The 56,841-nt window shown below is 72.3% G+C and carries 50 protein-coding genes and 1 pseudogene (1 of these 51 only partly in view); 29 read left to right on the forward strand and 22 right to left on the reverse strand.

Going from position 1 to position 56,841, the window contains the following annotated elements; translation table 11 throughout:
• Together AB0B29_RS28740 and AB0B29_RS28745 are read left to right on the forward strand one after the other, a co-directional pair.
• Positions 1–731: cbb3-type cytochrome c oxidase subunit I (locus AB0B29_RS28740; RefSeq protein ID WP_362244366.1), on the forward strand; the 731-nt coding region annotated here is incomplete at its 5' end.
• Positions 728–1,078 (forward strand): hypothetical protein, encoded by a 351-nt coding sequence (locus tag AB0B29_RS28745; protein ID WP_362244367.1) that lies wholly within the window; start codon positions 728–730, stop codon positions 1,076–1,078. The genes AB0B29_RS28740 and AB0B29_RS28745, both read left to right, overlap by 4 nt.
• Positions 1,079–1,111: 33 nt before the next feature.
• On the opposite strand, the gene AB0B29_RS28750 is transcribed toward AB0B29_RS28745, so the two are convergent.
• Positions 1,112–1,786 (reverse strand): TetR/AcrR family transcriptional regulator, encoded by a 675-nt coding sequence (locus AB0B29_RS28750; protein ID WP_362244368.1) that lies wholly within the window; start codon positions 1,784–1,786, stop codon positions 1,112–1,114.
• A 195-nt stretch (positions 1,787–1,981) separates the two neighbouring features.
• Here AB0B29_RS28750 and AB0B29_RS28755 point away from each other — a divergent pair, with 195 nt between their 5' ends.
• Positions 1,982–3,286: a YncE family protein gene (locus AB0B29_RS28755; RefSeq protein WP_362244369.1), complete on the forward strand. Its 1,305-nt coding sequence runs from the start codon at positions 1,982–1,984 to the stop codon at positions 3,284–3,286.
• On the opposite strand, the gene AB0B29_RS28760 is transcribed toward AB0B29_RS28755, so the two are convergent.
• The 5 genes from AB0B29_RS28760 to AB0B29_RS28780 form a co-directional block, all read right to left on the reverse strand.
• Positions 3,250–3,501: a hypothetical protein gene (locus tag AB0B29_RS28760; RefSeq protein WP_362244370.1), complete on the reverse strand. Its 252-nt coding sequence runs from the start codon at positions 3,499–3,501 to the stop codon at positions 3,250–3,252. The genes AB0B29_RS28755 and AB0B29_RS28760 overlap by 37 nt on opposite strands.
• Positions 3,498–4,730 (reverse strand): RNA polymerase sigma factor, encoded by a 1,233-nt coding sequence (locus AB0B29_RS28765; RefSeq protein ID WP_362244371.1) that lies wholly within the window; start codon positions 4,728–4,730, stop codon positions 3,498–3,500. Before AB0B29_RS28765 ends, AB0B29_RS28760 begins: the two co-directional genes overlap by 4 nt.
• Positions 4,730–5,080, reverse strand: coding sequence for a YciI family protein (locus AB0B29_RS28770; protein ID WP_362244372.1), 351 nt, complete (start codon positions 5,078–5,080; stop codon positions 4,730–4,732). Before AB0B29_RS28770 ends, AB0B29_RS28765 begins: the two co-directional genes overlap by 1 nt.
• A 309-nt stretch (positions 5,081–5,389) precedes the next feature.
• Positions 5,390–7,249 carry an endoglycosylceramidase gene (locus AB0B29_RS28775; RefSeq protein WP_362244373.1) on the reverse strand — a complete coding sequence of 620 codons (1,860 nt, stop codon included), beginning with the start codon at positions 7,247–7,249 and terminating at the stop codon, positions 5,390–5,392.
• Positions 7,250–7,331: 82 nt separating this feature from the next.
• Entirely contained in the window at positions 7,332–9,308 is a 1,977-nt protein-coding gene (locus AB0B29_RS28780; protein ID WP_362244374.1) for a translation factor GTPase family protein, read from the reverse strand.
• Between the two features lie 188 nt (positions 9,309–9,496).
• Here AB0B29_RS28780 and AB0B29_RS28785 point away from each other — a divergent pair, with 188 nt between their 5' ends.
• From AB0B29_RS28785 to AB0B29_RS28805, 5 genes are all read left to right on the forward strand, one after another.
• The gene (locus AB0B29_RS28785; RefSeq protein WP_362244375.1) at positions 9,497–10,603 is read left to right on the forward strand and encodes an XdhC/CoxI family protein; all 1,107 of its coding nucleotides are present in this window, start codon (positions 9,497–9,499) and stop codon (positions 10,601–10,603) included.
• Between the two features lie 46 nt (positions 10,604–10,649).
• Positions 10,650–10,982, forward strand: a complete 333-nt coding sequence (locus AB0B29_RS28790) for a putative quinol monooxygenase (RefSeq protein ID WP_362244376.1) — start codon at positions 10,650–10,652, stop codon at positions 10,980–10,982.
• Between the two features lie 154 nt (positions 10,983–11,136).
• Entirely contained in the window at positions 11,137–12,144 is a 1,008-nt protein-coding gene (locus AB0B29_RS28795) for an NADP-dependent oxidoreductase (protein ID WP_362244377.1), read from the forward strand.
• 25 nt (positions 12,145–12,169) lie between these two features.
• On the forward strand, positions 12,170–13,222 hold the full coding sequence (locus AB0B29_RS28800; protein WP_362244378.1) for an alcohol dehydrogenase catalytic domain-containing protein: 1,053 nt from the start codon (positions 12,170–12,172) through the stop codon (positions 13,220–13,222).
• A gap of 73 nt (positions 13,223–13,295) precedes the next feature.
• Complete coding sequence (locus AB0B29_RS28805) at positions 13,296–13,898, forward strand: carboxymuconolactone decarboxylase family protein (protein ID WP_362244379.1); 603 nt, start codon at positions 13,296–13,298, stop codon at positions 13,896–13,898.
• Positions 13,899–13,902: 4 nt separating this feature from the next.
• Here the strand turns inward: AB0B29_RS28805 and AB0B29_RS28810 are convergent, their stop codons facing one another.
• The 3 genes from AB0B29_RS28810 to AB0B29_RS28820 form a co-directional block, all read right to left on the reverse strand.
• A complete protein-coding gene (locus tag AB0B29_RS28810; protein ID WP_362244380.1) occupies positions 13,903–14,712 on the reverse strand; it encodes a class I SAM-dependent methyltransferase in 810 nt (269 codons plus the stop codon).
• A 33-nt stretch (positions 14,713–14,745) separates the two neighbouring features.
• The gene (locus AB0B29_RS28815; RefSeq protein WP_362244381.1) at positions 14,746–15,255 is read right to left on the reverse strand and encodes a metallophosphoesterase family protein; all 510 of its coding nucleotides are present in this window, start codon (positions 15,253–15,255) and stop codon (positions 14,746–14,748) included.
• A gap of 478 nt (positions 15,256–15,733) precedes the next feature.
• A complete protein-coding gene (locus AB0B29_RS28820) occupies positions 15,734–16,723 on the reverse strand; it encodes an aldo/keto reductase (protein ID WP_362244382.1) in 990 nt (329 codons plus the stop codon).
• A gap of 434 nt (positions 16,724–17,157) precedes the next feature.
• On the opposite strand from AB0B29_RS28820, the gene AB0B29_RS28825 reads away from it, so the two are divergent.
• Complete coding sequence (locus AB0B29_RS28825; RefSeq protein WP_362244383.1) at positions 17,158–19,101, forward strand: glycosyltransferase family 2 protein; 1,944 nt, start codon at positions 17,158–17,160, stop codon at positions 19,099–19,101.
• 4 nt (positions 19,102–19,105) lie between these two features.
• Positions 19,106–19,711 (forward strand): dTDP-4-dehydrorhamnose 3,5-epimerase, encoded by a 606-nt coding sequence (gene rfbC / locus AB0B29_RS28830; RefSeq protein ID WP_362244384.1) that lies wholly within the window; start codon positions 19,106–19,108, stop codon positions 19,709–19,711.
• Positions 19,712–19,859: 148 nt separating this feature from the next.
• On the opposite strand, the gene AB0B29_RS28835 is transcribed toward rfbC, so the two are convergent.
• From AB0B29_RS28835 to AB0B29_RS28860, 6 genes are all read right to left on the reverse strand, one after another.
• Complete coding sequence (locus tag AB0B29_RS28835) at positions 19,860–20,663, reverse strand: class I SAM-dependent methyltransferase (protein ID WP_362244385.1); 804 nt, start codon at positions 20,661–20,663, stop codon at positions 19,860–19,862.
• A gap of 205 nt (positions 20,664–20,868) precedes the next feature.
• Positions 20,869–21,744 (reverse strand): dTDP-4-dehydrorhamnose reductase, encoded by an 876-nt coding sequence (rfbD, locus tag AB0B29_RS28840; RefSeq protein WP_362244386.1) that lies wholly within the window; start codon positions 21,742–21,744, stop codon positions 20,869–20,871.
• Complete coding sequence (rfbB, locus tag AB0B29_RS28845) at positions 21,741–22,721, reverse strand: dTDP-glucose 4,6-dehydratase (protein ID WP_362244387.1); 981 nt, start codon at positions 22,719–22,721, stop codon at positions 21,741–21,743. The genes rfbD and rfbB overlap by 4 nt, the downstream gene beginning before the upstream one ends.
• Positions 22,718–23,785: a glucose-1-phosphate thymidylyltransferase gene (locus AB0B29_RS28850; RefSeq protein ID WP_362244388.1), complete on the reverse strand. Its 1,068-nt coding sequence runs from the start codon at positions 23,783–23,785 to the stop codon at positions 22,718–22,720. Before AB0B29_RS28850 ends, rfbB begins: the two co-directional genes overlap by 4 nt.
• Before the next feature lie 114 nt (positions 23,786–23,899).
• Positions 23,900–24,082: a hypothetical protein gene (locus AB0B29_RS28855; RefSeq protein WP_362244617.1), complete on the reverse strand. Its 183-nt coding sequence runs from the start codon at positions 24,080–24,082 to the stop codon at positions 23,900–23,902.
• Positions 24,083–24,263: 181 nt separating this feature from the next.
• Entirely contained in the window at positions 24,264–24,683 is a 420-nt protein-coding gene (locus AB0B29_RS28860) for a CBS domain-containing protein (RefSeq protein WP_362244389.1), read from the reverse strand.
• Positions 24,684–25,061: 378 nt separating this feature from the next.
• Here AB0B29_RS28860 and AB0B29_RS28865 point away from each other — a divergent pair, with 378 nt between their 5' ends.
• The gene (locus tag AB0B29_RS28865) at positions 25,062–25,757 is read left to right on the forward strand and encodes a type 1 glutamine amidotransferase domain-containing protein (RefSeq protein WP_362244390.1); all 696 of its coding nucleotides are present in this window, start codon (positions 25,062–25,064) and stop codon (positions 25,755–25,757) included.
• Positions 25,758–25,839: 82 nt separating this feature from the next.
• On the opposite strand, the gene AB0B29_RS28870 is transcribed toward AB0B29_RS28865, so the two are convergent.
• Positions 25,840–28,287, reverse strand: coding sequence for a SpoIIE family protein phosphatase (locus AB0B29_RS28870; protein ID WP_362244391.1), 2,448 nt, complete (start codon positions 28,285–28,287; stop codon positions 25,840–25,842).
• Between the two features lie 185 nt (positions 28,288–28,472).
• Here AB0B29_RS28870 and lanKC point away from each other — a divergent pair, with 185 nt between their 5' ends.
• From lanKC to AB0B29_RS28890, 4 genes are all read left to right on the forward strand, one after another.
• On the forward strand, positions 28,473–31,067 hold the full coding sequence (gene lanKC / locus AB0B29_RS28875; RefSeq protein ID WP_362244392.1) for a class III lanthionine synthetase LanKC: 2,595 nt from the start codon (positions 28,473–28,475) through the stop codon (positions 31,065–31,067).
• Positions 31,068–31,152: 85 nt separating this feature from the next.
• A complete protein-coding gene (locus tag AB0B29_RS28880; protein ID WP_362244393.1) occupies positions 31,153–31,269 on the forward strand; it encodes a SapB/AmfS family lanthipeptide in 117 nt (38 codons plus the stop codon).
• 82 nt (positions 31,270–31,351) lie between these two features.
• Positions 31,352–33,205 (forward strand): ABC transporter ATP-binding protein, encoded by a 1,854-nt coding sequence (locus AB0B29_RS28885; RefSeq protein WP_362244394.1) that lies wholly within the window; start codon positions 31,352–31,354, stop codon positions 33,203–33,205.
• Complete coding sequence (locus tag AB0B29_RS28890) at positions 33,202–35,169, forward strand: ATP-binding cassette domain-containing protein (protein ID WP_362244395.1); 1,968 nt, start codon at positions 33,202–33,204, stop codon at positions 35,167–35,169. Before AB0B29_RS28885 ends, AB0B29_RS28890 begins: the two co-directional genes overlap by 4 nt.
• 106 nt (positions 35,170–35,275) lie before the next feature.
• Here AB0B29_RS28890 and AB0B29_RS28895 read toward each other — a convergent pair whose 3' ends face one another.
• Positions 35,276–35,884 (reverse strand): response regulator transcription factor, encoded by a 609-nt coding sequence (locus AB0B29_RS28895; protein ID WP_362244396.1) that lies wholly within the window; start codon positions 35,882–35,884, stop codon positions 35,276–35,278.
• Positions 35,885–36,200: 316 nt separating this feature from the next.
• Between AB0B29_RS28895 and AB0B29_RS28900 the strand changes: the two genes are divergently transcribed.
• Positions 36,201–38,363: a PP2C family protein-serine/threonine phosphatase gene (locus tag AB0B29_RS28900; protein WP_362244605.1), complete on the forward strand. Its 2,163-nt coding sequence runs from the start codon at positions 36,201–36,203 to the stop codon at positions 38,361–38,363.
• Between the two features lie 115 nt (positions 38,364–38,478).
• On the opposite strand, the gene AB0B29_RS28905 is transcribed toward AB0B29_RS28900, so the two are convergent.
• Positions 38,479–39,888 (reverse strand): S1 family peptidase, encoded by a 1,410-nt coding sequence (locus AB0B29_RS28905; protein ID WP_362244397.1) that lies wholly within the window; start codon positions 39,886–39,888, stop codon positions 38,479–38,481.
• 743 nt (positions 39,889–40,631) lie between these two features.
• On the opposite strand from AB0B29_RS28905, the gene AB0B29_RS28910 reads away from it, so the two are divergent.
• The 4 genes from AB0B29_RS28910 to AB0B29_RS28925 all read left to right on the forward strand — a co-directional run bounded on the left by AB0B29_RS28910 (position 40,632) and on the right by AB0B29_RS28925 (position 46,798).
• A complete protein-coding gene (locus AB0B29_RS28910) occupies positions 40,632–40,847 on the forward strand; it encodes a type A2 lantipeptide (protein ID WP_351641428.1) in 216 nt (71 codons plus the stop codon).
• A 95-nt stretch (positions 40,848–40,942) separates the two neighbouring features.
• A complete protein-coding gene (locus tag AB0B29_RS28915; protein WP_362244398.1) occupies positions 40,943–41,749 on the forward strand; it encodes an HlyD family efflux transporter periplasmic adaptor subunit in 807 nt (268 codons plus the stop codon).
• Complete coding sequence (locus AB0B29_RS28920; protein WP_362244399.1) at positions 41,746–43,971, forward strand: NHLP family bacteriocin export ABC transporter peptidase/permease/ATPase subunit; 2,226 nt, start codon at positions 41,746–41,748, stop codon at positions 43,969–43,971. The genes AB0B29_RS28915 and AB0B29_RS28920 overlap by 4 nt, the downstream gene beginning before the upstream one ends.
• A 1-nt stretch (position 43,972) precedes the next feature.
• A complete protein-coding gene (locus AB0B29_RS28925) occupies positions 43,973–46,798 on the forward strand; it encodes an NHLP bacteriocin export ABC transporter permease/ATPase subunit (RefSeq protein ID WP_362244400.1) in 2,826 nt (941 codons plus the stop codon).
• Positions 46,799–46,802: 4 nt separating this feature from the next.
• On the opposite strand, the gene AB0B29_RS28930 is transcribed toward AB0B29_RS28925, so the two are convergent.
• Both AB0B29_RS28930 and AB0B29_RS28935 read right to left on the reverse strand, forming a co-directional pair.
• Positions 46,803–47,330 carry an SRPBCC family protein gene (locus AB0B29_RS28930; RefSeq protein ID WP_362244401.1) on the reverse strand — a complete coding sequence of 176 codons (528 nt, stop codon included), beginning with the start codon at positions 47,328–47,330 and terminating at the stop codon, positions 46,803–46,805.
• 5 nt (positions 47,331–47,335) lie between these two features.
• Positions 47,336–47,677 (reverse strand): ArsR/SmtB family transcription factor, encoded by a 342-nt coding sequence (locus AB0B29_RS28935; RefSeq protein WP_362244402.1) that lies wholly within the window; start codon positions 47,675–47,677, stop codon positions 47,336–47,338.
• Between the two features lie 173 nt (positions 47,678–47,850).
• On the opposite strand from AB0B29_RS28935, the gene AB0B29_RS28940 reads away from it, so the two are divergent.
• The 6 genes from AB0B29_RS28940 (at position 47,851) to AB0B29_RS28965 (ending at position 52,780) form a co-directional block, all read left to right on the forward strand.
• Positions 47,851–49,359 carry an MFS transporter gene (locus tag AB0B29_RS28940; RefSeq protein WP_362244403.1) on the forward strand — a complete coding sequence of 503 codons (1,509 nt, stop codon included), beginning with the start codon at positions 47,851–47,853 and terminating at the stop codon, positions 49,357–49,359.
• A gap of 169 nt (positions 49,360–49,528) precedes the next feature.
• Complete coding sequence (locus AB0B29_RS28945; RefSeq protein WP_362244404.1) at positions 49,529–50,536, forward strand: Ppx/GppA phosphatase family protein; 1,008 nt, start codon at positions 49,529–49,531, stop codon at positions 50,534–50,536.
• A gap of 47 nt (positions 50,537–50,583) precedes the next feature.
• On the forward strand, positions 50,584–50,784 hold the full coding sequence (locus AB0B29_RS28950) for a hypothetical protein (RefSeq protein ID WP_362244405.1): 201 nt from the start codon (positions 50,584–50,586) through the stop codon (positions 50,782–50,784).
• A gap of 123 nt (positions 50,785–50,907) precedes the next feature.
• Complete coding sequence (locus AB0B29_RS28955) at positions 50,908–51,915, forward strand: iron-containing redox enzyme family protein (RefSeq protein ID WP_362244406.1); 1,008 nt, start codon at positions 50,908–50,910, stop codon at positions 51,913–51,915.
• Between the two features lie 21 nt (positions 51,916–51,936).
• Positions 51,937–52,593: a HemK2/MTQ2 family protein methyltransferase gene (locus tag AB0B29_RS28960; RefSeq protein ID WP_362244407.1), complete on the forward strand. Its 657-nt coding sequence runs from the start codon at positions 51,937–51,939 to the stop codon at positions 52,591–52,593.
• Positions 52,574–52,780: a CDGSH iron-sulfur domain-containing protein gene (locus tag AB0B29_RS28965; protein WP_362244408.1), complete on the forward strand. Its 207-nt coding sequence runs from the start codon at positions 52,574–52,576 to the stop codon at positions 52,778–52,780. The genes AB0B29_RS28960 and AB0B29_RS28965 overlap by 20 nt, the downstream gene beginning before the upstream one ends.
• Positions 52,781–52,949: 169 nt before the next feature.
• On the opposite strand, the gene AB0B29_RS28970 is transcribed toward AB0B29_RS28965, so the two are convergent.
• Entirely contained in the window at positions 52,950–53,384 is a 435-nt protein-coding gene (locus AB0B29_RS28970; RefSeq protein ID WP_362244409.1) for a protease inhibitor, read from the reverse strand.
• A gap of 326 nt (positions 53,385–53,710) precedes the next feature.
• On the opposite strand from AB0B29_RS28970, the gene AB0B29_RS28975 reads away from it, so the two are divergent.
• From AB0B29_RS28975 to AB0B29_RS28985, 3 genes and pseudogenes are all read left to right on the forward strand, one after another.
• Positions 53,711–54,268, forward strand: a complete 558-nt coding sequence (locus AB0B29_RS28975; RefSeq protein ID WP_362244410.1) for a hypothetical protein — start codon at positions 53,711–53,713, stop codon at positions 54,266–54,268.
• A 33-nt stretch (positions 54,269–54,301) separates the two neighbouring features.
• Positions 54,302–54,684 (forward strand): annotated as a pseudogene (locus tag AB0B29_RS28980) (hypothetical protein).
• A gap of 79 nt (positions 54,685–54,763) precedes the next feature.
• Complete coding sequence (locus AB0B29_RS28985; RefSeq protein ID WP_362244411.1) at positions 54,764–55,933, forward strand: lactate 2-monooxygenase; 1,170 nt, start codon at positions 54,764–54,766, stop codon at positions 55,931–55,933.
• Between the two features lie 58 nt (positions 55,934–55,991).
• Here AB0B29_RS28985 and AB0B29_RS28990 read toward each other — a convergent pair whose 3' ends face one another.
• Positions 55,992–56,841, reverse strand: partial view of an RICIN domain-containing protein gene (locus AB0B29_RS28990; RefSeq protein ID WP_362244412.1) — the 3' portion only. It continues 770 nt past the right edge of the window; the window shows 850 of its 1,620 coding nt (coding positions 771–1,620); its start codon lies off the right edge, out of view; its stop codon occupies positions 55,992–55,994.

Below are 56,841 nucleotides of genomic sequence, written 5' to 3' on the forward strand. Positions count from 1 at the left end.
CCGGCGGTGTGCTGCTGCCGTTCTTCTCCTTCATGACGTTCCTCATCGCCGTACCCACCGGCGTGAAGTTCTTCAACTGGATCGGCACGATGTGGCGCGGAAGCCTCTCGTTCGAGACGCCCATGCTCTGGGCGACGGGCTTCCTCGTCACGTTCGTCTTCGGCGGGCTCACGGGTGTGCTGCTGGCCTCGCCGCCCCTGGACTTCCATGTCTCCGACTCGTACTTCGTGGTCGCGCACTTCCACTACGTCATCTTCGGGACGGTCGTGTTCGCGATGTTCTCCGGCTTCCACTTCTGGTGGCCCAAGTTCACCGGCAGGATGCTGGACGAGCGTCTCGGCAAGATCACCTTCTGGACGCTGTTCATCGGCTTCCACGGCACGTTCCTGGTCCAGCACTGGCTGGGCGCCAACGGCATGCAGCGGCGGATCCCCGACTACCTGGCGGTGGAGGGCCTGACGACGCTCAACACGGTGTCGAGCGTCTTCTCGTTCCTGCTCGGCATGTCGATCCTGCCGTTCTTCTACAACGTGTGGACGACGGCGAAGTACGGCAAGCCGGTCGGCGTCGACGACCCGTGGGGCTACGGCCGCTCCCTGGAGTGGGCGACCTCCTGCCCGCCGCCGCGGCACAACTTCGTCGCCCTGCCGAAGATCCGCAGCGAGTCACCGGCGTTCGACCTGCACCACGACGCCGTCGCGGCGGCCGAGCGGGAGCTGACGCACCGATGACCGCCGGGGAGGGGCTTCCCTTGGACCTGCGGGCGTTCCACAACGAGGTCGAGGGCCACCTGCTGGCCGCCGCCGCACACGAGGAGTCCCGGACGGCCGCCGCCCGCTTCACCGCCGGCCTCGACTGGCTGTCGGAGGCGCAACGGGCGGAGGTCGAAGGGCGGTTCGCTGCGGAGCATCTCGCCCTCGCCCGGGCATCGTGGCAGCACACGGCCCGGCGCGGGGAGGAACTGCGGGGCGAGTACGAGGCCTTGTACCGAAGGCTCCGCGCCCGGCTGTTCGCCTTGGCGCTGCTGGGGGTCACGCTGGTGGTGGCGGCGGATCTGGCGGTGCTGGTGTCGGTCTAGTCGGCCCGACCCCGCCCCCGGGGTCCAAGCCCCCTACGCGGTCCCGCCGTCACGGTCCCGCTCCCAGCCCGGCGGCCACAGGATCCCCAGCAACTGCCGCACCAGTTCGTCGGCGACCTCGTCGAGGGTCGCGTCGACCCAGCCGGCGCTCCAGTCGTGCAGAAGGCCGTTGACACTGCCGATGAAGGCCGTCGCGGGGAGGCGGTAGTCGCGGGGGGCGGCCTCTCCCCGTGCGGCGGCCGCGTCGGCCTCGGCGCAGATGAGGTCCACCCAGCCGGCCCGGCGGGCGAGCCGCTGCTCCTCCAGGCGCGGGCTGACGCCGATGATCTCCACGAAGGTGATGCGGATCCGGCGCGGATCGGCGGTGACGTTCCCGGCGTAGGCGCGGAAGATGGCCGTGGCGCGCTCCACGAGCGGCAGGCCCGCCGCGCCCGCTGCCGCCTCCAGCACCGCGGCCTCGGCCCAGCCGTTGACCTGGAGGTGCAGTGCGGCGAGCACGTCCTCCAGGGTGCGGAACTCCTCATAGAACTGCCGAGTGGACAGCCCGGCCGTCTCGCTGAGGGCCGCGACCGTGGTGGAGCGGAAGCCCGGGGTGTCGCCGAACAGCTGGAGCGCGGCGTCGAGGAACCGCCGGCGGCGCTCGGCCTGCCGCTCCTCGGCTGTCTTGCCACCGTAGCGGCCGGTCGGCGCTCTGAGTCTGCCCGGCACCGGCTCTCCCTTCGTCGTTCGAACACTGATTTTGTCGTGCACGCGGTCTTGTGGAGAAGGCCGCCCCTTCCTTACTTTGCAGTAAGTTGACTCTGAAAGCACGTGTGTTCACTTTGCACACGCAGCCCGATTTGGCATGTCCCACTCATCGCTCGCCCCTGTAGCAGCGACCCCACAGCAGAGAGGGGAGCCGTCATGCCCGTCTTCCGACGCCGGCACCTGTGCTCCGTAGCCGCAGCCCTGGCCCTGACCGTCACCGCTCCCGCGACCGCCGCCACCGCGGCCGCTCCCGGCTCCTCCGCCGCGCTGCGCGAGGTGCTGTTCGTGGGCAACAACTGGGACGGCACCGCCGATGTCATCCGGTCCTCCGGTGACTTCGCGAAGATCGGGCGGATCAACGTCATCCCCGACAAGGACGAGCGAATGGCGGCGATCAACGCCGATCCGATCAAGTGGATCTACTTCATGGCGATCCGCAACAGCGTCGGCGAGGGCCACGACCAGTTCGTCGACGACATGTACTCCACGCCGGACGGGACGTCGGTGGTCGTCTCCCGGCCGAGCTTCGCCGACGTCGTCTCGATCGATCTCGCCTCCGGGAAGCTCAACTGGCGCTTTCCCGTGTCCGGTTACCGTTCCGACCACATGGCGGTCTCCCCCGACGGCACACGGGTCGCGGTGTCGGCGTCGACCTCCAACACCGTGCACGTGCTGGACATCGTCTCCGGCAAGGAACTGGGCACGTTCGGCACCGGCGACAAGCCGCACGAGAACATCTTCACCCAGGACGGCAAGTACATCTACAACATGGCGATCGGCGACGTGAACACGCAGACCGACGCCCCGTGGCTGGACTGGACGAAGGGCGACCGGCGCATCACGGTCGTCGACGCCACGACGTTCAAGCAGGTCAAGGTCATCGACATGCGCTCGCAGCTGGACGCGCTCGGCCTCAAGGACTACTCCGACGCCGTCCGCCCGGCCGTCTTCTCGCCGGACGAGTCGAAGCTGTACTTCCAGGTCTCCTTCTTCAACGGCTTCTTCGAGTACGACATCGCCACCGACAAGATCACCCGCACCAAGACGCTGCCGAAGAACCCGGCGACCAGCGACGACCGCACCACCTTCGTCAACGACTCGCGCCACCACGGCATCTCGATGAGCCCGGACGGGCGCAAGTTGTGCGTCGCGGGCACGATGGACGACTACGCCACCGTGGTCGACCGCGCCACCCTCCAGGAGGGCCCGCTCGTCACCGCCTCCAAGCCCTACTGGGCCACGGTCAGCGGTGACGGCAAGTCCTGCGTGGTGTCAGAGAGCGGCACCGACCAGGTCACGGCGATCGACTTCGCCTCCGGGAAGAAGGTCGTGTCCGTGCCGGTCGGCGACCACCCGCAGCGCGTCCGGCTGGGCCGTGTGGCGGCCGACTGGACGAGCCCGGCCGCTGCGGGCTCTGCGTCGGATCACCGCGCGGACCAGGGGAAGACACCCGCTATGTGAAGTCCGGCGAGGTGGACGGCGGCGGGCCGACCGGGCGGGAGCACCGCACGGATGGCGTGCTCGCGCACGTGGTCGCGGATCGCACCGGACGAGTACGTCTTGTCCGCGACCACGTCCGGTGCGTGGCCGGGCGCGGCGTCGGGGAACGCGCAGGCGTGCCGGGACACCGGCGGAGGCGGTGGCGGCCGTGCCGACCTCGACTTCGACGTGCTCACGGAGCAGGATCCGCGCCGCTGAACGGCTCGTCCGGTCCAGTTCGCCGGGTGAGCGCCCTGCGGCGGCTGTCGAGGAACGCGCGTTCCGCCGGATTCCCTGCGAGCACGGCAGCCTTCCCGTAGGCCTGGACGGCCTCGGCGTTCCGGCCCAGCCGGCGCAGCAGGTCGGCGCGGACGGCGTGGAAGACGTGGTAGCCGTCCAGGCCGAGGGCGTCCACCAGGGCGAGGGCCGGTCCCGGACCGTCTGTCTCGGCCACGGCGACAGCACGGTTCAACTCCACGACCGGGCTGGGGGCGATCGCCATGAGCTGGTCGTACAGATCCCGGATCTGGGCCCAGTCGGTCGCTTCCGCGCTGGGCGCGTCGCTGTGCACGGCCTGGATGGCGGCCTGGCACTGGTAGGGCCCTGGCCGGTTCCGGCGCAGGCAGCGGCGGACGAGCGACTGTCCCTCGGTGATCAGGTCCCGGTCCCAGCGGGTCCGGTCCTGCTCGGGCAGCGGCACCAGCTCGCCCCGGAGGCTCTCGCGGGCGTCGCGGCGTGACTCGACCAGGAGCATCAGCGCGAGCAGGCCGGTCACCTCGGGCTCGTCCGGCATGAGTTCGGCCAGCAGCCGGCCGAGCCGCAGGGCTTCCGCGCAGAACTCGGGCGAGCCCTCGTACCCCTGGTTGAAGATCAGGTAGACGACGGCCAGGACTCCGCCCAGCCGGTCGGGCAGGTCGGCGTCGCGGGGCACCCGGTACGGGATGCCGGCGTCGCGGATCTTCGCCTTCGCGCGGACCAGCCGCTGCGCCATCGTCGGTTCCGGCACCAGGAAGGCACGGGCGATCTGCTCCGTCGTGAGGCCGCCGAGAAGTCTCAGAGTCAGGGCGACCCGGGTCCGCAGGGCGAGCGCGGGGTGGCAGCAGGTGAAGATCAGGCGGAGCCGGTCGTCACGCACGGGACCCTCCTCGGACGGCGCGCCGGCGGCGTGCAGCAGGGCCGCCTCGGCGTGCCGGGCCGGCCGGGACGACTCGCGGCGCAGACGGTCGACGGCCCGGTTGCGGGCGGTGGTGATGATCCATCCGGCCGGGCTCGGCGGGACGCCGGTCTCCGGCCAGCGCCGGACCGCCGTGGTGAAGGCATCCTGGACCGCTTCCTCGGCGAGGTCGATGTCGCCGAGGAAGCGGACGAGGACGGCGACCGCGCGGCCGTACTCCGCGCGGAAAACCGCCTCGACATCCACATCCATCAGTCGGCGTCTCCCATGAAGGGGCGCACCTCGATCGGCAGGGTGGTGGCCAGGGCCGCCTTGCGCCCCCACTTCAGGGCGGCGTCCAGGTCGGGTGCCTTGACCAGACAGATGCCTCCCAGCATCTCCTTGCCCTCGGCGTACGGGCCGTCGGTGATCAGGACGTCGCCGTCGCCGGGCCGCAGCACGGTGGCGGACTCCGGACCGTGCAGCCCTCCGGCGAAGACCCACGCGCCCGCCTCCCTCAGTTCCCGGTGGAAGGCCTCGAGGTTGTCTCCGATCTCCTTGAGGGCCTCGGGGGCGGGCGGGTCGCCGACCGGCTGCATCACGCTGAGCAGGTAGTACTTCATGACAGGCCTCCTCGGCCTCTGGTCGTCCGGGTGTCCTTGCACCTCTTACACGAACGACACACCCCCGGATCGACAACCCGCGCCGAGCGACCGCGAGAAAGTCCGAGAAGGCCGCCACCCGCGCCGGCTTCCTGCGCCGGGCCACCGCCTGCTTCGCCGACCAGGGCGTCACTCGGAACGGCCAGTGCGTCACCGTCGCGCGCGTGCTGACCGGCAACCCCTGGGCCGGCACCACCACCGGCCCCACACCGGCATCGGCGGCCGACCGCGGGCCGGCCGCGTCACCCACCTCTCCGGACGGCGCACCTCCTAGGTGACCTCCCTCGCCGCCCACGCCGCCAGTTCGGAGCGGGCCGCGGCGAGCAGGTCCGCCGAGGGAGCCGTCGCCCCGTTGGTCACCAGCGCGTAGTGCAGGACGCCCGAGTCCGGCGCGGTGAGCAGCAGGCGGCGGCTTCCCGTGCCTCCGGGCTCCTGTGCCACGCCGACCGGGGTCGTCGAGGTGTAGGCCGGCGGGGCGTGGACCGCGTCCAGGTCGGAGACGACCGTGGTGGACGCGGTCGGGAAGCTCGCCGGCAGGTGCATCTCGGTGGGCGCCGGGCCGCCGTTCGAGCGCCACAGCAGCAGCCCGTACTGCCCGGACCCCACCAGCCGCTGCACGTTCGGCAGGGAGCCGGGCACCGGGTTCCAGGTCAGGGTCGTCGAGCCGTCCCGGGAGCGGTCCTCGTAGGTGAAGCCGACGGTCTCACCCGCCGTGGCGCTCGGGTAGAGACGGTCCAGGAGCCGGGCGTCCTGGCGCAGCACGGGCTTGTCCTCATCGTCCAGGCGTACGGCGGACAGGTCCTCGTCGTTCCAGGCGTCGCCGGCGGTGAGCACCTTGTCGGGGTTGTCGTTCATCTGCTCGCGATGGCGGCCGTTGTAGATGTCCCACTGCCACTGGGAACCGGAGAGCACGGGCCCCGAGGCCGCCGGGTCGGACCACCAGTCGGCCCCTTTGAGGCGGGAGTCGAGTGCCTGGTACATCGCTTTGAGGACGGTCGGTGCCTTGTCGGAGACGTTGCCCGCGAGCGGGTGCCCGAACTCGCTGACCACGGCGGCCGTCCGCGCGGCGGCGGCCCGGTCGCGGACGGTGCGGAAGTCGCCCGTGTACTGGCCGTCGGCCGCCTTGCCCCACATGAAGACGCCGGAGATGGCCTTCTGGTCGTAGAAGTGGGTGTTGAAGACGTAACGCGGTCCGAGAGCACCGGCGTCCAGCAGGCCGCCCTCCTGCTTCTGGAAGTCGAGGTTGGCGTTCCAGAAGAGGTTCGGCTCGACGAACGCGGGCTTGTCGCGCCACCCTGCCGTGTCCATGCGGGCCCGGAACCTCTCGTAGAAGGGCCAGAGCACGTCCTTCTCCCAGGCGCGGCTGGTCTGCCCGGAGTCGTACACACCCGCGTGCGGCTCGTTGTACGGGTCGAAGCCGACGACGCCCTTGAACTGATCCGCGCTCAGGTGCTGTTGGACGTACGCCATGGTCTTCTGAGCTGTGGCGAGGAAGGCGTCCTGCACGCCGTGCGCGTTGTGCCAGAAGTCGTACGTGGCACGTGTCACCGCTTGATTCTGGGTGATGTTCTGTCCCCAGAAGAGGCAGATCCCGCAGGATTCGTCCGGGTAGTTCCCGGCGTCCACCGCCCACTTGGGGGCCCCGTCGCCGGTGTACCAGCTGTCGGTGTCGAAGAGGTGCCGGGAGTAGAGGTCCTGGTGGAAGTCGGGGTAGACGCGGATGCCGGCGTCGAGGAAGGCCTTCATCTGGTCGGTCGCGGCGGCCAGGTAGGCCGTGTCCACCTGGCCGCGCTCGGGCTCGGCGTACGCCCAGGAGAGCAGGAAGCGGACGGTGTTGCCGCCGCCGAGGGCGCGCAGCGCGGTCGCCGACTTACGGGCGTCGGCGACCGAGGCGAAGGGCAGGCCCTTGTTCTCCGCGAGTTTGGTCTCGCCGGAGACGTTGTAGCCGCGCAGCACGATCTCCCGGCCGTGGGCGTCGGTGAAGCGGCCGTCCCGCACGGTGACCGTCGGATCGTCGAACCAGAGGGAACCGGGCGGGGGCGCGGCGGTGGCCGGTGGTACGCCCGCCACCGAGACGGAGCCGAAGAGGACGACCAGGACAACCAGCAGGCGCGCTCGGATAGTCGGCATGTCCACTACAGTCCGGCGATATCAGGACACCGTCAACACCTCTGACTCCAGAGTAAGTTCCCGTCCGGACAACCTGCACACGTCAACCACCTACCCTCCGTGTCACGTTCAACAAGTACTCCTTCCTGTTCAGCGGGTTGTGGTCGGTGCGCGGGCGCTCCGGGACGGTGCCGTGCACGACCGGTGCGTAGTGGGCGAACGAGCTCTCCAGCTCGCCCTCGCCCCGGGTGAGCCCGGGCAGCCGCTGCCCGAGGGCGTGCACCCGGGCGGCCGGCACGGTGCCTTCGAGGACGCAGAGGTCGTCCCGGTTCCGCGTCGTCTCGGGTACGGCCGCGAGCTGGGCGAGGGCCGGCAGCAGCGCGCCGAGGGTGTCGGCGGGCGCCTCGATGCGGAAGCGGTGCATCGGCTCGTGGACCCGTGTCCCGGCCCGCCGCATCGCCTCCATGAGCACCAGCGGGCTCACGCCGCGGAAGTCGGCGCCCGTGCTGGACATGCTCTTGTCGAAGCCCTGGTGGGCATGGCTCTGGCGGGGCGAGTAGCCGCTGTGGGTCATGGTGACCACGCAGTCGGTGACCCGCCAGCCGTGCAGGCCCTGCTCCAGGGTCTCGCGCACGGTGTCCTCGACGGCCTTGAAGAAGGCGTACGGCATGGACCCGAGCTCCACCTCCAGCCGGAAGCCGACGCCCGAGCCGACCGGTGCGGGCTCGACGCGCAGGCCGACCGTCGCCAGGAACGGGTTGGGGTGCTTCTTGTTGAACTCCACGGCCTGCCCGGTGCCGACGAGCCGTTCGACGCAGAGCGGGGTGGTTTCGCGGAAGGTGACCTCGAGGCCGTACTCCCCGGCGAGGGTGGCCTGGATGACCTCCTTCTGCACCTCGCCGTACAGGGAGACGGAGGTCTCCTGGCGGAGTTCGTCGCGGCGCAGTCCGATCAGCGGGTCCTGTTCGGCGAGCTGGGTGAGCGCCAGGTGGAGCGCTCCCCGGTCGGCGTGCGGGCCGGGGACGACGACCGTCTCCAGCGTCGGCGGAGCGAAGAAGTGCTGGGACGCCGTGCGCGGTTCGCCGATCGCGTCGCCGATGCGGATGTCGCCGAGCCCGGTGAGACGGGCGATCCGGCCGGCGGCGACGGAGTCCTCGCGCAGGTCCGTGCCGTCACCGAAGACGCTGATGCCGGTGATCCGGCCCTCGGCACCGTCCGTTCCGAAGGGGACCCGGTCGCGGGTGCGCAGGGTCCCGGAGAACATCCGGGCGTAGGCGACCTTCTCCCCCGCCGGGCCCCGGTCGACCTTGAACACGGTGGCGGAGACCGGCCCGTCCGCGTCCCCGTCGGCCACCGGCAGCAGGGTTTCGATGCCGGACAGCAGCGCCTCCACCCCGGCGCCGGTGGCGGCGGAGCCGAAGTAGACCGGGTGGACGAGCGCCTCCCGGGTCCGGGCGACGAGGGAGCCGTGCAACAGCTCGTCCGTGAGGGTGTTCTCGACGTACGCGGCCAGCAGCGCGTCGTCGTGCCCGCTCAGGACGTCCAGGGCGCCGGCGGGTGCGGGATGGCCGGGGGTGAAGCGGGCCGCGCGGGTGCCGAGGCCGGTGGCGGTCCCCATCGGCACGATCGAGGGCGTCAGCCGCGCCGAGATCTCCCGCAGCACCGCCTCGTGGCGCGCCCCGCTCCGGTCGATCTTGTTGACGAAGAGCAGCGTCGGGATGCGCAGCCGCTGGAGCGTCCGCATCAGCACCCGCGTCTGTGCCTGCACACCCTCCACGGCGGAGATCACCAGGAGGACGCCGTCCAGCACGCCGAGGACGCGCTCCACCTCGGCGATGAAGTCGGGGTGGCCAGGGGTGTCGATGAGGTTGACGGTCACGCCGTCGAGCGGGAACGAGACGACGGCGGACTTGATGGTGATGCCGCGCTGCCGTTCCAGGGCGAGGGTGTCGGTACGGGTGTTCCCGTCGTCGACGCGGCCGATCTCGTCGATCACCCCGGCCGAATGGAGCAGCCGCTCGGTCAGGCTGGTCTTACCGGCGTCGACATGGGCGAGAATTCCAAGGTTGAGCATGTGCACGAAGCGTCATGTCCTTCGGAGAGAGATCCGTTCCTGGCTGGGGGGACATGCACGCAGTGCGCATTCGGAACTCCTCGGGACTGCTCGACGTCGCTGTCCCGAGCAGTGCAGCAGACCGGCGGGGGGGCCACAACGGAATTAACCGCCGCGGGGGTACCCGGCGAGTGCCCGACGGACAGGAGTGGCTCGTGCGTGACGTTCTCCCGGTGCTCGGCCGCTGGTACGCGGCAGGGGTGCCGTTCGGCCTCGCAACGGTCGTCGAGGTCAGCGGCAGCGCGCCGCGCGACGCCGGCGCGGCGATGGCGGTGGGCCCGGACGAGGAGGTCGTGGGCAGCGTGTCCGGGGGCTGCGTCGAGGGAGCGGTGTTCGAGCTGGCCCAGGAGGTCGCCGCGGGCGGCGAGGCCCGGCTGGAGACCTTCGGCTACAGCGACGAGGACGCCTTCGCGGCCGGCCTGACCTGCGGCGGTGAGATCACGCTGCTCGTGCGCGCCGTCACGCCCGAGCGCGATCCCGGCTTCGGCTCGGTCGCGGACTCGGTCGCGGCGGGCGAGCCGGTCACGGCGGCGACCGTGGCCGACGGACCGGCGCCGCGCGGGGCCGCCCTCGCCGTGTGGCCGGACCGCACTCTCGGCACCCTCGGCACGAGCGGCCTGGACGCGGCCGTGACCGCCGACGCCCGCGGCGAACTCGCCCTCGGCGCCACCGGCATGCGGCACTACGGGTCCGAGGGGCAGCGCCGCGAGGACGCCGTCAGCGTGTTCCTGCAGTCCTTCGCGCCGCCGCCACGGATGCTGGTGTTCGGCGCGATCGACTACGCCGCGGCCGTGGCCCGCATCGGCGGCTTCCTCGGCTACCGGGTCACCGTCTGCGACGCCCGCCCCGTCTTCGCCACGCCCCGGCGCTTCCCCGAGGGCGTCGAGGTGGTCGCCGAGTGGCCGCACCGCTACCTGCGCGACACCGACACCGACGAGCGCACCGTGATCTGCGTTCTCACGCACGACCCGAAGTTCGACGTGCCGCTGCTGACGGAGGCCCTGCGCCGCCCGGCCGCCTACATCGGGGCGATGGGTAGCCGCCGCACCCACACCGACCGGGCCGCACGGCTGGCCGAGGCCGGACTCACGGAAGGCGAGCTGTCCCGGCTGCGCTCACCGGTCGGCCTCGACCTGGGGGCCCGTACACCCGAGGAGGTGGCGGTGTCCGTCGCCGCCGAGATCGTGGCCCTGCGCTGGGGTGGCACCGGAGCGCCGCTCACCACGACGGAGGGGGCGGTACATCCGCGCCGGTCCTCCTGAAACAGTGATCACGACAGCGCACCGACACACCACCGGAGGGAACCCCATGATCTTCATCACCGCCAAGTTCCGTGTCCGCCCCGAGCACGCCGACCGCTGGCCCGAGATCGCCGCCGATTTCACCCGGGCGACGCGCGCCGAGCCCGGCTGTCTGTGGTTCGACTGGTCGCGCAGCGTGGACGAGCCGTCGGAGTACGTCCTGGTCGAGGCCTTCCGCGACGACGAGGCCGGAGCCGCACACGTACAGTCCGCGCACTTCAAGGCCGCGCAGCAGACGCTGCCTCCGCACCTGGCCGAGACGCCGCGCATCGTGAACGCGAACGTCCCGCAGGACGACTGGTCGCTCCTCGGGGAGATGGCGGTGCCGGGCCACGATTAGGCCGAGCCGGAGCCCCGGCGCGTCGGCCACGACCGGGCCGGCCGCCCGCACGGGCCGTAAGTCGTAGCGGCCCGGCCCTTGCCCCGGCCGGCGGGCACCCGTACGCTCACGGCCGTACCGACTGGGCGGTATGCAGCCGAGGAGAGTCGCCAAGATGAGCACGATCAACCGCCAGATACGCCTGGCCGCACGTCCCGTGGGAGAGCCGCGCCCCACCGACTGGGAGCACGTCGAGGAGCCGGCGGGGCAGCCGGGCGAAGGGGAGTTCCTGGTGCAGGTGCTCTGTCTGTCGATCGACCCGGCGATGCGCGGCTGGATGAACGCGGGCAGGTCCTACATCCGGCCGGTGGAGATCGGCGAGGTGATGCGTGCCGGCGCGGTGGGCAGGGTGGTCGCCTCCCGGCACCCCGGGTTCGCGGTCGGGGACCATGTGTCGGGCACGTTCGGCGTGCAGGAGTACTGCGTGTCGGACGGACGCGGCGTGACCAAGGTCGACCCTGCGGCCGCTCCCCTGCCGACCTATCTCGGCACCCTTGGCATGTCGGGCCTGACGGCCTACTTCGGACTGATCGAGGTCGGGCGTCCCGAGCCGGGGCAGACCGTCGTGGTCTCCGGAGCGGCCGGGGCCGTCGGCAGCGTCGTCGGGCAGATCGCCAAGATCCTCGGATGCCGGGTCGTCGGCATCGCCGGCGGCGAGGCCAAGTGCCGGATGGTGGTGGACGAGTTCGGGTTCGACGCCGCGATCGACTACCAGAGCGAGGACGTCCGCAAGGCCCTGCGCGAGCACGCCCCCGACGGCGTCGACGTGTACTTCGACAACGTCGGCGGCGACGTTCTGGACGCCGTGCTGCTGCGGCTGGCGCGCGGTGCCCGCGTCGTGGTCTGCGGCGCGATCTCCCAGTACAACAGCACCAAGCCGCAAGGCCCCGCCAACTACCTGTCGCTGCTGGTGAACCGGGCCTCCATGACGGGCATCGTCGTGTTCGACTACGCCGAACGGTACGCGGAGGGCATCGCGCAGATGGCCGCGTGGCGGGCGGAGGGCCGGCTGAAGTCCCTGGAGGACGTGGTGTCCGGCTCGGTCAGGGAGTTCCCCGAGACCCTGATGCGCCTGTTCCGTGGTGACAACCGCGGCAAGCTGGTGCTGAAGATCGCGGACTGACCGGGCCGAGGGAGGGAGAGAGCCGATGAAGGCGCTGACTTACCACGGCCGTCACGACATCCGTTACGGGGACGTCCCCGGCCCGGCCGTCACCAGCCCCGCCGACGCGGTGGTGCGGGTGACCGCGGCCGGCATCTGCGGCAGCGACCTGCACATCTACGGCGGCAACGCGTTCAGCCCCGAACTGGGCTACACGCCGGGGCACGAGTGCGTCGGCGTGGTCGTCGACACCGGCAGCCAGGTCACCCGCTTCAAGCCCGGTGACCGGGTTCTGGTGCCCGCCTCCGTCGGCTGTGCTCAATGCGGACAGTGTGCGGCCGGGTTCACCGCCCGCTGCGAACGCGCCACGTCGAGCACGGAGCTCTGCTACGGAGTCGGTCCGAAGCTGCCGGGCAGTCAGGCGGAGGCCCTGGCCGTGCCCTGTGCCGACGTCAATCTGGTGCGTCTGCCGGAGGACATCTCCGACGAGGCGGCCGTCGTCCTGACGGACAACGCCCCCACTGCCTGGTACGGCTGCCGTCGTGCCCGCATCCAGCCCGGTGAGACCGTCCTGGTCGTCGGCCTCGGCCCGGTCGGTCTGATGGCCGCCCAGTCCGCCTTCGCGATGGGCGCGGCCCGGGTGCTGGGGGTGGACCTGGTCGCGGAGCGCCGCGCCTTCGCCGCGGGTCTGGGCGTCGAGCCGGTGGAGGGCGACGATGTGCGGTCGGCCGTCCGGGACATGACCGCCGGTCGCGGGCCGGACGCCGTGGTGGAGGCGGTGGGTTCCGACGCCACCATCCAGCTCGCCGTCAAGGCCGTCCGGCAGGCGGGCCGGGTCAGTGTGATCGGGGTCAGCCAGAACAAGGCGTTCCCGTTCCACATGTACCTGGCGCAGGTCAAGGAACTGGAGTTCGCCATCGGGCTGTGCTCGGTGCACTACGAACTCCCCGCCTTGATGGCCCTCACCCGTGCCGGACGGCTCAAGCCCGAGGTCGTGGTCTCGCACCGCTTCGCCCTTTCCGAAGGACCGGCGGCGTACGAACTGTTCGCAGGCCGCTCCGACGGCGTGCGCAAGATCGTTCTCGACCCGACGGGCTGACTGTTCACCGCTCTCCCCTGCCGGGCGTGCCTCCGGTCTCCTAGGGTGAGTCCCTCGGAGACTGGAGGCAGCCATGTCACAGCGCCACGAAGCCGCCCGACCGGCCCGTCCGCGGCTGAAGCCGCTCCCCGAAGAACAGTGGGATCCGCGGACCCGGGAACTGCTGGCCGCCGCTCCCCACGACCCCGGGGGCGGGATCCCGAACATCTTCACCACGCTCGTGCGCCACCCCGATCTCTACGAGCGGTTCCTGCCCTTCGGTGGGCTGTTGCTCGCCGGGGGCCGGCTGCCGGGGGAAGTGCGGGAGTTACTGATCCTGCGCACGGCATGGAACACGGGCGCGCGGTACGAGTGGGGGCGGCACCTCCCCCTGGCCAGGGCCGCGGGCGTCACGGACGCGGAGATCGACCGCATCGGCGAGGGGCCTGAGGCGCCCGGCTGGACGGACCTCCAGCGGCACCTGATCAGCGCGGCGGACGAGCTGCACGAGGATGCCACGATGTCCGACGCGACCTGGGAGGGTCTGGCCGGGCACTTCGGCGACGCCGAACTGATCGAGGTCGTCATGCTGGTGGGGCAGTACCAGATGGTGGCCTTCTTCCTGAATGCCACCGGTGTCGAACTGGAGCCCGGTTTCGACAGCACCGGCTTCCCGGAGGGGAACGGCTCCGGGTGAGTCGCTACGAGCCGTCGGCTGCCGGCCTGCGGCCCCACGCCGAGATCATCGGCGAGGTGGCGAGGTCCAGGCGTCCCGCCTCCACGGCGGCGAGATGCCCGTCGATCTCCTCGTCCGTGGCGAGACCCGCGGCGACGAGCCGCTCCCGGACCTGCCGGACGGTGGCCGCCTCCAGGACGTCGCAGGCGGGCGAGGTGAGGGGGAAGTAGGCGTCGGCCTCGACGTCCACGAGGCCCGCCTCGCGCAGCAGCCGGGGCAGTCTGCGCCCGTAGGAGAGGTCGGCACCGCGTTGCCGCAGCAGTTCCCGGAAGCCGGTGCGCAGCCGGTTGGCCCGCTGTTGCTCGGGGCCGTGCTCGTCGGGGCAGATCAGCGGCTGCAGCGCGGGGTCGGCGTCCTCGACCAGCAGTACTCCCCCGGGCCGCAGGGCCCGCACCATGGAGCGCAGCGCGGCCTCGCGCTCGGGGACGTGGACCAGGACGAGACGGGCGTGCACCAGGTCGAAGGGGCCCGGCGGAGGGGCGTCGCGGCCGACGTCGTGCCGGAGCACTTCGACTCCCGCGGTGGCGTCCGTCCCGGTCCAGGACACGTCGATGTCGGTGGCGAGCACCCGCCCGGAGGGCCCGACGCGCTCGCGCAGCCACGCGGCGACACTCGGCCCGCCGGCCCCGACCTCCCAGCACCGCCAGCCCTCGGCGATCCCGGCCGCCTCGAAGTGGCGGAACGTCGAGGCGTCGAAGAGGGCCGCCAGCGCGTCGAAGCGCGTGCCCGCCTCGGCCTGCCGGTTGTCCAGGAGGTACCCCTCGTCCTGACTCATGAGGCGATCATGCCACGGGCCCGGTGGGGCGGTTCAGCGCGGTGTGCGGGGCGGCAGCCGGTGCAGTTCCACGTCCGTGAGCCGCCCGTCGGTGACGGCGGCGGTCATGTACGTGCAGTGGGGCTGCCGGCGGCGGTCCGTCGGGGAGCCCGGGTTCAGCAGCCGCAGGCCGGTGGAGGCCGTGCTGTCCCAGGGGATGTGGCTGTGCCCGAAGACCAGCACGTCCAGATCGGGGAAGCGGGCGGCGCACCGCTGTTCCCGGCCCTGCTTGGCGCCCGTCTCGTGGATCACGCCGAAGCGCAGCCCGCCCAGCTCGGCGTACGCCACCTCGGGCAGCCGGGCGCGCAGATCCGGCCCATCGTTGTTGCCGTACACCCCGACGAGCCTGCGGCAGCGCGCCTCCAGCAGATCGAGGGTGCCGGTGTCGACCCAGTCCCCGGCGTGGAACACGACATCGGCGTGCGGGAGTGCGGCGAGCAGGGGGGCGGGCAGTTCCCTGGCCCGTCTGGGCAGGTGGGTGTCGGACATCAGCAGCAGTCGCACATCATCACCCTAGAGGGTCCCGTTCAGTATCCACTCGGACGTGGATGCGGGCCGCGCGGCCCTGGTACGGGACCGTCTCCAGGGCGGCGATGGCACCCCCGCAGACCGGAGCTGCCCGACGACGTTGCGTCCCGGGTCGAGGAGTGGAAGTACCTGCCCGTCTGGCAGGTGGAGAGCCGGCCGGACGAGCCGGCGGCCCCGACCGGTGGGCGCACCGCCGAGCAGGAACGGCACATCCGCCGGATCTTCGCGCACCGGCTCCCCCTGGCGGAGGTGGCCCGCACCCTCGGCCGCCGGCCCGTCCTCCCCGACTTCCTGCCCGACGGCTTCGCCTGCTCGGCGTCGGCACCGTGGCCCGCGACCAGGCTGCAGACGGACACCCCCGACGGCCCTCCGGCGCGGCCTCGCCGAAAGACCCCTACACCGGGCCCGGGGGATGCCTTCACCCCCCGCGCGCCGGTGGTGCGGGCCTCTCCGCCTACCGGTTGACGGACCGCATGCCTGCCTCGTCGTACCGCTCACCGGCCGCCTCGGGCAGCTCCGCCTCGATGCGCGCCAGGTCGTCCTTCGACAGGTCGATGTCGACGGCCGCGGCGTTCTGCTCCAGGTAGGTGCGGCGCTTGGTGCCCGGGATCGGCACCAGGTCCTCGCCCTGAGCCAGCACCCACGCGATGGCCAGCTGAGCCGGCGTCACGTCCTTCTCGGCGGCGATCTCCTTCACCTTCGCCGCCAGCCGCTGGTTCGCCTCCAGATTGTCGTCCTGGAAGCGCGGGTTCTGGCGGCGCCAGTCGTTGGCGTCCAGGTCGTCCGGCGAGGCGAACCGCCCGGCGAGGAAGCCGCGGCCGAGGGGCGAGTACGGTACGAAGCCGATGCCCAGCTCCCTGCAGGCCGGCAGCACCTCGGCCTCCACGTCCCGCGACCACAGCGAGTACTCGCTCTGCACGGCCGTGACCGGGTGCACGGCGTGCGCACGCCGGATGGTCCGGGCGCTCGCCTCGCTCAGCCCGATGTAGCGCACCTTGCCCTCGGCGACCAGTTCACCCAGTGCGCCGACCGTCTCCTCGATGGGCACGTTCGGGTCGACCCGGTGCTGGTAGTACAGATCGATGTGGTCGGTTCCCAGGCGTTTCAGGGAGCCGTGGACGGAGCTGCGGACGTGTTCGGCCGAGCCGTCCTGCGGGCCGACCGTGCTGATGTCGCCCGGTACGGCGTCGTCCATCCGGTAGTTGAACTTCGTCGCGATCACATACTCGTCGCGGCGCCCCCGGATCGCCTCGCCGACGAGTGACTCGTTGGTGAGCGGGCCGTACATCTGGGCGGTGTCGAGGAAGTTCACCCCGAGGTCGAGGGCGTGCCGGATCGTCGCGACGCCCTCCTCCTCGTCGGAGGTTCCGTAGAAGGCGGACATGCCCATGCACCCCAGGCCGATGGCCGATACCTGCAATTCCCGCAGACTACGCTTCTGCATGTCGTGTCCCAGCCTTCCCTGCACGCTTGATCGTCCTTCGGGCGGCACGAAGTCTCCCGTCCATACAGGCACAGATGCCACCGCCCGGCACCCCGGAAGGAGCGGGCGCCGAGACGGCCTCGTGCGCCGTTCGTCGTCGACGCTATGACTTCGAGCGCACTCCATGGCAAGTGAGAGGTGAGGAAGCCCCTGGCGGGGCAGGGGTACGGCCGAGGGCCGGTCGCTCCGGCCCCGGGCCACGGTGTGGACGTCTCCGGCCGACGACCGCTTTGACCGCGAACAGACAGAGGCAGCAGCTCAGTTGCCCCGTGGGCGGAGATGATCACGGCGAGGTCTCGGAAGGTGAGACGACTTCGCCGAGCGGGTTAGCATCGGGCAACACGCAGTACAACAGGACGTCTACGGCAAGCGACCCGAAGGGGCCCGGAAACCCGATGCCGGTCAAGGTCAGCGTCATCGTCCCCGTGTACAACCCGGGGATCTACATCGAGGACTGCATCTCCTCGCTGCAGCGGCAGTCGCTGCCTCCCGACGAGTTCGAGGTGATCTTCGTCGACGACGGCTCGACCGACGAGACCCCGGCCCGGCTCGACGCGCTCGCGGCGGAGGACCCCCGGATGAGGGTCATCCACCAGGAGAACTCCGGCTGGTCGGGCAAGCCCCGCAACGTCGGCATCGAGGCCTCCCGGGGCGAGTTCGTGATGTTCGTCGACAATGACGACTACCTCGGCGACGAGGCCCTGGAGCGGATGTACGACTACGGCGTGGCCAACGGCGCCGACGTCGTCGTGGGCAAGATGGCCGGCAGGAACCGCGGGGTGCCGGTGGAGCTGTTCCGCCGCAACCGTCCGCGGGCCACCGTCGAGAACGCCCCGCTCATCGACAGTCTCACCCCGCACAAGATGGTCCGCCGGGCCTTCCTGGACCGCATCGGCCTGCGCTTCCCCGAGGGCAGACGGCGTCTGGAGGACCACGTCTTCATCGCCGAGGCGTATCTGCGCGCGGAGAACGTCTCGGTGCTCAGCGACTACGTCTGCTACTACCACATCCGCCGGGACGACGGCTCCAACGCCGGCTTCGAACGCTTCGACCCCGTCGGCTACTTCAGGAACCTGCGCGAGGCCCTCGACGTCGTCGAGCGGTACACGGAGCCCGGTGCGGTGCGGGACCGGCTGTTCCGGCGGTGGTTGCGCGTGGAGATGGTGGAGCGGCTGCGGGCGCGGCGGCTGCTGAGCCTGCCGGACGACTATCGCCGCGAGCTGTTCGGGGAGATCCACCAGGTCGTCGTCGAGCGCTTCGGGCCGGGTGTCGCGGCCGGACTGCAGCCGACGCAGCAGGTCATCGCCGCGCTGACGGCGGCCGACCGCTACGACGACGTGGTGGCCTTCGCGGAGTGGGAGGCGGGCGTCGCCCCCGCGGCGACCCCCGGTGACATCGAGTGGCGCGACGGCTCGCTCCGTATCGGCTTCACGGCCGAGTACCTGTCCGGCGGCGAGCCGATGCTGTTCCCCGCCGGCGCCGGGGCCGCGCCGCTCAGCGACGTGCCCAAGGACGTCACCGAGGCGGTCCGCTGGGTGGCCTCGGAGACCGCCGCGCGGTTCGGGCAGGCCACGGCCGATCTGCTGCTGCGGGAGCGCTCCAGCGCCGCGCAGTACTTCCAGCCGGTGGAGTTCACGCGCGAGACCGTGCCGGTCGGGGACGGCGAGGAGGTCCGGCTCGTGCTGCGGGCGACGGCCACGGTCGACCCGGCCGACCTGCCCCGCGAGGGTGCCTGGGACGCGCTCGTCCGGGTGAAGTCGGGCGGCTGGACCAAGGAGTGCCGGCTCGGCCCGGCGCCGTGCGAGGACCGGCCCACGCCCCACGCGGGAGTCGTCGGCGACCTCCCGGTGCTGCCGTACTGGACCCAGCCGCACGGCAACCTCTCCCTGGAGCTCGGCGCGCGCGGCAAGCGGCTCGGGCTGGGCCGGGTGCAGCTGGGAGACGTCACCGTCTCCGACGGGCGGTTCCGTGTCGTGCTCCCGGTGTACGTCACGGGCGACAGGGATGTCCGGCTGAGGTTCGTCTCCTCCAGCCGGATCCTGGAGACGTCCGGCACTCTCTCCCCCGACGCGGACGGAAGGGGCTCGCTGCTGGTGGCCGACCTGCCCGCCGAGGAGACCTCGGGCGACGTCTGGCGGATGGCCGTGTGCCTGAACCCCGGCGCCGAGGGGGCTCGCTTCGCCGGCCTGCCGTTCGCGCTGCGGACCGGGGGCGGGAGCGTGCTGGTGACGCCGCCGCCGGGGCCCGGTGTCGCGCTGCGGCTGGCCCGGCGCGCGCGACGCGTGCTCGGCGCCGCGCGCCGGAAGGTGGACTCCCGTATCAGGACCCGAGGACGGTGACGGCATGCGACCCCTGGGGATAGAGGGCGCCTGGGTCCTGGAACCCAAGATCTTCCCGGACGACCGGGGCAGCTTCCACGAGTGGTACCGCGCTGCGGAGTTCCGCGAGGCGACGGGGTACGACCTGTCGCTGGCCCAGGCGAACTGCTCGGTCTCACGGCGCGGCGTGCTGCGGGGCGTGCACTTCGCCGACGTGCCGCCCGGCCAGGCCAAGTACATCACGTGTGTACGCGGTGCCGTCCTGGACGTGGTGACAGACATCCGCGTCGGCTCCCCCACCTACGGGAGGTGGGAGGCCGTACGGCTCGACGACGACACACGCCACGCGGTGTTCCTCGCCGAGGGCCTCGGGCACGCCTTCATGGCCCTCACGGACGACGCGACGGTGGTCTACGTCTGCTCGGAGGGCTACGCGCCGGGCCGCGAACACGGCATTTACCCGCTCGACCCGGCCCTGGGCATCGAGTGGCCCGAGGGCATCACGCCGGTGCTGTCCGACAAGGACGCCGCGGCGCCGTCCCTGGCCGAGGCGGAGCGGTCAGAACTGCTTCCCGCGTACGCGGACTGCGCCGCCCACTACGAGCGGTTGCGGGGGCGGCTCGACAGCTGAGCTGCTTGAGCGGGCGGAGCCCGGCGGTTGCCGGACTCCGCCCGCTGCCGGCCGGAGTGACGTCGCCGGCCCGGCCTCGCTTGGGAGATGCCGCCGGAACAGCCGGCGAGCAGACCCGGCGGGAGGGTGTCGTTCGCACTCGCCGGGGTCAGGACTTGGCGTAGCGCTGCTTCAGCGCACTCCGCTTGTTGCTGCCCTCGGCGTTCCTGCCTTTTTCGATGATCACCAGGTTGTGGTAAAAGTGCACGCCGACGACGTTGAGATCCGTGTAGGTCGGCTCATAGCTTTCATCCACGAATTCCTCGTAGTTCAGCCCGTCCGTCAACCGCTTCAGCATCGCCATGCTGGTGTGCCGGGCGTCGAGGTCCTCGCTGCCCATCCATTCGGGCCAGTAGGACGACTGCGTGTCCTCGACGACGTAGATGCCGCCGTCCTTGAGCCGGGGGAAGAGCGTCTCGAACGTCGTGATCACGTGCGGGCTGCGGTGACTGCCGTCATCGATGATGACGTCCAGTTCGCCGATCTTGTCGGCGACGGCGTTCAGGGACGCGGGGTCGGACTGGTCGCCGACGAACGTCGTGATGCGGTCCTCGTCGACAAAAGACTTGTCGTGAATGTCCATTCCGAAGATCTGCGCCTTCGGGAAGAAGTGCTTCCACATGCGCAGCGATGCCCCGCCCTGCCCGGCCCGGCTGTAACCGCCGATTCCGATTTCCAGGAGGTTGAACGACTCGTTCTTCAGGTGCTGGAGATGGCGCTGGTAGTGCTGGGTGTACCGGTGCGTTCCCCATTTGTCCGTCTTGAAGTGCACGGCCAGTTTGTTGAGATCGCCGGAGATCGCTGCGAGTCCGGTCGGCTTGGCCGGCTGGCCGGAGAGGCGCTTCTTCAGCCGGCGCAGAACCCTCAGGTTCTTCTCGCCCAAGGCAGACTTCACAATCGTACGCATCGACATCGCGGGGGCGCTTCCTTTCATGGGGGCCTAGCGGTCGGACACCGGACGGTGGAGCGACTCACTGTCGGCGGGCTGCGAGGTGGCGTGGCCGACGCCGGGCGGGCGGGTACGCCTCACGCGGGTCGACGCGTCGTACGCGCCGCCGCGGCCGACATTCGGCGTCGCTCGGCACGCCACGCCGCACGGGGCGGGAACCCGTGCCGTCTCACTGGGACATCTCCTTGCGGATGCGGGGCAGTGCTTCGTGCAGGGCGGAACGCCAGTCGCGCGGCGGCGGCAGGCCTATCTCCTGCCACCGTCCGTGAGCGAGGGCGCTGTACGCCGGTCGGGGCGCCGGCCGGGGGAAGGCCGCGCTGCTGGTGGGGCGCACCCGGTCCGGGTCGGCGCCGATGAGGGAGAACACCTCGCGGGCGAGGTCGTACCAGGTGGCCTCGCCGGTGCTGGTCGCGTGGAAGATCCCGTGCGCGTCGGGGCCGAGCCGGGGGCCGAGGCCGGCGATCCGAGCGGCGACGTCCGCGCTCCAGGTGGGCTGACCGCGCTGGTCGTCGACGACGTCGAGGGTGTCCCGGCGGGCCTCGAGTCCGATCATGGTCCGCACGAAACTGGCGCCGTGGACGCCGTACAGCCACGCCGTGCGCACGATCGCGCTCGCCCCGGGCAGTTCCTCCAGGACGGCCTCTTCCCCGGCCAGCTTGGTGCGGCCGTAGGCGGTCCGCGGGCCGGTCGGGTGGTCCTCCGGGTAGGGGGTGGTGCGGGCCTCGCCGGAGAAGACGTAGTCCGTGGAGACGTGGATCAGGCGCGCGGAGTGCGCGGCGCAGGAGCGGGCCAGCAGGCGCGGCCCGACGCCGTTGATCTCCAGGGCGCGGGCCTCGTCGGTCTCGGCGTCGTCGACGGCCGTGTAGGCGGCGCAGTTCACGACGAGGTCGGGGCGGTGCTGCCGTACGGCGGCGTCGACGGCCGCGGGGTCCGTGATGTCCAGGGCGGCGCGGTCGAGGCCGACGACGCTCTCGCCGCGGCTCGTCAGTTCCTCGACGACGTCACGGCCGAGCATCCCGCCCGCACCGGTGATCAGCCACCTCATGACCGCTCCTGGGCGACGCGCTGCTTCAGGGGCTCCCACCAGGCGCGGTTGTCGCGGTACCAGGCGACGGTCTCGGCGAGGCCGGTGGTGAAGTCGTGGCGGGGGCGGTAGCCGAGTTCGTCGCGGGCCTTGCTGCAGTCGACGGAGTAGCGCAGGTCGTGGCCCTTGCGGTCCTCGACGTACTCCACCCGGTCCCATCCCGCCCCACAGGCGTCCAGGAGCAGGCCGGTGAGCTCCTTGTTGGTGAGTTCGGTGCCGCCGCCGATGTTGTAGACCTCGCCGGGCCGGCCCTTCGTGCGGGCGAGGTCGACGCCCTGGCAGTGGTCGTCCACGTGCAGCCAGTCGCGGATGTTGCGGCCCTCGCCGTACAGCGGCACCGTGTGGCCGTCGAGGAGGTTGGTGACGAACAGCGGGATGACCTTCTCGGGGAACTGGTGCGGGCCGTAGTTGTTGGAGCAGCGCGTGACGCGCACGTCCAGGCCGTGGGTGCGGTGGTAGGCGAGCGCGAGCAGGTCCGAGGAGGCCTTGGAGGCCGAGTAGGGGGAGTTCGGCTGGAGCGGGTGGTCCTCCGGCCAGGAGCCGGACTCGATGGAGCCGTAGACCTCGTCGGTGGAGACGTGCACGAAGGGGCCCACGTCGTGGCGCAGGGCGGCGTCCAGCAGGGTCTGGGTGCCGAGGACGTTGGTGCGGACGAAGTCGGCGGCGCCGCTGATCGAGCGGTCCACATGGGACTCGGCGGCGAAGTGCACGACCTGGTCCGCAACGGCCATCAGCTTGTCGACCAGTTCGGCGTCGCAGATGTCGCCCTGCACGAACTCCAGCCGCGGGTGGGTCAGTTCGAGGTTGTCGAGGGTGCCGGCGTAGGTGAGCTTGTCCAGCACGGTGATGCGCGGCGCGTCGGGCGCGTCCGAGGCGAGCAGGGCGCGGACGTAGCGGGAGCCGATGAACCCGGCGGCGCCGGTGACGAGGAGGTTCATGAAGTGATCTGCACCTTGCTGTGGTCTCCGAGGACGAGGCGGTGGGCGCTGGGGACGCTGGGGGCGGGGGTCACCTCGACGTGCCTGCCGATGAGCGAGGACTCGATCCGGCCGACGCCCTGGATCGAGGAGTCCCGCAGCACGATCGAGAACTCCAGTTCACTGTCGGTGATCCGGCAGTTCTCGGCGAGGGAGGTGAAGGGACCGATGTAGGAGTTGCTGACGACGGTGCCCGAGCCGATGACGACCGGTCCGACGACGCGGGAGCCCACGATCCGCGCGCCTTCCTCCAGGACGACGCGCCCGATGGTCTCCGAGGCCTCGTCGACGTCGCCGTCGATGCGGCGCTCCATGCCTTCGAGGACCGTGCGGTTCACCTCGAGCATGTCGCCGACGTTGCCGGTGTCCTTCCAGTAGCCCTTGATGACGGTGGAGCGCACGTCGGCGCGGGTGTCGATCAGGTGCTGGATGGCGTGGGTGATCTCCAGTTCGCCGCGCCAGGAGGGTTCGATGGCGCGCACCGCCTCGTGGATGAGGGGCGTGAACATGTAGACGCCGACCAGCGCGAGATCGCTCTTGGGCTGGTCGGGTTTCTCCTCCAGGCCGATGACCTGGCCGGACGGGTCGAGTTCGGCGACTCCGAAGGATCGCGGGTCGGCGACGCGGGTGAGCAGGATCTGGGCGTCGGGCCGGTTGCCGCGGAACTCGTCGACGAGGCCCGTGATGCCGCCGACGATGAAGTTGTCGCCGAGGTACATCACGAAGTCGTCGTCGCCGAGGTAGTCCCGGGCGATCAGTACGGCGTGAGCAAGCCCGAGGGGCCGCTCCTGGGGGATGTAGGTGACGTCCAGGCCGAACTTCGAGCCGTCCCCGACCGCCTCCTGGATCTCCGCGGCCGTCTCCCCGACGATCATGCCCACATCGGTGATGCCGGCGTCCGCGAGCGACTCCAACCCGTAGAACAGCACGGGCTTGTTGGCCACGGGGACGAGTTGCTTGGCCGACGTGTGCGTGATCGGCCTCAGTCTTGTTCCTGCGCCGCCGGACAGCACGAGAGCCTTCATTCGGTTCACCTTAGTCGTGAACCGACGGATGTGAACATCACTTCTTTTGGTTGCCGAAGCGCGGAGTTACCGGGATCGTCACCGCGCCGTGCTGCGGAGGAGCGTCAGGGGGGATCAGTCCTCGCCCCGGACGATGTTCCACTCCGAGCCGGAGCGCATCGTGCCGGGGGTTCCCCGGTCTCCCACGGCGGGGAGGCAGGTCCGCAGCGCGGCCTTTCCGCGCAGACGGCGTGCCTTCGACCAGCCGGTCTCGTACTGGCGGACGACGGGCTTCTCACTGGTGTCCATGGACTCCACGACTCATCATCTTCCTTCTGGTTCCGCTGCTGTTCGAGTGCCCGGCGAAAAACCGAACAAACCCGGCGCGAAACACTCGCACGACCGCGATCGAACTTCTTTTCCCCGGCCTGGCGTTCGGACGCATGCAACGGTCCCGCGCCCCCAGCAGGGGCGCGGGACCGTCCGATGGGGTGCTCTGTCAAGCATTGGGGCGCGCGGCGCTGATGTCGCCGAGCGCCGACTCGGGGTCGCGTTCCATGGCCATGTCTCCCAGGGAGACGATGCCCACGGGGTGCCCGTGGTCGACGACCGGGATGCGGCGCACGGAGTGCTCGCGCATCAGCTCCACCGCCTGTGTCAGGTCCTCGTCGGGGCCGACGGTGACCAGCTCGTCGCTGCACGCGGCGGCCACGCTGATCCGCTCCGGGTCGCCGCCCTTGCTGACCGACCGCACCACGAGGTCACGGTCGGTGACCAGGCCCCGGAGGTGGTCGCCGTCCGTCACCAGGACGGCCCCGAGGTCCTCGTCGCGCATGATGCGAGCCACCTCGGCGACGGAGGTCTGCGGCTCGACGGTGACCGGGTCGACGGTCATGATGTCGCGGACATGCTGAGCCATGATGTGTCTCTACCTTTTCCTTCTTCGGCTCGTGGCGGTCTCTCCGTCCTGTGCCACGCCGGGTACCCGGCCGTCGCGCGGCATCACCACGTGTGGCCGGCCGTCGGCAGCCGGTCGCGGACGAGGGCTCGGCGGCACACCGAGCCCGGCGCCGGCGTGCGCAGCGGGGTGAGGTCGGGCGGGGCGGGTAGAGGTGGTGCCGAGGGGGACGATGGGCCCCACGGGGTCCGGCACCAGTGCGCCGCGCCATGGGGAGACCTATGGCTGCCACAGGGCAGACCAGGGGAAAACCTGCGGTCCGCGGCGCCTACGGTCGTCCTCGCCCGAGTCATCGCCGCACTGTTCGACCGCGGCCCGTCTCTTGGAGATGCACCCACCATGCCGAAGATCCTCTTCGTCGTCACCGGCGCCGACACCTGGACCCTGGCCGACGGCACCGGGCACCCCACCGGCTTCTGGGCCGAGGAGGCCGTCGCCCCGTACGAGGCGTTCCGGGCCGCCGGGCACGAGGTCGTCGTGGCCACGCCCGGCGGTGTCGAGCCCCCCGTCGACCGGGCGTCCCTGGCCCAGGAGGTGAACGGGGGGCAGGAGAACGCCGACCGGATCGCGAAGGCACTGGAGTCGTTCACCGAGCTGCGGCATCCCCTGCGGCTCGAGGACGTCCGGCTGGAGGACTACGCGGCTGTCTTCTACCCCGGTGGCCACGGCCCGATGGAGGACCTCGCCGTGAACTCCGACTCCGGCCGGCTGCTCGCCCGGGCCCTTGAGTCGGGCAGGCCGCTCGGTGTCGTGTGCCACGGCCCGGCCGCGCTGCTGGCCGCCGTCGGGGCCGACGGCCGCAATGTCTTCGCCGGCTACGAGGTCGCGGCGTTCACCAACGCCGAGGAGGTCCAGGGCGGCCTCGCCGACCGTGCCGCCTGGCTGCTGCAGGACCGTCTCACCGAGGCCGGCGTGACCGTGCGGGCCGGGGAGCCGTGGGCCCCGCACGTGGTCACCGACCGCAATCTGGTCACGGGCCAGAACCCCGCGTCGTCGGCGCCGCTGGCGGAGGAACTCCTGAAGCGGCTGGCCTGAGCAGTCGCCCGGACCGGAGGTGCTCAGCAGCCCGCCCGGCCGAAGGGCGCCCAGCCCAACGCCCGGCCCGGGCCGGAGGTGCTCAGCGGCCCAGCACCAGTTCCGCCCATACCTGCTTGCCGCCGCTGACCGGCAGGGTGCCCCAGGTCGCTGCGAGGGCCTCGACGAGGAGGATGCCCCGGCCGCCGGTGGCCTCCCAGCCGATGCTGGTCGGTCTGACCGGTGAGCGGGGGGAGGCGTCGGCGATGGCGATGCGCAGCCGGTTGTTGACGAGGGTGAGGTCCATGCGGACCTTGCCGTCGGTGTGCACGAGGGCGTTGGTGACGAGTTCGGAGACGACGAGGAGGGCGGCGTCGTACTCGGCGGTGACGCCCCAGGAGCGCAGGGTGCGCCGGGCGAAGCGGCGGGCGTGCCCGACGGCCTGCGGCACTCGCCAGACCGTCCAGCTCTCCCGCAGCGGGCGCAGGTCCATGCCGTCGTAGCGCAGCAGGAGCAGGGCGACGTCGTCGCTGCGCGGGGCGTCGCCCAGGAGGGCGTCGGCGACCAGCCCCAGGTCGGCGGGGGCTGCGTCCGCCAGCCGCCCGGCGAAGTGGTCCATGCCTTCGTCGATGTCGGTCTCGGGCGTCTCCACGAGCCCGTCCGTGGCCAGGGCGATCACGGTGCCGGGCGGGAGCCGCAGCGGGCTCATGGGGAAGTCGGCCCGGGTGACCACTCCGAGAGGCGGGCCGCCCTCGGACTCCGCGATCTCGGTCCGGCCGTCGGGGTAGCGGAGCACCGGCGGCAGATGCCCGGCCCGCACACACCAGGCCGCGCCCTCCTCCAGGTCCACGTCGACGTAGCAGCAGGTGGCGAAGAGGTCGCTCTCCATGTCCGTCAGCAGCCGGTTGGCGTGCGCGACCACCACGTCCGGCGGGTGCCCCTCGACGGCGTAGGCGCGCAGGGCCGTGCGCATCTGGCCCATGAGGGTGGCGGCGCCCGCGCTGTGGCCCTGGACGTCCCCGATGACGAGGGCGACGTGGTGGTCGGGCAGCGGGATGACGTCGTACCAGTCGCCGCCGAGTTCGAGCCCGGCCGTGCTGGGCAGGTAGCGGGCGACGGCCACCGCGCCCGGCAGCCGGGGCAGGCTGCGCGGCAGCAGCTGGCGCTGGAGCATGCCGACGAGTTCGTGCTCGGCGTCGAAGGCCCGGGCCCGCACCAGGGCCTGTCCGGCGAGGCCGGCGCAGGCGGTGAGCAGGGCGCGTTCGTCGGTGCCGAAGTCGTGCGGGGTGTCCCAGCCGATCAGGCAGGCGCCGGCCATGCGGTTCCCGGCGGGCAGCGGCAGGACGGCGAGGCCGCCGGGGCCCACCTCGGCCAGGGCGCGCTCCAGGGGGCTGCCCGCGGGCCAGATGCGGGCCCGGCCCTCGCGCAGTGCGGCGGCGAGGGTGGGCATCGCGCGCACGGGCGCGTCGGGCCACTCGGTACGCCACTCCGACCGCCACAGCTCGGGCCATGCCTCGGGTTCGGGCGGGTCGAGGACGGTGACGACGAGACGCTCGCTCTCCAGCTCGGCGAGGGCGATCCGGTCGGCCCGCAGCGGCCTGCGCAGCGCGGCGACCACGGCCTTGCCCACGTCGCGGACGGTGACGGCGGTGGCCAGCGCGGCGGCCAGGCGCTGGACCCGGGCCACGTCGGTGACGTCGGAGCGGAGCGTGGAGGCGTCGACGACCGTGCCCACGAGCCGTGCCGGACGGCCCTCGCCGCCGGGCAGCAGGCGCCCGCGCAGCCGGAGCCACTTCGGCGGACCGGCGGGCTGCAGCACCCGGAACTCCAGCTCGCGGTCGCCGATCGACATGTGGTCGGCCTCCACCACGGACATCAGCGACGGCAGGTCCTCGGGGACGGTGAGGCCGAGCAGTGTCTCGACCCGGCCGTCGAACTCCACCGGTTCCAGACCGAACAGGTCCAGCAGGTCGTCGCCGACCCGGACGCGGCCGGTGTCCATGGCGAGGGTGAAAGCGCTCGGTGGCAGGTCGCCGGCCTCCGCGGGTGCGGCCGGGGCGGTGAAGGCGACCGCGTCGGAGATGAGCTCCAGGCACCTGAGGTCGTCGGCGGCGAAGCCGTCGGGGCGTTCACTCACGGCCAGCAGGCAGCCGCCGTCCCCCTGTACCGGCAGGGCCGTCAGGAAGAAGTCCCGGGAGGGCACGCGCCGCGCGTGGGCGTGCTCGGCGAGTTCCGCCGGGCCCAGTGACACCGGCCGTCCACGGCGCAGGGCCTCGGCGACGGGGGACCGCCCGGCGCGCGGGTAGCTGTCGCGCAGTCCGTACAGGGTCCTCGGGACCCCGGCCGACTCCATCAGGCACAGCAGCTCGCCGTCCTCGCTGGGGGCGTAGACGGCGGCGAGCGCCGCACCGGCGAAGACGAGGGCCTGTTCGAGGACGCGGCGCAGCCGTTCGGGCGACGTCTGATCGATCGCGATCGCCTTGAGGGCACCTTCGGCACGCAGTGTCCGCGTTCCGCGCTCCTGGGCGCCCTGACTGACCACGTTGGCCATTACAGCGCTAATGAGACACCTGCGCAGCCCCTGGGGGCGTTCCGTGGACCGGCGCCGACGCGGTCGCTCGAATGAAACCGAACATGTCTTGACGCATGCGTTCCGCACGGTGTTCTCGTGACAGGCGTGACTGTGCGTGCACGGCGGGTGGCTGGAAAGCTCGGTGCTCGTCAGGAGGGGGACGCATGGACAAGCGGTACGAGGTGTACGCGCTCGCCGACCGGCATTTCTACGAGACGCCGGACCGGCTGGCGCGGGGCGCGCAAGGGACGGCCGCCCACCTCTACGAGACGGCCCGCCGGCCGCTGCCCGAGGGCTGGGAGTCGGCCCGGATCGGCGACTGGCAGACGATGACGCCGCTCGGCCCGGACGGGAAACCGCTGCAGGGCCCGGCCCAGGGGTGGAAGATCCACGCCTCGGCGACCCGGGCGAACGCGGAGGACATCGCCCGGATCGTGTGGGACTACTGCGTCGAGCGGCGCGTCCCCTTCAAGTTCGTGCCGGGACCGCACCTGCTCCACCTGCGCAACACCAAATACGCGCCGCGCGACGGCAGCGGCAAGTTCGTCACCGTCTACCCCGGCGACGAGGACCAGCTGCATCAGGTGCTGCGTGAGCTGGGCGCCCTCCTGGAGGGGTTCGAGGGGCCGTACATCCTCACCGATCTGCGCTGGGGCGAGGGGCCGCTGTACGTGCGCTACGGCGCCTTCGCCCGTGCGTTCGTCGTGGACGACCGGGGCTCGCTGGTGCCGGCGGTGCGCGACGGCGAGGGGCGGCTGGTGCCGGACCGGCGGTCGCCGTCCTTCCAGGTGCCCGAGTGGGTGACGCTGCCGGCGTTCCTCAAGCCGCACCTCGACGCGCGGAACAACACGACGACGGGTGAGCTGCCGTACCGCATCGAGAAGGCGCTGCACTTCTCCAACGGCGGTGGGGTGTACGCCGGCACCGACACCCGTGACGGGCGCAAGGTCGTCCTCAAGGAGGGCCGCCCGCACGCGGGTCTCGCCTCGGACGGCGCCGACGCGATCGCCCGGCTGGAGCGGGAGAAGCGGGCGCTGGAGCAGGTCGCGGGCACCGGCGTGGTGCCGGAGGTGCGCGACTGGTTCGAGCTCGGCGGCCACCGCTTCCTGGTGATGGACTTCCTGGAGGGCCGCCCGCTCAATTCCTTCTTCGCCGAGCGGCATCCCCTGCTCACCCAGGACCCCGACGCGGAGGCGGTCGCCTCCTACACGGCCTGGGCGCTGCGCATCCACCGCAAGGTGGAGGAGGCCGTGGCGGCGGTGCACGCCCGGGGCATCGTCTTCAACGACCTGCACGTCTTCAACATCATGGTCGCCCCGGACGAGGAGACGGTGTTCCTCCTCGACTTCGAGGCCGCGGCCCCGACCGAGGAGAACGGCCGTCAGGTCGTCGCCCACCCCGGGTTCTTCGCGCCGCCGGACCGCCGGGGAGCCGACATCGACCGCTATGCGCTGGCCTGTCTGCGGCTGGCCCTGTTCCTGCCGGTGACCACGTTGTTCGTGGTCGACCGCGGCAAGGCGGCGCATCTGGCCGACGTGATCTCGCAGCAGTTCCCGGACGTGCCGCGGGAGTTCCTCGACCAGGCGGTGTCCGAGATCACGCGGGAGGTGTCCGGCCGTACGGCGGCCCCTCCCTCCGCGCCGGTGGATCCGGGCGACTGGCCGTACAGCCGCGACTCGATGGTCAAGGCCATCCTCGCCTCGGCCACCCCGGAGCGGGACGACCGGCTGTTTCCGGGTGACGTCGCCCAGTTCTCCGACGGCGGCGGGCTCGGCCTCGCACACGGCGCCGCGGGGGTGCTGTTCGCACTGGACGCGGCCGGCGCCGAGCGGTACGAGGAGGGCGAGCGCTGGCTGCTGGATCACACGGCACCGGCCCCGGTCGGTACCCCGCTCGGCCTGTACGACGGGCTCGCCGGCGTCGCCCTGCTCCTCGACCGGCTCGGGCACCGGCAGCGGGCGCTGGACCTGGTCGAGGGCATCCTCGCCGAGCGGTGGCAGAACCTCTCCTCCGACCTGCACGGCGGACTGGCCGGGCTGGGCCTGGTCCTCGGGCACCTGGCCCGCACGACCGGCGAGACGGAACTGGGCTTGCGGGCCCACGAGGCCGCGCGGATCCTCGTCCAGCGCCTGACCGAGCCGGTCCCGGCCACGTCCCGGCCACGCGCCGGGCTGCTGCGCGGCGCGAGCGGTGCCGCCCTGCTGATGCTGCGGCAGTACGAGTGGACCGGCGAGGAGGCCTGGCTGGAGGCGGCGGCCGTGGCCCTGCGCCGGGACCTGGCGTCCTGCGTGACCCGCGAGAACGGGTCGCTGGAGGTCGACGAGGGCTGGCGGACCATGCCCTACCTCGGCGACGGCAGCGCGGGCCTCGGCATGGTCCTCGACGACCTCGTGTTCCACTCCCCCGGTCTCGCCGAGGAGTTCGACACCGCGCGCTCCGGGGTGCTGACCGCGGCCACCTCGCGCTTCTACGCGCAGCCCGGACTGTTCCAGGGCCGCGCCGGAATGATCCTGCATCTCAGCCGCACGACCACGCCGGGCGCGACCGGGGACCGGCTGGCCGCGCAGGTCGCCGGGCTCGGCTGGTTCGCGATGACCTACGAGGGCCAGCTGGCCTTCCCCGGCCACCAGATGATGCGGCTCTCCATGGACCTCGCCACCGGAACGGCAGGGTGCCTGCTGGCGCTCGGCGCGGCCCTCGACCCGACGACCGGCGCCCATCTGCCGTTCCTCCCGCCGCCGAACAGGCGGCCCCACTGACGCGGTTCCGCGATCCCGCGGAGTCGTGACACCACCCCGTCCCCACGGATGACCACGGACGGACACCCAACCGGAAGGAATCACCATGGCACTTCTCGACCTGCAGACCATCGAGACCGAAGAGCTCTCCACCGGCGGCGGCAACAGCACGGTGAGCCTGCTCTCCTGCATCAGCGCCGCGAGCGTTCTGCTCTGTCTCTGATCTACGGTCTGCTCGCTCCGGGCGGCTCTCTTCCTTCGGGGAGGGGCCGCCCGGGGTCCTTCCCGTTCCAGGAAAGGCCCGTATGACCTCGCGCGGCGACGACGACCCGGCGGCCGGACACGCGCGCACGCTGCTGCGCACGGCCACCCGGTACAGCGGGTCCCGCTGTGTGGCGCTGTGCCTGGTGAGCATCGCCGCGACGGGTGGCGGACTGCTGCTTCCGGTCGTGCTCGGCCGGGCCCTCGATCTTCTGCTGGCGCACGCCCCGGCGACCCGCTGGGTGCTCTGCTGCGCCGGCCTCGTCCTGCTGCTCGGTCTGCTCGACGCGGCCCAGACCGTCCTCACCGGCACCGTCGACGCCCGGACCACCGCATGGCTGCGCCGCCGGCTGACCGGGCACGTCCTCGGCGTCGGACCACGCGCCGCGGACCGCTTCGGCTCGGGTGACCTCGTCGCGCGCCTGGTCGGCAACGCCGCCGAGGCGGGCACCGGCCCGGCGGCCCGCGCGGCGCTGCCGGCCGCACTCGCCGGTCCCGTCGGCGGGCTGGTCGCACTGGCGCTGATCGACTGGTGGCTCGCGGCCGCGTTCCTCGCCGGGGCACCCGTGCTGGCCCTTCTCCTGCGCGCCGTCTCGCGGGACACCTCCGAGAGCGCGTCGCGCTATCAGCAGGCCCAGGGCCGGATCGCGGCCGCGCTGGCCGAGGCCGTCGAAGGGGTCCGCACCGTCCGGGCGGCCGGTACGGAGCGCCGCGAGGCGGCCCGTGTGCTGCGGCCGCTGCCCGATCTGTCCCGGGCCGGGCACCGCATGTGGCGGGTGCAGGGCCGGGCCGCGGCCCGGGCGGTCGCCGTGGCACCGCTGCTGCAGCTCGCGGTCGTCGCCGTGGCCGGGGTCCTGCTCGGCCGGGACCGGCTCTCGGTGGGCGAGGTGCTCGCCGCCTCGCGGTACGCGGTGCTCGCCACCGGCGTAGGGATGCTGGTCGGGCAGCTCGCGGGCCTGGCCCGGGCCCGGGCCGCGGCCCGGCGTCTGGGCGAGGTCGGGACCGAGCCCGCCACCGCGTACGGTGCCCGCCGGCTGCCCGACGGCCCCGGGCGGCTGGAGCTGCGCGGGGTGACGGCCCGGCGCGGCGGGCGCACCGTGCTCGACGGGGTGGACCTCGACGTGCCGGGCGGCACGACGCTGGCGGTGGTCGGCCGGTCCGGCTCCGGCAAGTCGCTGCTGGCCGCGCTCGCCGGACGGCTGGCCGACCCGGACGGCGGCCAGGTGCTCCTCGACGGAGTGCCGCTGCGCGAGCTGCCGCACGACGACCTGCGCGGCGCCGTCGGCTACGCCTTCGCCCGCCCCGCCCTCCTCGGCGGCACGGTCGGGCAGGCGATCGGCCTCGGCCTGCCGTCCCCCTCCCCCGGCCGGATCCGTGAGGCGGCCCGCACGGCCCTCGCCGACGACTTCGTACGCCGCCTCCCCGACGGATACGACACGGCCGTCGCCGACGCCCCCCGTTCCGGCGGCGAGTCCCAACGGCTGGGCCTCGCCCGGGCGTTCGCCCACGGGGGACGTCTGCTGATCCTCGACGACGCCCTCTCCAGCCTCGACACGGTGACCGAACGCCGCATCACCGACGCCCTCTTCGGCGACGGCCCCGGCAGCACCCGGCTCCTGGTCGCCCACCGCGGCGCGACGGCCGCGTGCGCCGACGCCGTGGCGTGGCTGGACGGCGGGCGGGTGCGGGCGGTGGGACGGCACGAGGAGCTGTGGCGGCTGGCGGAGTACCGGGCGGTGTTCGCGGACGGGGCGGGCCCCGCCGACTCCCCCGCGCAAGACGGCGGTTCACAACCGGTCCCCGGCCCCCGGGGCGGGACGAGCGGGGAGAAGGACGTGAACGGCGTGAGCGGCCGGACGTGTGCGGGGTGCGGCTGCCGGGGACGGGAGTGCTCATGACGTCCTCCACCGGTCTCCCCGCCCGGGGCCTGCGCTTCCTGCTGGCCCACCGGCGGGTCCTGGTGCGGCTCACCGTCTGGTCCGTGCTGGAGACGGGACAGACGTTCCTCATCGGGTACGGCCCCGCCCGGGCCCTGGACGAGGGGTTCCTGCGCGGCCGGGCGGACGTCGGACTGCTCTGGCTGGCGGTGACCGGTCTGGGGGTCCTGCTGGGCGCGTACGGCACCGCCCGGGTCTACGCCGCCGTCGCCGACCTGGTCGAGCCGCTCCGTGACCGGCTCGTGGAACGGGTGGTCGCGCGCGGGGTGCGCGGCGGTGACGCGGGATCGCTGTCCGGGCTCACCCAGCAGGTGGAGATCGCCCGGGACACCTTCGCGGGACTGGTCATGGTCTCCCGCTCCTTCGTGTTCACCGCCGTCGGCGCCCTGGCGGGCCTGTTCGCGCTGGCGCCGCCGCTTCTGCTGGTCGTGGGACCGCCCCTGGCCGCCGGTATGGCGCTGTTCGCCGCGACGCTGCGGCCCCTCGCCCGGCGGCAGGAGACCTTCCTCGTCGCCGACGAGGCGCTCGCCGGTGATCTCGGCACCGTCTGCCCGGGCCTGCGCGACATCACGGCGACCGGCGCGGAGGAGCAGGTCGCCGCCGGCACCGGGGAACGCGTCGAGGCTGAACTGCGGGCGGCGCGCGCGCTCGCCCGCTGGGGCGTGCTGCGGGTGGCGTCCCTGACGATCGGCGGGCAGCTGCCGATCGTGCTGCTGCTCGCCGCCGCCCCCTGGCTCCTGGCCCACGGCGTCACCACGGGCGCCCTGGTCGGTGCCCTCTCCTACGTCACCCAGTCCCTGCTCCCCGCCCTGCGCAACCTGATCCACGGTCTGGGCACGAGCGGCTCCCGCCTGACGGTGGTACTGCGCAGACTGACCAGGCCGGACACCGCCGACGACACCGCCCCGCTTGTCCCGGCGACGAACCCCCGCCCGGACGCCACCACGGCGGACAGGTCCCGGCCGACCGGCGAACCCCGTTCCGCCCACCGCCCGGGCGCGCCCCACCCGGACGGGAACACCCGCCCGGCGCACACCATGACCGCCGCCGACAGGCCCCGACCGGGAGGCGGTGCCGTCCTGGCCGGTCACAGCCTCCCCGGCGGCGGCGAGCCCCACCCCGCCGGGAGCCGCTCCCCCTCGAACGACGGCTGCGCCGTGCCGGCCCCCGACGCCCCTTCCCGGAACCAAGCCGCCGCGGAGCCGCCCCCGGCCGTCTCCCTCGCCTCCGTCACCTTCGCCTACGGCCCCGCCAGTGCGCCCGTCGTCCACGACCTCGACCTCGACCTTGCGCCCGGAGCGCACCTGGCCGTCGTCGGTCCCAGTGGCACCGGCAAGTCCACGCTCACCGCGCTCGTGGCAGGGCTGCTCACGCCCACGCGCGGCAGCGTCAGGGTGGGCGGGCACCCCGTGCCCGGCCCCGCGGCGGCCGCCGCGCGGGTGCTCATCCCGCAGGAGGCGTACGTCTTCAGCGGCACGCTGGCCGAGAACCTCGGCTACCTGCGTCCGGATGCGGTGCCCGAGGAGGAGCTGCTGGCCGCGGCCGAGGCGGTGGGTCTCGCCCCGCTGGCCGAGCGGCTCGGGGGGCTCGGCGCCCGGGTCGACCCCCCGGCGCTGTCGGCCGGCGAACGGCAGCTGGTCGCGCTGACCCGGGCCTATCTGTCGTACGCCCCGCTCGCCCTGCTGGACGAGGCGACCTGCCATCTGGACCCGGAGACGGAGGAACGCGCGGAGCGGGCGTTCGCCGCCCGGCCGGGCGGGACCCTGGTGGTGGTGGCCCACCGCATCAGCTCGGCCCGCCGCGCCGGTCACGTCCTGGTGATGGACGGCCGGAGCACGGCGTACGGCGGGCATGAGGAGCTGCTGCGGTCCTCGGCGCTGTACCGGGACCTCGTCGGGAGCTGGTCTCCCGCACTGGCCCGGTAGGTCCCGTCCTTCGGATCGGCTCGGCCATGAGGTGCGGTTCTTCTCAGCCGGCCCGAGCGAGCCCTGCCACGAGACGCCGAGGTGTCCGAACGACAGGGCCCAGCGGTCAGAGCCAGCCCTGGCCCTGCGAGATGCGTATCGCGTCGATGCGGTTGCGGGCCCCGGTCTTGCGGGTGATGGCGGCCATGTAGTTGCGCACCGTCCCGTGGGACAGGTGCAGGCTCCCGGCGATCTCCGCTATGGACGCTCCCTCGGCCGCGAGGGTCAGCACGCTCAGCTCTCTGCGGGTCAGCGGCATCTCGGCCGCCTTGAGGAACCCGAAGCCCAGCGAGTCGTTGACGAAACGTTCCCCCTCAGCAACACGACGGATCCCGCGCAGCAGATTCTGCGGGGATCCCTCCTTGTCGACGTACCCGAGCGCCCCCGCCTCGACCGCCCGCTTGAGCAGGCCCGGCCGGTTCGCGCTGGCGAGCACGAGTAATCGGGGGCGTGCACGGTCCGGCGCCGGCCGGCACAGTTCGCCCAGCGGGGGGATGCCGTAGGAGTCCGCGCACTCCAGGTCCGCCGCGCACACGTCCGGCCTGACCGACCGCACCGTGCCCGGCGCGCCGCGCCACGACGTGTCGTGCACCGCCAGGTCGGACTCCTGCCGCAGCCACTCCGCCAGCACCGACCGCACCAGACACTCGTCGTGGACCAGAAGCACCCGGATCACTGCCACCCCCTACGCTCGCCGTACGCCCCCTCGTCTGTTGAGCGCGTGCCCCATTGTTCGCGACGGTGACCCTGCGTGGACACGAGAAACCAGCCATCAGGAGGCGCGGGGGCGCACGCCCGGCGCCCGTACGCCTGCCCACGCTTCGACTACGGGGGCATGGGTCGGGTCGCTCGGGGTACGGAAGTGCCCCCCGTGAGGCCGGCGCAGGTGTGACCGACGGTAACCGGCACCGTTCGGGAACCGCTCGTCGTGCGGGACGGGCCGCCAGGGGGGAGATTTGTTCCTGAACCCGGTCGCGCGGCCGTGCGAGGAGGTGGTCGGCGTGTCCGACGGGCAGTCGTCCGCGCAGGCGCCGGCAGCCGCCCGGACGCCGGTCGGCCGTCCCCTGCTGTCGCTGGCACTCGCCTCGATGATGGACGAGGTGCACGCCCACTCCGGAGCGGTGTACCTGATGGCCCCGGATCAGCCGGTGCTGGAGATGGCGGTGATGGCCGGACTGCCCCGGGCGTTCGCGGCGCCCTGGGAGCGGGTGGGCCTGAGCGCGCCGATCCCGGTCGCCGACGCGGCTCGCGAGCGGCGGCTGGTGTGGGTCGGCGGCGAGGAGGAGATGGCCCGCCTCTATCCGCGGATCGCCGTGGTGCTGCCCTACTCGTTCGCGCTGGCCGCCGTGCCGGTCGCCACCGAGTCGACCGTCTACGGAGCGGTCTTCGTGACGTGGCCGGGCGCGCACGCGGCGGAGATGTCCGACCACGAGCGTGATCATCTGACCGCGGCCTGCGGCCGGCTGGCGGTCCGGCTGGAGCGGGCCGCCGAGCACAGCATCCCGCCGCACCCCGAGACCGATCTGCTCGCCTCGCCCCTGGTGGGCGGCATGGCCGGCACGCTCGGCACGGTCGAGGCGGCCCGGATGGTGAGCCGGCTCCCCTACGGGCTGGTCTCGCTCGACCTGCACGGACGGGTCGGCTTCGTGAACGCGGCGGCGGCCGAGTTGCTGAACGTCCCGGTCAGCCGGCTGCTCGGCACCCAGCTGTGGGCGTCGGTGCCCTGGCTCAACGACCCGGTCTACGAGGACCGCTACCGGGCGGCTCTGCTCAGCCAGCACGTCACCTCGTTCGTGGCGCTGCGCCCGCCCGGGGAATGGCTGTCGTTCCGGCTGTACCCGAGCACGACGGGCCTGAGCGTGCGCATCACCAGGTCCAGGGCCGTGTCCCGGATGAACCGGACCGCTCCGCCGCCCGACGGGGCACCGTCCCGGCTGGTCACCATCACGCAGGTGCTGGACCTGGCCGGGGCGCTCACCGAGGCGGTGGGCGTGCAGGACGTGGTGCAGCTGGTCGCGGACGAGATCGCCCCGGCGGTGGGCAGCCAGGCCCTGGTCGTGCTGGGCTCGCGGGCCAAGCGGCTGCGGGTGCTCGGGCACCGCGGGTACCGGGACCCGCACGTGGTGGAGCGGTTCGACGGGATGCCCCTGACCGAGTCGACACCCGGCACCCAGGTGCTGCGGACGGGCGTGCCCGCGTTCTTCGAGTCGCAGGAGCAGCTGGAGCGCCTGTACCCGGCGCGGCTCGCGACCCCCGACGGGTTCGCGGCCTGGGCCTTCCTGCCGCTGATCGCCCAGGGCCGTCCGGTGGGGACGTGCGTGCTCTCCTACAGCGAGCCGCACCCGTTCCCGACGGAGGAGCGGGCGGTGATGACGAGCATGGCGGGGCTGATCGCGCAGGCGCTGGAGCGTGCGCTGCTCTACGACGCCAAGCACCGGCTCGCGCACGGTCTGCAGGAGGCGCTGCTGCCGCACTCCCTGCCGTCGCTGCCCGGCATCGAGGCGGTCGGCCGTTATGTGCCGGCCACTCAGGGCATGGACATCGGCGGCGACTTCTACGACCTGGTGGGCGCCCAGGGGCGTGCCGCGGCGGTGATCGGGGACGTGCAGGGCCACAACGTGACGGCGGCCGGGCTGATGGGACAGGTCCGCACCGCGGTACGGGCGTACACGACCGTGGGGCAGGCGCCCGAGGAGGTCATGAGCAGCACCAACCGGCTGCTGCTCGACCTCGGGTCCGACCTGTTCGCCAGCTGCCTGTACCTGCGGCTCGACCCGGAGCACGGGCGGGCCGTGATGTCCCGGGCGGGGCACCCCCCGCCGCTGCTGAGACGGCCGGACGGGCGGGTGCGGGTCCTCGATCTGGCGGGCGGCCCGCTGCTGGGCATCGACGCCTCGGCGGTGTACCCGACGACGGTGGTCGCCCTGCCCCCCGGTTCGCTGCTCGTCCTCTACACCGACGGGCTGGTGGAGTCCCCCGGTACGGACTTCGAGGAGGCCCTCGCGGATCTGGGCCGGCGGCTGGCCGACGCCGGGGACCAGCCGCTGGACGAACTGGCCGACGGTCTCGTCCGGCATGAGCGGCACCGCGCGGACGGGGAGGAACGGCTCGACGACATCGCCCTGTTGCTGATCCGGGCCCTCGAGCAGGGGTAGGGCCGGTGGGCATCGGCAACCGGCCCGGAACGCAGGGGAGCCGGTCCGGTTCCGCCAGGAAGGGGGCGGAACCGGACCGGCTGCGTCGGACCGGCTGCCGACGGCTCTGCGGGGGTCAGCGGGACTCGGTCAGACCGGAGTGGTCCTCGACACCCTGACCCGCGTCCTGACCGGCACCCGCGTCCTGACCGGCTCCGGCGCCCGCTTCGTCGCCTCCGGCCTGCTCACCGGCACCGGCCTGCTCACCGGCACCCGCACCGGCACCGGCCTCGTCACCGGCGCCCGCTTCGTCGCCCGCACCGGCCTCCTGGCCCGCACCGGCTTCCTGGCCCGCACCGGCTTCCTCGCCCGCACCGGCTTCCTCGCCCGCACCAGCACCGGCCTCGTCACCGGCACCGGCGCCGCCGCCCGCGCCGAGGGTCGCGCCCACCGCCTCCAGGGCGGTGGTCACCGGCTGGAAGAACGTCTCGCCGCCGGCCGTGCAGTCACCGCTGCCGCCGGAGGTCAGGCCGATGGCGAGACCGTCCTGGGTGAACAGCGAGCCGCCGCTGTCGCCGGGCTCGGCGCAGACGTCGGTCTGGATGAGGCCCGTGACGGTGCCTTCGGGGTAGTTCACCGTGGCGTCGAGGCCGAGGACCTGGCCGTCGTTGAGCCCGGTGGTGCTGCCCATCCGGAAGACCTGCTGCCCGACGGTCGCCTCGGCCGCCTCGGTGATCGGGACGGTCTGGTCGCCGGTGTTGACCTCGCTGGGCGCCTCGGTCGCGGGGTCGTCGTACTTCACGAGTGCGAAGTCGCCGTTGCCGGGGAAGGTCGCCTGGTCCACCGTGGCGATCGGCTGACCGCCCTGGGTGTCGGACCACTCGTTGCCGCCGAGGGTGCAGTGACCGGCCGTCAGGAAGGCCGGGGAGCCGTCATCGGCGGTGACGTTGAAGCCGAGGGAGCAGCGCGAGCCGCCCGCGAAGATGGCGTCGCCTCCGGAGACGAACGGCTTGAAGGTGCCGGAGGACTTCTTGAGCGTGGCCATGCCGGAGCCGAGCTCCTGCACGGTGCTCTGCAGTCTGTCCCACTTGGCACCGGTCACGGTGCTGTCGGCGGTCACCAGGAGCTTGTTGGTGCGCGGGTCGATCGACCACGAGGTGCCCGCGATGGTCGCCTCGGACTTCAGCGTCGACGCGCCGTCCTGGAGCTCCGACCAGCTGTTGTCGACCTCGCGCACCTTCGCACCGGCCGCCTTCGCCTGCACGATCACGTTGTTGTCGTCGCCCGGTACGACGTTGACGACGAGCTGCTTGCTGTCGGCGTCGTAGTAGGAGCCGCCGAACGCCTCACCGAGGAGCCCGGAGAGCTGCGAGGCGAGATCCGAGGCGTCGCCCGCCTTCAGGGTCTTCGGCGCGGCAGCCGCGCCGGCGGACGAACCGTCCTGCGAGGCGTTGGCGTTGGGGAGCAGGATCGCGGCCGCGCCGAGCGCCACCACGCCGCCCGCCGCTATCGCGGCCTTGCGCTTCGGAATTCGCTTGTGACTCAAACTTCTCTCCTCCTGGGGAACGGAGTAGGTGCCGCCGTCCGGCAGCTTCTGGGGGGCGTCTGGATGGCTGTTGGTACGCACGTGCCGGACGGGGCGTTCAATTCCGATTGCAAGTGATCGCTTCGCATCGAGGAATCAGCCAACTCCCCCCGCACACCGACCGACCGCTCATCCCGCGACCGCCCTGTTCACAGGGGCCGGTCCGGCAGGGCGGACCCGGCCGGCCCGCGGTGAGCCATGACCGGATGACGGCCTTTCAGGACGGGCGTCGCCCCGGGACGGCGGAACGACACGCTCCGTGTTCGGCTGGAAACGATCTGTCGCAATCGCGGAGTCAAACCCCGGCTTCAGCGAATCTGCACATCGACTGCTCAACCCGGTCACCGAAAGGAGGGTTATCCACAGCCCGGCCGTGTGGGTCACGCCTTTGGGGCGGGAGTGCCGGATTCGCCGCCCGGCGACTCAAGGGCTGGGATGCGCCGATGCGGTGGCGCATGTGAAGAACTCGCCCCCAAGCCGTGCGCAGACCTCCACGGATCGGTGCCGCTGGGGCGCAAGTTGCCTGGTGAGAGGGGTGGTTGATTGGAAGCGCGGAGCAGCGGCGTGCTTTGATCCATCGCACCGCGGGGGCCGCTCAGGGCACTCGGAAACGAATGTCCGGCGCTCGTGGTCGCGGCCGTCATCTGTCCCCAGAGGGGGCCGCTCCCCCCTTGTGAGATATCCATATGAAGGGAAGTTCCATCATGAACTCCACCCCCCAGGTTGAGACCGCCGAGATCGCTGACGCCCAGCTCGACGCCATCTCCGGCGGCCTGTCCGTGAACGCCGTGAACACCGTCACCGACACCGTCGACGGCATTGCCCCGGTCTCCGGCCTGGTCGACACCGCCGTCGGCACCGTCGAGGGCGTCACCGGCCTGAACACGGCCCCGGTCACCGGCCTGGTCTCCGGCCTCTGATCGAGCCTTTGCGCCGATGATTCCCGGAACCGCAGCCGGCGGTTCCGGGTTCTTCGGGTTCCGTTACCACCTCTTCCACGGGTGAGGGAAGTTCCTTGCAGTTCCGCCAACAGGCCCTCGCCAAGCTCCAATCACCGGAGGAACTCGACCTTCCGGTGCGTTTCGCCCGTCCGCAGGGCTGGCTCGTGCTCTCGGTGACGGTCGTCGCCATGGCGGCCGCCTCGGTGTGGGCCGTGACCGGCTCGGTGACCTCCACGGTCAGCGCGCCCGCCATCATCACGCACGGGCAGGGCAGCTATGTCCTGCAGAGCCCCGTCGCGGGCCAGGTCACCGCGGTGCTCGCCAAGCAGGGCCAGCAGCTGCCCGCGGACTCCCCCGTGCTCAAGGTCCGCACGGCCAAGGGCGAAGCGGTCGTCCGTACGCTCGCCGCGGGCCGGGTCTCGGCGCTGGCCGCGACCGTCGGGCAGATCATCCGGACCGGCGCGAACGTCGCCGCCGTCGAGAAGGTCGCCCACCCCGGCGACCCGCTCTACGCCACCGTGTACGTCCCGGCGGAGAACGCCGCCTCGATCCCCGACGACGCCTCCGTCGACCTGACCGTGCAGTCGGTGCCGACGCAGGAGTACGGCGTGCTGCGCGGCCATGTGAAGTCGGTGGACCGCTCGGCCCAGTCCCCGCAGACGATCGCCGCGTTCCTCGGGGACAGCCAGTTGGGCGAGCAGTTCACCAAGAAGGGCAGGCCGGTGGCCGTGACGGTGCGGCTGGACAAGTCCTCCGCCACGAAGAGCGGCTACCGGTGGTCGTCGGCGGACGGCCCCCCGTTCAAGCTGACCTCCATGACGCTGGCCTCCGGTTCGATCCGGCTGGCCGACCAGCGACCCGTCGACTGGCTGCTGCCATGAGCGCGACCGCACAGGAGCCGCGGAGCAGGCGCCGCGCCGCGCCGCCCAAGCGCAAGGTGCCCAAGGCCCGGGCGAAGACCGTCCGCACCCCCACCGTGCTCCAGATGGAAGCCGTCGAGTGCGGCGCCGCCTCCCTGGCGATGGTGCTCGGCCACTACGGCAAGCACGTCCCGCTGGAAGAGCTGCGCATCGCCTGCGGCGTCTCCCGGGACGGCTCACGGGCCAGCAACCTCCTCAAGGCGGCCCGCTCCTACGGCCTGACGGCCAAGGGCATGCAGATGGACCTGGCCGCCCTCGCCGAGGTGAAGTCGCCGGCCATCCTGTTCTGGGAGTTCAACCACTACGTCGTCTACGACGGCATGGGCCGGCGATTCGGACGCCGCGGCGTCTACATCAACGACCCGGGCAAGGGCCGCCGCTTCGTCCCCATGGAGGACTTCGACGGCAGCTTCACCGGTGTCGTGCTGGTGATGGAGCCCGGCGAGGAGTTCACCCGGGGCGGCCGCAAGCCGGGCGTACTGGGCGCGATGCCGGCACGGCTGCGCGGCACGGCGGGCACCATGCCCGCGGCGGTCCTGGCGAGCCTGCTGCTGGTGGCGGTCGGCGCGGCGGTTCCCGCGCTCAGCCGCACCTACATCGACGAGTTCCTGATCGGCAACCAGACCTCGCTGCTCGGCGTGCTGTTCACGTCGATGGCGGCCTGCGTGCTGCTCACGGTCGTACTGACCTGGCTCCAGCAGGCCAACCTGCTGCGCGGCCGCATCATCTCCTCCACTCTCTCCAGCGCCCGCTTCCTGCGGCACCTGCTGCGGCTGCCGGTGACGTTCTTCTCCCAGCGCAGCCCGGCCGACCTGGTGCAGCGCCTGCAGTCCAACGACGCGGTGTCCGAGACCCTGTCCCGCGACCTCGCCGCGGCGGGCGTCGACGCGATCGTGGTCGTGCTGTACGCGGTGCTGCTGTACACCTACGACCCGCAGCTGACGTTCGTCGGCATCGGCGTGGCCCTGCTGAACGTCGTGGCCATGCGGGTCGTCATCAGGCTGCGGGCGACCCGCACCGCGAAACTGCGCGCGGACACGGCACGCCTCACCAACACCGCCTATACGGGCCTTCAGCTCATCGAGACGATGAAGGCGACCGGCGGCGAGGACGGCTACTTCCGCAAGTGGGCCGGGCAGCACGCCACCACCCTGGAGGAGCAGCAGCGGCTCGGCGTGCCGAGTGCCTGGCTGGGCGTGGTCGCGCCGACGCTGGCCACCCTCAACAGCGCGCTGATCCTGTGGATCGGCGGCATGCGGGCGGTGGAGGGGCACATCTCGGTCGGTCTGCTGGTCGCCTTCCAGGCCCTGGTCACCCGCTTCACGGCCCCGCTGACCCGGCTGAACGGCGTCGCGGGCCGCATCCAGGACTTCGCCGCCGACGTGGCCCGGCTGAAGGACGTGGAGAACTTCCAGGCCGACCCGCTGTACGGCCGCCCCGGCTCCGGCGAGTCGACGCGCCGGCTGCAAGGTCATGTCGAGCTGGAGAACATCACGTTCGGCTACAGCCCCCTCGACAAGCCCCTGCTCTCCGGCTTCGACCTGACGGTCGGCCCCGGGCAGCAGGTGGCTCTGGTGGGCGGCTCGGGCAGCGGCAAGTCCACGGTGTCCCGGATGATCTCCGGGCTGTACGCGCCGTGGGAGGGCGTGATCCGTATCGACGGGCAGCGCATCGAGGACATCCCGCGCGGTGCGCTGGCCGCCTCTGTCTCCTTCGTCGATCAGGACGTGTTCCTCTTCGAGGGTACGGTCCGGGACAACGTGGCCCTGTGGGACCCGTCGATCCCGGACGACGCGGTGGAGGACGCCCTGCGCGATGCCGCCCTGTACGACGTGATCACGCGCCGCCCGGGCGGCATCCACAGCAAGGTGGAGCAGGACGGCCGCAACTTCTCCGGCGGGCAGCGCCAGCGCCTGGAGATCGCGCGGGCGCTGGTGCGCCGGCCGAGCATCCTGGTGCTCGACGAGGTGACGAGTGCGCTGGACGCGGAGACCGAGCAGGTCGTGATGGACAACCTGCGCCGGCGCGGCTGCGCCTGTGTGGTGATCGCGCACCGGCTGAGCACCGTGCGCGACAGCGACGAGATCGTCGTCCTGCAGCACGGCACGGTCGTGGAGCGGGGACGGCACGAGGACCTGGTGGCCCGCGGCGGCGCGTACGCGGCACTGGTCAGGGAGCGGTGAGATGACGGCCGTTCACGAAGGACACGACGGCGACCTGGTGCTGGGCGCCTTCGGGCAGATGGGCTCGCGCATCGACTGCGCCGGGTTCAACCGCCTCGACCTCGAAGGCCCGCAGGTGCTCTGGCTGGTCGCCTCCGGTGCCGTGGACCTGTTCGCGGTCGACGCAGGGCAGCAGGGCCACTGGCACCATCTGGGCCGGCTGGAGGCGGGCTCGCTGGTGCTCGGCCCGGTGCCGGGCCCCCAGCACACCCTGGTGGCCCGGCCGCTGCGGGACTGCGTGGTGCACCGCATCGGCCTGCGCGAGCTGTACCAGCCGGCCAGCACGGCGACCTGGTCGTACGACGAGTACGGCAACCCGCAGTACGTGCCGCCGACGACGAGTCCGCTGGAGTACGCGCTCGCCCTCGGGGTCGGGCGCAGCCTGTCGATCCTCTTCCAGGCGCCGATGGCCACCGAGCGGGCCGCGGCCCCCACGGACGACGACGTGTTCTGGATGCAGGTGCCGCCGGGCAGCGTGCAGTACGGCTCGCTGTACGGCGCGGAGGCCGCGGCCGACCTGCTGATGGATCCCGCGCTGTGGCAGTCCATGGTCGATCAGCAGTACCGGCTGCTGACCACGCTGGACCGCTGGATCGAGCAACTGGAGCAGACCCACGAGACGCGTACGGCCGAGGGCATCAAGGCCGGTGAGGCGGTGCGCGCCCAGGCCGACCGGACGCTGCTCGCCTCCATAGGCGAGCGCTCCTCGAAGCGCACGACCTCGGCCGACGCGGACGCCACGTACGCGGCCTGCAAGCTGGTCGGCCAGGCGGCCGGGATCCGTATCACCGAGCCGACCCAGAAGGGCACCGGCGGCGACCGTCTCGACCCGGTCGAGCAGGTATCCCTGGCCTCCCGCGTCCGGACCCGGGCGGTACGGCTCGACGGCCGCTGGTGGCGGGACAACGTGGGGCCGCTGGTGGGTCAGCGGGCCCTGTCGGGGGCGCCGGTGGCGTTGCTGTGGCGGCGCGGCGGCTATGTCGCGGTGCATCCGTCGACGGGGCGCGAGACGCCCGTCGAGAAGGCCAACGCCGACGAGTTCGAGCCGCGCGCGGTGATGTTCTACCGTCCGCTGCCGGAGCGGGGGCTCGGCCCGCTGGGGCTGCTGCGGTTCTGCCTGCAGGGCATGCGCGGCGACCTGACGGGCCTGCTGCTCAGCGGTCTGGTGACGGTGGCGATCGGCGCGCTGGTGCCGGTCGCCACCGGCAAGGTGCTGGGCGAATTCGTACCGAAGGCGCAGACCGGCCTGATCGTGCAGGTGTGTCTCGCGGTGATGCTGAGCAGTGTGGTCGCCGCGGCCTTCATGCTGCTGCAGAACCTGACCATCCTGCGGATCGAGGGCCGGATCGAGGCCACGCTCCAGCCGGCGGTGTGGGACCGGCTGCTGAGACTGCCGACGAAGTTCTTCACCGAGCGCTCCACCGGCGAACTGGCCAGCGCGGCCATGGGCATCAGCTCGATCCGCAGGCTGCTGGCCGGTGTGGGGCCGACGGTCGCCCAGTCGGTGACGGTCGGCGTGATGAACCTGGGTCTGCTGTTCTGGTTCAGCGTGCCGATGGCGATGGCCGCGATCGGCATGCTGGTCGTCATCGCGTCGGTGTTCCTGGCCCTCGGGCTGTGGCAGGTGCGCTGGCAGCGGCGTCTCGTGGTGCTGGCCAACAAGCTGAACAACCAGGCCTTCCAGACGCTGCGCGGGCTGCCGAAGCTGCGGGTGGCGGCCGCCGAGAACTACGCGTACGCCGCGTGGGCCTCGGAGTTCGCGCGCAGCCGGGAGCTCCAGCAGAAGGTCGGCCGTATCAAGAACCTCACGACGGTGCTGGGCGCGGTGTACCTGCCGCTGTGCACCCTGTTGATGTTCATGCTGCTGGCCGGTCCGGCCCGGGGCTCGATGTCGGCGGCGGCTTTCCTCACCTTCAACACCTCGGTGACGATGGTGCTGACCTCCGTGACGCAACTGACGGGCTCGTTCGTCTCGGCGGTGGCCGCGCTGCCGCTGTTCGAGGAGATCAAGCCGGTGCTGGACGCGACACCCGAGGTGCGTACGGCGAGCACCCGGCCGGGTCCGCTGACCGGGGCGATCGAGGCGCGGCGGGTGTCCTTCCGTTACGCGGACGACGGCCCCCTGGTCCTGGACGACGTGTCGTTCGAGGTACGGCCGGGCGAGTTCGTCGCGGTCGTCGGTCCGAGCGGCTGCGGGAAGTCGACGCTGCTGCGGCTGCTGATCGGCTTCGACCGGCCCGTGTCGGGGAGCGTGCTGTACGACGGGCAGGACCTGGCGGCTCTGGACCAGTCGGCGGTGCGCCGCCAGTGCGGTGTGGTGCTCCAGCACGCGCAGCCGTTCAGCGGATCGATCCTGGACGTCATCTGCGGCACCGAGCCGTACACGCCGGAGGAGGCGATGGCGGCGGCGGAGATGGCGGGTCTCGCCGAGGACATCAAGCGGATGCCGATGGGGCTGCACACCATCGTCGCGGGCAGCGGAGCCGTCTCCGGCGGCCAGCGTCAGCGGCTGATGATCGCCCAGGCGCTGATCCGCCGGCCGCGCATCCTCTTCTTCGACGAGGCGACCAGCGCGCTCGACAACGAGACGCAGCGCACGGTCATCGAGAGCACCAAGGCCCTCAACGCGACCCGGGTCGTCATCGCGCACCGGCTGTCGACCGTGATGGACGCCGACCGGGTCGTGGTGATGGAGGACGGCAAGGTCATCCAGCAGGGCCCGCCCGCCCAGCTCCTCGCCGACACGAACGGGCGGCTGCACGAGCTGGTGCGGCGGCAGCTGGCGTGAGCCGTCAGTCCTGTCCGGGCACGGGCGCGCCGGAGGGCAGGCCGGCGGCGACATAGGCGGCGTAGAGGTCCTTCCAGGGTGCGTCGGGCCCGGCGTGCGGACCGGCGGTGCGCTCGCCGCGCGCCCGGGCGTCCAGCATGGTCAGGCACACCTCCCAGCCGGCGCCGTTGCGGGCGGCGGTGTCCTCGGCGGCGAGGACGTTGGTCAGGGTGAAGCGGGTGCGCCGGCCGTCGACGTCTTCCAGGTCGAAGTGGACTTCGTCGCCGCCCCAGTCGAACGACAGGTGCCGGGGCGGCTCGACGGCGAGGACCCGGCCGGTGGCGTCCTCCATGTGCGGGTCTGCGCTGAACCTGACCGCGCCGCCGGGGCGCAGCTCGATCTCGGCACGGGAGGGGAACCAGCGCTCCAGCTCGTCCGGGTCGGTCACGAACCGCCAGACACGGTCGACGGGGTGGTCGTAGACCCGGCTGAAACGGACGGCGGGGCGGCCGTCGTCCAGCGTCACATAGGTGCCGGTGAGGTCCGTGGTCACGGTGATCAGTCCTTCGCTGCGGGCGGTTCGGGGGTGTCCGGCCTCTCGTCGAGGCGGCGGCCCAGCGCGTCGAGGCTCTTGTTCCACAGCGCGCGGTAGGGGGCGAGCCAGGCGTCCAGGGCGGCGATCGGGCCGGGGTCGAGGGCGTAGACACGGCGCTGGGCGTCCTGCCGTACCCGGACCAGACCCGCCTCACGCAGGACCTTCAGGTGCTTGGAGGTGCTCGGCTGGCTCAGTTGGCACGCCTCGACGATCTCACCGACGGACCGGGGCCGCTCCAGGAGCAGGGCGACGATGGCCCGCCGGTGGGGGTCGGCGAGCGCGGTCCAGAGGGCGGTGTCGGGCATGGATCCAATATGCCTCCATCGTTATATGCCCGTCAAGGAATATGAGCCCGAGGGAGAGCGCAAGCGAAACGTTGCCGTTTCGTTCGGACTGGTCTAGCCTCGACGTGTACGAAACCGTTTCGTTTACGTGCTCACCACTTCCCTCGTACGCCGTCCCTGGAAACGGGTCTCCCATGCCTCAGAAATCCCTCACCGACAGCGCGCCGGAGAGCACCACCGCCCGGACGACGCCCCCTGCGGCCTCGCCCAAGCGGTGGTGGATCCTCGCGGTCGTGGCCCTCGCCCAGTTGATGGTGGTGCTGGACGCCACCATCGTGAACATCGCCCTGCCCTCGGCCCAGGCCGACCTGCACTTCTCCGACGGCGACCGGCAGTGGATCGTCACCGCCTACGCGCTGGCGTTCGCCTCCCTGCTGCTGCTCGGCGGCCGGACAGCCGACCTCTTCGGCCGCAAGCCCGCCTTCCTCGTCGGCATCGTCGGCTTCGCGGCGGCCTCGGCGCTCGGCGGTGCCGCGAACGGCTTCGGGATGCTGGTCGTCGCCCGCGCCCTCCAGGGCGTCTTCGGCGCGCTGCTCGCACCGGCGGCACTGTCGCTGCTGAACACCACGTTCACCGACACGCGCGAACGCGCCCGGGCCTTCAGCGTCTACGGCGCCATCGCCGGTGCCGGCGGTGCGGTGGGCCTGCTCCTCGGCGGCATCCTGACCGACGCCCTCGACTGGCGCTGGACGCTGTACGTCAACGTCGTCATCGCCGTGGCCGCCTTCGCGGGCGGCTGGCTCCTGCTCAGCAACCGCCGCGACGCCACGAACGCCAAGCTGGACGTGCCGGGCACGATCCTGGTCGCCGCCGGCCTGTTCTCCGTCGTCTACGGCTTCTCCAACGCGGAGACGCACGACTGGGACTCGCCGCTCACCTGGGGCTTCCTGATCGCCGGTGCGGTACTGCTGACCGCCTTCGCCTGGTGGCAGACCCGCGCCGCCCACCCGCTGCTGCCCCTGCGCATCCTGCTCGACCGCAACCGCGGGGCGTCCTTCCTGGCCGTGCTGATCAGTGGCGCGGGCATGTTCGGAGTGTTCCTCTTCCTCACCTACTACCTCCAGCTCCACCTGGGCTTCAGCCCCACGAAGACCGGTGTGGCGTTCCTGCCGATGGTCGGCGCCCTGATGGTGATGGCCCAGCTGGGCACCACCGTGCTGCTCCCGCGCCTCGGCCCGAAGACCGTCGTCCCGCTGGGCTTCGCCGTCGCGACCGCCGGCATGGCCTGGCTGACCGGCATCGGCGTCGGCTCCTCCTACACGAGCGCGGTGCTGCCGCAGCTCGTCGTGATCGGCGTGGGCCTCGGCCTGGTGATGCCGTCGGCGATGCAGCTGGCCACGGGCGGCGTCGCGGCCGAGGACGCCGGCGTGGCCTCCGCGACCGTCAACGCCATGCAGCAGGTGGGCGGTTCGGTCGGCACGGCGCTGCTGAACACCCTCGCCGCGAGCGCGGCGACCGACTACCTGGCCGGCAAGGACCCGGGCAGCAAACTGGTGCAGGCCCAGGCCACGATCGAGAGCTACACCACCGCCTTCTGGTGGTCGGCCGGGTTCTTCGCCGCGGGTGCGCTGATCACCCTCGTGCTGCACCGGCGTGGGGTGCCGCAGCAGGACCCGGAGGCGGCGCCGGTCGTGCACATGTGACCGACGCGAGAGCCGGGGGCCGTCGTGCGCAGGGACACGGCGGTCCCTTTCCCGGTCCCTTGTCCGCTGCCCCTCCTCCCCTGCCGCTGGTGTGCCGCTGGTGGCGCGTCCTCGCCGGTCCGCCGCCCCCGACCTGTTGGACGGGCCGCGAAACGGGTACCCACCGGCCATGCGAATGAGCGTGGTGGACGTGGGATCGAACACGGTCAGACTTGTGGTCGCGGACGCGGCGGACGGGGTGCCGCTGCCCGTGCACACCGCCAAATGGCGACTCAGGCTGTCCGAGCAGGTCACACCGGGGGGACCCATCCCGGAGCAGGCCGTGGCGCAACTCGTCGACGCGGTGGCCGAGGCCGACAGGACAGCCGCCCGGTGGGGGGCGGCGAGCCCGCCGGCCTTCGCGACCGCCGTGGTGCGCAACGCGCCGAACCGGCGCGAGGTGCTGCGCACCGTCCGCGCCCGTACGGGCGTCGAGCTGTGCACCCTGCCGGGCGAGGTCGAGGCCGAACTGACGTTCCTCGGGGCCCGGCGGTGGATGGGCTGGCGGTCGGGGCCGCTCGCGCTGCTCGACATCGGAGGCGGCACGCTCGAAGTCGCCTTCGGACGCGGCCGGTTGCCGGACTTCGTGGCGTCGTTGCCGCTGGGGGCGCGGCGGTTGACGCACGAGTTCTTCGAGGAGGAGGACCCGCCGTCGCCGGAGCGGGTGCGGGCGCTGCGCCGCAAGGTCCGCCACCAGTTGCGGGACGTCGCGGCGCGGATCCGCTGGGAGGGCCCGCGCACCGCGGTCGCCACCTCCCGCACCTTCCAGCAGCTGGGGCGGCTGTGCGGTGCGGCGCCCGGACGCCACGGACCGTTCGTGGACCGGCAGATGCACCGCTCCGATCTGCGGGCGGCGATCGCACAGCTGGCCGCCCTGCCCGCGGCCGAACGCGCCCACCTGCCCGGCATCTCCGCACCCCGCGCCGCCCAGAGCCTGGCAGGAGCGGTGGTCGGGCACACCGCGCTGAAACTCACCGGCATCAAGGCCGTCACGGTCTGCCCCTGGGCGATCCGCGAGGGCGTCCTGCTGCGCCACATCGAGGACGGCCCTTCCTGGTGGGCGGAGGTCGCCCTGCGCAGCGAGGAGGCCGCCCCCGCCGATCCGGTGCCACTGCGCCTCGCCCGCGCCGGAAGCTGAACACCCCCGCCCAGAGCGGACGAACCGTACAGGGAAAGGAGACATCCGTGTCCCAGCACAAGGACCACGACCACGCCGAGGACCAGCACGGCAAGCCGGCCGAGACGGCACTCGAAGAGGTGCTGCGCGAGGTCGAGAACGCCGAGAACCGCATCGGGGACTCCGCCGAGGAACGCCGCCACCGGGGCGAGGCCGGGGATGCCACCACCCCCAACACGCGCGCGCAGGAGGAGTCCGAAGGGGACTGACGGAAACCGTGCGGGCCCTCGGGCCACCGGGGCAGCGGCCCGAGGGCCCGCACCACCGGCGTCCCCGCGTGATCGCTCCCCCTCGGCGGGTGACCCCGGTCGCCGGGTGGGTACCCGGCGCGCATGGAGCACGAAGGACCAGCACTGCCCACCCCGCGCGGCCCCCTGAGCCGCAGTGTGGACGCGTATCTGCGGGGCGCGGGCCGCCTGCCCCGCCTCGAGGAGGTCGCCCGCGCCGAGGTGTACGGCGACGACCTCCAGCTCGCCCTCTACCTGTGCTACGAGCTGCACTACCGCGGCTTCGCGGGGGTCCCCCCGGAGCGCGAGTGGGACCCGGACCTGCTGCGCGTCCGTGCGGCCATGGAGCACCGCTTCCTGTCGGCGCTGCGCACCGACGCACACGTGCACGACAGCGTGGACGAGGCACTGGCCGGCTTGTTGGTCGAGCCCCTCGAGGGCACCGGCGTCAGCCACTTCCTGCGTGACGAGGGTGAGCTGTGGCAGGTGCGCGAATACGCGGCCCAGCGCTCCCTGTACCACCTCAAGGAGGCGGACCCGCACGCCTGGGTGCTGCCACGGCTGTCGGGCCGGGCGAAGGCGGCGATGGCCGCGGTGGAGTTCGACGAGTGGGGCGGCGGCCGCGCGGAGCGTGTCCACGCCCGTCTGTTCGCCGACCTGATGGCGGACCTGGGCCTGGACACCGCGTACGGCCGCTATCTCGACGCGGCGTCCGCCGAAGCCCTGGTCACCGTGAACATGATGTCCCTCTTCGGACTGCACCGGGCCCTCCGGGGTGCCCTGGTCGGTCATTTCGCGACGGTCGAGATCACCTCGTCACCGGGATCGCGGCGGCTCGCCGAGGCGATGCGCCGCACCGGCGCGGGGCCCGCCGCCGAGCACTTCTACGACGAGCATGTCGAGGCCGACGCGGTCCACGAGCAGGTGGTGCGCCACGACGTGATCGGTGGCCTTCTGGAGCACGAGCCGTATCTCGCCCCGGACATCGCCTTCGGCATCGACGCCACGGAGTTCGTCGAGGAACGCTTCGGCGCCCGGCTGCTGGCCGACTGGCGTGCCTCCCGTTCGTCACTGCGTGCACCGCTGGCTCAGGAAGCAGCTCATATCTCCTGACGGCCTGGGTACTCGGCGTCCGTGATCGCACTGGTACCCCCGGGCGTGTACGCCCCGCAGGAGGACACCGAGCTGCTGGCCGGTGCCCTGTCCGACGAGCCGCTGCAGCCCGGCGCGGAAGTCCTCGACGTGGGCACCGGCAGCGGCGCCCTGGCCTTGGAGGCCGCGCGCCGGGGCAGCCGTGTGACCGCCGTGGACGTGTCCTGGAGCGCCGTGTGGGCCGCGCGGCTGAACGCCCGGCTCGCGGGGCTCCCGGTCCGTATCCGGCACGGGAACCTCTTCGACCCCGTGCGCGGACAGACGTTCGACCTGATCCTGGCCAACCCGCCGTACGTGCCGGCGCCGGACGGCCATCACAGACCGCCGCGAGGCGCGGCCCGGGCCTGGGACGCGGGCGCCGACGGGCGCCTGGTCGTCGACCGTATCTGCCGGGAGGCGCCCGGTCTGCTGCGGCCGGGCGGTGTGCTGCTGCTCGTGCAGTCGGCGCTCAGCGGCCCGGACCTGACCGTGGGGCAGTTGCGCGCGGCCGGTCTGAAGGCCGCGGTGACCCGTCGGCACCGGATCGCGCTCGGGCCCGTGCTGCGCGGCCGGGAACGCTGGCTGCGGGAGCGGGGGCTGCTGCCCGCCGCCGATGACAAGGAAGAGCTGGTGGTCGTCCGTGCCGAACTCCCCGTCTGAGCGGCCCACGGCGCCGCGCCGCGTCACCGTCCAGCGCAAGGGCCCGCTGCTGATGGAGGGCCCGGTGGAGGTGGAGCTGGAGGACGGCTCCGTGGTCACCTCCGACCGCTTCCGCGTGGCCCTGTGCACGTGCCGTCGCAGCCGCCGCTACCCGTGGTGCGACACGAGCCACCGCGACCGGGCCTGAGGCCCCGACGCCGGCACGGGAAAGGGTCGGGGGCCGGCGGGCAGCCCCACACTGCCCGCCGGCCCCCTTGCGCGAGATCGCGACTCCACGTGACAACGGCCCGGCTCCCCAGCCACGGCCCGCTGCGCTCACGGTTCCAGCGCGATCCCGGTCTGTGGGTTCAGCCCTCTCAGAAGGAGAAGACGCCCGTCCCGTAGGCGTTCTTCATGCAGTCGTTGGAGAAGGTGCGCTCATAGGAGACGCGCTTGCCCTGCCACACGCCCTCGACGGTGACGACGACGGGGTCGTACTGCTTGGTACACATCACGCCGTCCCTCGCGGTCAGGGCGTCGAAGTCGCCGCCCACACCACGCAGTTCCGCACAGGCCGCCCCGGCTGCCGGGTGCGTGCCGGCGGCCTTCGGGGCACAGGTCAGGGTGACCGCGCGTTCCGGAGTCGCAGCGATCGCGCTCTCGCCGTGGCCCACCGTGAGGACGAGGGCCGACGGGGCGTAGAGCGCGGTGGAGGCCTGACCCGGAGAGGCGAGCGCGGCCCCGGAGAGGGGTCCGCAGACGGCGGTGGCCGTCATGCCGATGGTCATGGCCCAGCGCGCGGTGGTCCGCATTGTGTGCATCCTTCCGCATCGATTACAGGGGGTGCCGTCCCGTGCTCGGTCGGTGCCCGGAGCGGCGAGCGCGAGTCTGCCGAGTCCGCTGCGGAAACACACATCGACCCCACGGGTTTCAGTAACCTTGCGTGTTGAATCAGTGGCGCGAAGTTACAGAATCGACGCGGGTGAAGCCCGTAACTGCGCGGTTGCCGGGGGCGCGAAGCGGCCAGATGGCCGATTTCCGCGTGTTCGTTAATAGGCCTGAAACATTCCGATTCCGCTCTCGGCCGACTGCTCGGTGACCCCTTGTGTTCATGAACCGGCCGAGTAATCGTCATTACATGATTACGAACGAGCAGAGAGAGAAGCTTCGCGGCTGGTTCGCCGGCCGCCTGCCCGATGACCTCTTCGAGGAGCTGACCGAGATCACCGTCGACCGCGAGGAGATCACCGTCATCGGCCGCATCCCGGCACCGAGGCTGGCCGAGGACGCCCCGGCCGCCGAACGGGACGCGGCCCTGGAGAGCCGGGCGCAGGAGTTCCGGGAGCGCACCCGCGAGGACCGGATGGCCGTGGCCCGGGAGGCCCAGCACCGGTTCGGCCGCAAGGTGTCCTGGGGTGTGGAGTGCGGTGGACGGCAAACGCTCTTCACCCACGTGGCCGCGCCCGTCATGACGCGGCTGCGCCAGCCGGAACGCCAGGTACTCGACACCCTGATCGCCGGTGGCGTCGCCCGCAGCCGCAGCGACGCGCTGGCCTGGTGCGTGCGCCTGGTGCAGCGCCACACGGACGACTGGCTCACCGAGTTGCGCGAGTCCCTCGAACACGTGCAGCGCGTCAGGGCCCAGGGCCCGGACACCGAGCCGGACCCCGCACCGCGCGCGGACGAGGAGGAGTGAGGCGTTGTCAGACCCCTCGGCCACGTTGCCGGCATGACCGACTTCGTACGGGTGGCAGGGGCATGGCTCGGGGCGTGGGCGTGGGACGAGGTGGCCGCGGAGCTGCGCGGCGCCGGGCATGACGTCCACGCGCTGACGCTGTCGGGCCTCGCCGAGAGACGGGACACACAGCCGGCCGGGCAGCAGACGTGGGCATCACGCTCACCGAACCGGCCGTCCTCGACCGCCCGCTGGGCGAGCTGCCGGCGACCTACGTGAAGTGCCTCCTGGACGGGGCCGAGCCGATGCCGGCGGTGGCCGCGCTGCTCGGGAGTGACAGCTGGGAGCTGGTGGAGCTGGACACCGGCCACTGGCCGATGTTCTCGCAGCCCAGTGCCCTGGCCCGTGTGCTGCGCGAGGCAGCGGCCCGCCCCTGATCCACCCCAGCGCATACCGCTCGGTATCGTCGCCCGTACGGCGGTCCCGACGAGGAGACGACGAGAGGCGGGGCGTGCGGTGGCCAAGCACTGGGCGGACTTCCAGTACGAGATCTATCTGAACGGGATGACGGGCGCCGTTCCTCGGCTGCCCACCGATCTGACCCGGCTGGAGGAGCTCACCCAGCAGCGACTCGGGCCCGGCCCGGTCGGCTATGTGGCGGGCAGCGCGGGCAACGGCAGTACGGCCCGGGCCAACCGGGCGGCCCTGGAGCGCCGCCGGATCGTGCCGCGCATGCTGCGGGACGTGCACGAGCGGGACCTGTCGGTCGAGGTGCTGGGCCGTGCCCTGCCGGCGCCCCTCGCGCTGGCGCCGGTCGGCGTGCTGTCGATCATGCACCCGGACGCCGAGTCCGCCGCGGCCCGGGCCGCCGCCGCGCAGGGCGTGCCGTTCATCCTGTCGTCCGCGTCCAGCACCCCCATGGAGCAGGTCGCCGAGGCGATGGGAGACGCCGAGCGCTGGTTCCAGCTGTACTGGCCGAAGGACCCGGAGGTGGCCCGCAGTTTCCTGAAGCGGGCGAAGGCGGCCGGGTTCACCGCCCTGGTCGTCACCCTGGACACGCCGCTGCTGTCCTGGCGGCCGCGCGATCTGGACCAGGCGTACCTGCCGTTCCTGCACGGCGTCGGCACGGCCAACTACTTCTCGGACCCGGCATTTCAGGCAGGTCTGGCCAAGCCGGTGCACGAGGATCCGAACGCGGCCGTGTTGCATTTCGTCGGGATGTTCTCCGACCCGGCCAAGAGCTGGCCGGACCTGGCGTTCCTGCGGGAGAACTGGGAAGGTCCCATCGTCCTCAAGGGCGTCCTGCACCCGGACGACGCGCGCCTGGCCGCCGACGCGGGCATGGACGGCGTGGTCGTCTCCAACCACGGCGGCCGCCAGGTGGCCGGGTCCGTCGCGGCGGCCGACGCACTCCCCCGCGTGGCGGAAGCCGTGGGCGACCGGCTCACCGTCCTCTTCGACAGCGGCATCCGCACCGGCGACGACATCGTCAAGGCGCTCGCCCTCGGCGCCCGCGCGGTCCTCGTCGGCCGCCCGTACGTCTATGGCCTCGGTCTCGACGGCCGGTCCGGCGTCGAGCACGTCATCCGCTGCCTGCTCGCCGAACTCGACCTGACGCTCGCCCTGTCGGGGCATGCGACGCCGGGCACGGTCGGCCCGGCCGACCTCGTCGAGGACCCGGCGTGAGGAGTGGGCTGCGCGGCGCGTTCGCCGCGCAGCCCCGCTCGGGCCCCGGGGCCCTCCGTCACGCGGTACGGCCCTCGGACAGGGTCACCTGCCGGGCGGCCGGGTCGTCCTGCTCCTCGATCGACAGGGAGCCCTCCGCCGTCGGCAGCGGCTCCGACTGCCAGCGCTGGGCGTCGGAGGAGCGGTCGCGGACCTTGACGACGATGTCGGCGTCCGGGTCGTCGCCGGCCGGGGCGAGGGCCAGCTGCTCGTCCCAGCGGGGCAGCAGCTCACCCTGCACGGTGAGGTCGTAGCGCACGTCCTCGCCCCGCTCGGCAGCCTCGTGGGCGCAGGTGCCGAGGACGACCACACCGGCGTCCTTGTGGGAGTCCAGGCACAGCCCGGGGTCGGCGACGCTGCGCAGCAGCCCGTCGTCCTCGTACGTCCACTGCTGGGTCCACACCGTCGAGCACTCCGCCAGTTTCACGCCCGAACCCTCCTTCGGCAGGTCGCGGATGTCGAGGCACAGACCGGCACCGACGTTGCGCAGCCGCGTCACGCCCTTGGCCGCGGGGAGCCCGGCCTTGCCGGGTGGCGTCACCGACGGGGAGCCCTTGCCGGCGGCGCTGTTGGAGCCGGCCGGGTCGGCCTCCCCGCCGTCGTAGGAGGACGCGCTGATGATGAGCACCGTCGCCAGCACCCCGGCCGAGACCGCGCCGACGCCTGAGAGCAGCGCCCGCGGGGAGCGCAGTGCCTCCGGAACGCGGCGGGCGGGCCCGGGGAGCCGGGACAGCAGCCCGTGCCGTCCGCCGCCCCGCCGTCCGCCGCGCCGCCCCGCGCGAGCGCCCCTGGTTCCGGGGGAGGCCCGGCCCGGGCGCGAGTCGAGGTAGCGGCGGGCGCCCCAGCCGAGCACCGCATCGGCGATCAAC

Source organism: Streptomyces tibetensis (assembly GCF_040647715.1).
GTDB classification, from domain to species: domain Bacteria; phylum Actinomycetota; class Actinomycetes; order Streptomycetales; family Streptomycetaceae; genus Streptomyces; species Streptomyces tibetensis_A.

Excerpts from the sequence above, each read along its gene's own strand:
- AB0B29_RS28745 (WP_362244367.1), top strand. The coding sequence starts at position 728 with ATGACCGCCGGGGAGGGGCTTCCCTTGGACCTGCGGGCGTTCCACAAC.
- AB0B29_RS28755 (WP_362244369.1), top strand. The coding sequence starts at position 1,982 with ATGCCCGTCTTCCGACGCCGGCACCTGTGCTCCGTAGCCGCAGCCCTG.
- AB0B29_RS28765 (WP_362244371.1), bottom strand. The coding sequence starts at position 4,730 with ATGGATGTGGATGTCGAGGCGGTTTTCCGCGCGGAGTACGGCCGCGCG.
- AB0B29_RS28770 (WP_362244372.1), bottom strand. The coding sequence starts at position 5,080 with ATGAAGTACTACCTGCTCAGCGTGATGCAGCCGGTCGGCGACCCGCCC.
- AB0B29_RS28775 (WP_362244373.1), bottom strand. The coding sequence starts at position 7,249 with ATGCCGACTATCCGAGCGCGCCTGCTGGTTGTCCTGGTCGTCCTCTTC.
- AB0B29_RS28790 (WP_362244376.1), top strand. The coding sequence starts at position 10,650 with ATGATCTTCATCACCGCCAAGTTCCGTGTCCGCCCCGAGCACGCCGAC.
- AB0B29_RS28795 (WP_362244377.1), top strand. The coding sequence starts at position 11,137 with ATGAGCACGATCAACCGCCAGATACGCCTGGCCGCACGTCCCGTGGGA.
- AB0B29_RS28800 (WP_362244378.1), top strand. The coding sequence starts at position 12,170 with ATGAAGGCGCTGACTTACCACGGCCGTCACGACATCCGTTACGGGGAC.
- AB0B29_RS28805 (WP_362244379.1), top strand. The coding sequence starts at position 13,296 with ATGTCACAGCGCCACGAAGCCGCCCGACCGGCCCGTCCGCGGCTGAAG.
- AB0B29_RS28810 (WP_362244380.1), bottom strand. The coding sequence starts at position 14,712 with ATGAGTCAGGACGAGGGGTACCTCCTGGACAACCGGCAGGCCGAGGCG.
- AB0B29_RS28820 (WP_362244382.1), bottom strand. The coding sequence starts at position 16,723 with ATGCAGAAGCGTAGTCTGCGGGAATTGCAGGTATCGGCCATCGGCCTG.
- AB0B29_RS28825 (WP_362244383.1), top strand. The coding sequence starts at position 17,158 with ATGCCGGTCAAGGTCAGCGTCATCGTCCCCGTGTACAACCCGGGGATC.
- rfbC (WP_362244384.1), top strand. The coding sequence starts at position 19,106 with ATGCGACCCCTGGGGATAGAGGGCGCCTGGGTCCTGGAACCCAAGATC.
- AB0B29_RS28835 (WP_362244385.1), bottom strand. The coding sequence starts at position 20,663 with ATGTCGATGCGTACGATTGTGAAGTCTGCCTTGGGCGAGAAGAACCTG.
- rfbD (WP_362244386.1), bottom strand. The coding sequence starts at position 21,744 with ATGAGGTGGCTGATCACCGGTGCGGGCGGGATGCTCGGCCGTGACGTC.
- rfbB (WP_362244387.1), bottom strand. The coding sequence starts at position 22,721 with ATGAACCTCCTCGTCACCGGCGCCGCCGGGTTCATCGGCTCCCGCTAC.
- AB0B29_RS28850 (WP_362244388.1), bottom strand. The coding sequence starts at position 23,785 with ATGAAGGCTCTCGTGCTGTCCGGCGGCGCAGGAACAAGACTGAGGCCG.
- AB0B29_RS28860 (WP_362244389.1), bottom strand. The coding sequence starts at position 24,683 with ATGGCTCAGCATGTCCGCGACATCATGACCGTCGACCCGGTCACCGTC.
- AB0B29_RS28865 (WP_362244390.1), top strand. The coding sequence starts at position 25,062 with ATGCCGAAGATCCTCTTCGTCGTCACCGGCGCCGACACCTGGACCCTG.
- AB0B29_RS28870 (WP_362244391.1), bottom strand. The coding sequence starts at position 28,287 with ATGGCCAACGTGGTCAGTCAGGGCGCCCAGGAGCGCGGAACGCGGACA.
- lanKC (WP_362244392.1), top strand. The coding sequence starts at position 28,473 with ATGGACAAGCGGTACGAGGTGTACGCGCTCGCCGACCGGCATTTCTAC.
- AB0B29_RS28880 (WP_362244393.1), top strand. The coding sequence starts at position 31,153 with ATGGCACTTCTCGACCTGCAGACCATCGAGACCGAAGAGCTCTCCACC.
- AB0B29_RS28885 (WP_362244394.1), top strand. The coding sequence starts at position 31,352 with ATGACCTCGCGCGGCGACGACGACCCGGCGGCCGGACACGCGCGCACG.
- AB0B29_RS28890 (WP_362244395.1), top strand. The coding sequence starts at position 33,202 with ATGACGTCCTCCACCGGTCTCCCCGCCCGGGGCCTGCGCTTCCTGCTG.
- AB0B29_RS28910 (WP_351641428.1), top strand. The coding sequence starts at position 40,632 with ATGAACTCCACCCCCCAGGTTGAGACCGCCGAGATCGCTGACGCCCAG.
- AB0B29_RS28920 (WP_362244399.1), top strand. The coding sequence starts at position 41,746 with ATGAGCGCGACCGCACAGGAGCCGCGGAGCAGGCGCCGCGCCGCGCCG.
- AB0B29_RS28925 (WP_362244400.1), top strand. The coding sequence starts at position 43,973 with ATGACGGCCGTTCACGAAGGACACGACGGCGACCTGGTGCTGGGCGCC.
- AB0B29_RS28935 (WP_362244402.1), bottom strand. The coding sequence starts at position 47,677 with ATGCCCGACACCGCCCTCTGGACCGCGCTCGCCGACCCCCACCGGCGG.
- AB0B29_RS28940 (WP_362244403.1), top strand. The coding sequence starts at position 47,851 with ATGCCTCAGAAATCCCTCACCGACAGCGCGCCGGAGAGCACCACCGCC.
- AB0B29_RS28945 (WP_362244404.1), top strand. The coding sequence starts at position 49,529 with ATGCGAATGAGCGTGGTGGACGTGGGATCGAACACGGTCAGACTTGTG.
- AB0B29_RS28955 (WP_362244406.1), top strand. The coding sequence starts at position 50,908 with ATGGAGCACGAAGGACCAGCACTGCCCACCCCGCGCGGCCCCCTGAGC.
- AB0B29_RS28970 (WP_362244409.1), bottom strand. The coding sequence starts at position 53,384 with ATGCGGACCACCGCGCGCTGGGCCATGACCATCGGCATGACGGCCACC.
- AB0B29_RS28975 (WP_362244410.1), top strand. The coding sequence starts at position 53,711 with ATGATTACGAACGAGCAGAGAGAGAAGCTTCGCGGCTGGTTCGCCGGC.